Origin of the sequence: Paenibacillus sp. Soil787 (assembly GCF_001429545.1) — a bacterium.
Lineage (GTDB): Bacteria > Bacillota > Bacilli > Paenibacillales > NBRC-103111 > Paenibacillus_E.
In genome coordinates, this window is record NZ_LMSP01000012.1 from 634384 (window position 1) to 675589 (window position 41206).

General features: G+C 44.5%; 37 protein-coding genes (1 of these 37 cut by a window edge). 8 read left to right on the plus strand and 29 right to left on the minus strand.

Annotation, left to right across the window (positions count from 1 at the left end):
- The 4 genes from ASG93_RS15485 to ASG93_RS15500 form a co-directional block, all read right to left on the minus strand.
- Positions 1–678, minus strand: the 5' portion of a protein-coding gene (locus ASG93_RS15485) for a peptide ABC transporter substrate-binding protein (RefSeq protein WP_056833356.1). Its footprint begins 1005 nt before the window's first position; only the first 678 of its 1683 coding nucleotides appear in the window; the start codon lies at positions 676–678; its stop codon lies off the left edge, out of view.
- A 416-nt stretch (positions 679–1094) separates the two neighbouring features.
- Positions 1095–1496 carry a DUF3397 domain-containing protein gene (locus tag ASG93_RS15490; protein ID WP_056833359.1) on the minus strand — a complete coding sequence of 134 codons (402 nt, stop codon included), beginning with the start codon at positions 1494–1496 and terminating at the stop codon, positions 1095–1097.
- Positions 1497–1510: 14 nt separating this feature from the next.
- A complete protein-coding gene (locus ASG93_RS15495; RefSeq protein WP_056833368.1) occupies positions 1511–2458 on the minus strand; it encodes a ketopantoate reductase family protein in 948 nt (315 codons plus the stop codon).
- A gap of 103 nt (positions 2459–2561) precedes the next feature.
- Complete coding sequence (locus ASG93_RS15500; protein WP_056833370.1) at positions 2562–3215, minus strand: RsfA family transcriptional regulator; 654 nt, start codon at positions 3213–3215, stop codon at positions 2562–2564.
- A gap of 388 nt (positions 3216–3603) precedes the next feature.
- On the opposite strand from ASG93_RS15500, the gene ASG93_RS15505 reads away from it, so the two are divergent.
- Complete coding sequence (locus ASG93_RS15505; protein WP_029196536.1) at positions 3604–3834, plus strand: DUF2626 domain-containing protein; 231 nt, start codon at positions 3604–3606, stop codon at positions 3832–3834.
- A gap of 53 nt (positions 3835–3887) precedes the next feature.
- Here the strand turns inward: ASG93_RS15505 and ASG93_RS15510 are convergent, their stop codons facing one another.
- On the minus strand, positions 3888–5030 hold the full coding sequence (locus ASG93_RS15510) for a class I SAM-dependent methyltransferase (protein WP_056833372.1): 1143 nt from the start codon (positions 5028–5030) through the stop codon (positions 3888–3890).
- Between the two features lie 89 nt (positions 5031–5119).
- On the opposite strand from ASG93_RS15510, the gene ASG93_RS15515 reads away from it, so the two are divergent.
- From ASG93_RS15515 to ASG93_RS15525, 3 genes are all read left to right on the plus strand, one after another.
- A complete protein-coding gene (locus tag ASG93_RS15515; RefSeq protein ID WP_056833375.1) occupies positions 5120–6085 on the plus strand; it encodes a hypothetical protein in 966 nt (321 codons plus the stop codon).
- A 100-nt stretch (positions 6086–6185) separates the two neighbouring features.
- Positions 6186–7280: a coiled-coil domain-containing protein gene (locus ASG93_RS15520; RefSeq protein WP_056833377.1), complete on the plus strand. Its 1095-nt coding sequence runs from the start codon at positions 6186–6188 to the stop codon at positions 7278–7280.
- Between the two features lie 37 nt (positions 7281–7317).
- Positions 7318–7806: a hypothetical protein gene (locus ASG93_RS15525; protein WP_056833378.1), complete on the plus strand. Its 489-nt coding sequence runs from the start codon at positions 7318–7320 to the stop codon at positions 7804–7806.
- Positions 7807–7861: 55 nt separating this feature from the next.
- Here ASG93_RS15525 and ASG93_RS15530 read toward each other — a convergent pair whose 3' ends face one another.
- A complete protein-coding gene (locus ASG93_RS15530; RefSeq protein ID WP_056833380.1) occupies positions 7862–9193 on the minus strand; it encodes a PhoH family protein in 1332 nt (443 codons plus the stop codon).
- A gap of 114 nt (positions 9194–9307) precedes the next feature.
- Between ASG93_RS15530 and ASG93_RS15535 the strand changes: the two genes are divergently transcribed.
- Positions 9308–9853, plus strand: a complete 546-nt coding sequence (locus ASG93_RS15535) for a YhcN/YlaJ family sporulation lipoprotein (protein WP_063891874.1) — start codon at positions 9308–9310, stop codon at positions 9851–9853.
- A gap of 40 nt (positions 9854–9893) precedes the next feature.
- Here the strand turns inward: ASG93_RS15535 and ASG93_RS35120 are convergent, their stop codons facing one another.
- The 8 genes from ASG93_RS35120 to ASG93_RS15570 form a co-directional block, all read right to left on the minus strand.
- Entirely contained in the window at positions 9894–10037 is a 144-nt protein-coding gene (locus ASG93_RS35120; RefSeq protein WP_154669585.1) for a hypothetical protein, read from the minus strand.
- 179 nt (positions 10038–10216) lie between these two features.
- Positions 10217–10498: a hypothetical protein gene (locus ASG93_RS15540; protein WP_056833382.1), complete on the minus strand. Its 282-nt coding sequence runs from the start codon at positions 10496–10498 to the stop codon at positions 10217–10219.
- Between the two features lies 1 nt (position 10499).
- Positions 10500–10931 (minus strand): hypothetical protein, encoded by a 432-nt coding sequence (locus tag ASG93_RS15545; protein WP_056833384.1) that lies wholly within the window; start codon positions 10929–10931, stop codon positions 10500–10502.
- Between the two features lie 62 nt (positions 10932–10993).
- A complete protein-coding gene (locus tag ASG93_RS15550; RefSeq protein WP_056833509.1) occupies positions 10994–11269 on the minus strand; it encodes a YlaH-like family protein in 276 nt (91 codons plus the stop codon).
- A 131-nt stretch (positions 11270–11400) separates the two neighbouring features.
- Positions 11401–13242 carry a translational GTPase TypA gene (gene typA, locus ASG93_RS15555; RefSeq protein WP_056833386.1) on the minus strand — a complete coding sequence of 614 codons (1842 nt, stop codon included), beginning with the start codon at positions 13240–13242 and terminating at the stop codon, positions 11401–11403.
- Between the two features lie 164 nt (positions 13243–13406).
- Positions 13407–13889 (minus strand): hypothetical protein, encoded by a 483-nt coding sequence (locus ASG93_RS15560; RefSeq protein ID WP_056833388.1) that lies wholly within the window; start codon positions 13887–13889, stop codon positions 13407–13409.
- Between the two features lie 100 nt (positions 13890–13989).
- On the minus strand, positions 13990–16860 hold the full coding sequence (locus tag ASG93_RS15565; RefSeq protein ID WP_056833390.1) for a VWA domain-containing protein: 2871 nt from the start codon (positions 16858–16860) through the stop codon (positions 13990–13992).
- Entirely contained in the window at positions 16844–18781 is a 1938-nt protein-coding gene (locus ASG93_RS15570) for a vWA domain-containing protein (RefSeq protein ID WP_056833392.1), read from the minus strand. The genes ASG93_RS15565 and ASG93_RS15570 overlap by 17 nt, the downstream gene beginning before the upstream one ends.
- Positions 18782–18917: 136 nt before the next feature.
- On the opposite strand from ASG93_RS15570, the gene ASG93_RS15575 reads away from it, so the two are divergent.
- On the plus strand, positions 18918–20123 hold the full coding sequence (locus ASG93_RS15575) for an MFS transporter (protein ID WP_056833394.1): 1206 nt from the start codon (positions 18918–18920) through the stop codon (positions 20121–20123).
- Between the two features lie 32 nt (positions 20124–20155).
- Here the strand turns inward: ASG93_RS15575 and ASG93_RS15580 are convergent, their stop codons facing one another.
- The 15 genes from ASG93_RS15580 to ASG93_RS15650 all read right to left on the minus strand — a co-directional run bounded on the left by ASG93_RS15580 (position 20156) and on the right by ASG93_RS15650 (position 36370).
- Positions 20156–21067 (minus strand): DUF58 domain-containing protein, encoded by a 912-nt coding sequence (locus ASG93_RS15580; protein WP_056833396.1) that lies wholly within the window; start codon positions 21065–21067, stop codon positions 20156–20158.
- Positions 21064–22053, minus strand: a complete 990-nt coding sequence (locus ASG93_RS15585) for an AAA family ATPase (RefSeq protein WP_056833398.1) — start codon at positions 22051–22053, stop codon at positions 21064–21066. Before ASG93_RS15585 ends, ASG93_RS15580 begins: the two co-directional genes overlap by 4 nt.
- 34 nt (positions 22054–22087) lie before the next feature.
- Positions 22088–23800 (minus strand): hypothetical protein, encoded by a 1713-nt coding sequence (locus ASG93_RS15590; protein ID WP_056833400.1) that lies wholly within the window; start codon positions 23798–23800, stop codon positions 22088–22090.
- A gap of 74 nt (positions 23801–23874) precedes the next feature.
- Positions 23875–24708: an ABC transporter permease gene (locus ASG93_RS15595; RefSeq protein ID WP_056833402.1), complete on the minus strand. Its 834-nt coding sequence runs from the start codon at positions 24706–24708 to the stop codon at positions 23875–23877.
- Positions 24683–25636 carry an ATP-binding cassette domain-containing protein gene (locus tag ASG93_RS15600; protein WP_056833404.1) on the minus strand — a complete coding sequence of 318 codons (954 nt, stop codon included), beginning with the start codon at positions 25634–25636 and terminating at the stop codon, positions 24683–24685. The genes ASG93_RS15595 and ASG93_RS15600 overlap by 26 nt, the downstream gene beginning before the upstream one ends.
- Positions 25633–28059 (minus strand): hypothetical protein, encoded by a 2427-nt coding sequence (locus ASG93_RS15605; RefSeq protein WP_056833406.1) that lies wholly within the window; start codon positions 28057–28059, stop codon positions 25633–25635. The genes ASG93_RS15600 and ASG93_RS15605 overlap by 4 nt, the downstream gene beginning before the upstream one ends.
- Before the next feature lie 130 nt (positions 28060–28189).
- Complete coding sequence (locus ASG93_RS15610) at positions 28190–28870, minus strand: TerC family protein (protein WP_056833408.1); 681 nt, start codon at positions 28868–28870, stop codon at positions 28190–28192.
- 104 nt (positions 28871–28974) lie between these two features.
- Positions 28975–30183: a tRNA uracil 4-sulfurtransferase ThiI gene (thiI, locus tag ASG93_RS15615; RefSeq protein ID WP_056833410.1), complete on the minus strand. Its 1209-nt coding sequence runs from the start codon at positions 30181–30183 to the stop codon at positions 28975–28977.
- Positions 30180–31358, minus strand: coding sequence for a cysteine desulfurase family protein (locus ASG93_RS15620; protein ID WP_056833510.1), 1179 nt, complete (start codon positions 31356–31358; stop codon positions 30180–30182). The genes thiI and ASG93_RS15620 overlap by 4 nt, the downstream gene beginning before the upstream one ends.
- Positions 31359–31521: 163 nt before the next feature.
- Entirely contained in the window at positions 31522–32229 is a 708-nt protein-coding gene (locus ASG93_RS36790; protein WP_056833414.1) for a lytic transglycosylase domain-containing protein, read from the minus strand.
- Between the two features lie 126 nt (positions 32230–32355).
- Entirely contained in the window at positions 32356–33648 is a 1293-nt protein-coding gene (locus ASG93_RS15630; protein ID WP_056833511.1) for a hemolysin family protein, read from the minus strand.
- Positions 33649–33981: 333 nt separating this feature from the next.
- Positions 33982–34413 carry a hypothetical protein gene (locus tag ASG93_RS15635; RefSeq protein WP_056833416.1) on the minus strand — a complete coding sequence of 144 codons (432 nt, stop codon included), beginning with the start codon at positions 34411–34413 and terminating at the stop codon, positions 33982–33984.
- Positions 34414–34434: 21 nt separating this feature from the next.
- Positions 34435–34650 (minus strand): DUF1540 domain-containing protein, encoded by a 216-nt coding sequence (locus tag ASG93_RS15640; protein WP_056833418.1) that lies wholly within the window; start codon positions 34648–34650, stop codon positions 34435–34437.
- Between the two features lie 47 nt (positions 34651–34697).
- Positions 34698–35792 carry a glycoside hydrolase family 15 protein gene (locus ASG93_RS15645; protein ID WP_056833420.1) on the minus strand — a complete coding sequence of 365 codons (1095 nt, stop codon included), beginning with the start codon at positions 35790–35792 and terminating at the stop codon, positions 34698–34700.
- A 77-nt stretch (positions 35793–35869) separates the two neighbouring features.
- Positions 35870–36370 carry a YpuI family protein gene (locus tag ASG93_RS15650; protein WP_047672319.1) on the minus strand — a complete coding sequence of 167 codons (501 nt, stop codon included), beginning with the start codon at positions 36368–36370 and terminating at the stop codon, positions 35870–35872.
- 173 nt (positions 36371–36543) lie between these two features.
- On the opposite strand from ASG93_RS15650, the gene ASG93_RS15655 reads away from it, so the two are divergent.
- Both ASG93_RS15655 and ASG93_RS15660 read left to right on the plus strand, forming a co-directional pair.
- Complete coding sequence (locus ASG93_RS15655; protein ID WP_056833422.1) at positions 36544–38457, plus strand: S8 family peptidase; 1914 nt, start codon at positions 36544–36546, stop codon at positions 38455–38457.
- Positions 38458–39565: 1108 nt separating this feature from the next.
- Positions 39566–40690: an IS110 family transposase gene (locus tag ASG93_RS15660; RefSeq protein ID WP_056833424.1), complete on the plus strand. Its 1125-nt coding sequence runs from the start codon at positions 39566–39568 to the stop codon at positions 40688–40690.
- Positions 40691–41206 lie beyond the last annotated feature (516 nt).

Genomic DNA, 41206 nt, shown 5'->3' on the forward strand with positions numbered 1-41206 from the left:
AGCTTCTGCTCCATATTTATCGCCAGCTTTTGTAACGAAATCTTCTCTTTGCGGCAAGAAAGTTCCGAACGCAAGCATTTGTGTAAAGAAGGTAACTGGTTTCTCAAGTTTAATTTCAAGCTGTTTGTCGCTAATTGCTTTTACGCCAAGTGCATCTTGAGCTTTTTTAACCTCTTCAGGTGTTTTTGCTTTCGTTACAGCTTCTCCGCCTTTAATCCAAGCTACTACGAAGCTATATTGCCCCTTTGTTGCTGGATCTAATGTACGTTTGAAGGAATATACGAAATCTTGAGCTTTAACAGGTTGACCATCTGACCAGTTTGCGTTGTCACGAATGTCGATCGTGTACGTTAGACCATCATTAGATATTTTAGGTGCGTCTTTTGCAAGTCCAGGAGTTGCTTTGCCGTCTTTATCAATACGGTATAAACCTTCGTTAAATGCGCTCATGAATGTGAAAGCAGCATTAGCAGTTGCTTTGGAGCTATCCATAACAGGCGGCTCTGCTGTAAAGTTGATTTTAATTTCTTGCGGTTTGTTAGATGCCGCAGGAGCTGCTGTACCTTTAGTATCTCCAGTTGGTGATGCAGATGGTTCCTCTTTTTTGGCACAACCAATTGCCACACTACCCATAAGCGTTAATGCTACTGCTGTAGAAACCCATTTCGTCGCTTTCATATAAACTCCTCCTTTAAAATATGTATCTAAACATCTATGGTTAGGTGTTTTTGATAGCTTTACTCGCATAAACCTTACACCTTAAACCCAAAAACAAATGAAACCGCTTCACGCACGTTAGTATATCTAACATGAACCTCTGGTAAAAAAATTTACTAGACTCTACGCAAGGAATTATAACATATTACTATGCTTTGTCCAGAACAAATTTACCTTTTTATTCACTTCGATAAAAATTTAATTCACCTTTGTTAAAATAATATGAAAAAAAGGTCCTTTACGGTTTCTAATTATACAACCATCGGTCAATAAAATCTAGACGGATTTCATTGTTATTTTCTACAATTCTTTAATAAATATTACAAACACATACTTAAAATTGATTTATTCATAATATTTCCGCAAAATTGTCTTGATTAGGTCGAAAATATATAATTTTTCCCTATATGCACGAAAAATAGCAGGATATAAAGTGCTGATAGAACTAGAAAACTAAGCCTCCATACTACCCTGCTAACCTTTAATAATTCGGTTTTTCCTTTCAAATGCGTCTGATAACCACCAATGATCCCAAAAGCGATGAGCAGCACGAGCGCAATTAGCCAGAAACCAAAATTCGTATGAAATAGTTGATTCCACATCAAAGAAACAGAGCCCAGCAGAAATAACGTCGTCACATCCATGGTAAGTCTTGTTGTCATCTTCTTATCTCTAAGAAAAACAAAAACTAGAAACCACATAAGGACAAACGTAATAAACGGCGCCACTGCTAAGACCGCATATATCGTTGATATCCAACTGGCTAGCACATTCATCATTAAGAATCACCTACTTATTCTAGTGCTTTCACTAATTGGTACACGGTTTGGTGAGTCGGAATCTCAAGATTTAATTCTTTTGCCAGTTTCACTAGGCTTCCGTTAATATGATCGATCTCCGTCCGTCGGGACTGTTCAATATCCTGAAGCATAGATGAATGATTAAGGCTTGTGGCTTCGCAGACGCTAAGAAGCGTGTCCCATAACTCATCAGGCAGGAAAATCCCCTTGGCAGTCGCCACCAAACGAGTTTCTTGATAAAGGTCATTCATGAGTGCGCGCGCCCAAGGTGAAAGCAGCAGCTCTCCGTTCTTCACACGTAAAATTGCGGTAAGCGGATTGATTACTGCATTTATCGTCAACTTGCTCCAAATCCTTACATCCATGTTCTTCGACATCATTGTATGAAATCCTGCCTTCTCAAGCATCTCAATTAACAAAATATGTGTCGAATCTACAACATGATCCGAATCTTCTGTTTTTCCTATATAACTGACACCATGTCCTGTGTGAGTAACGGTCGTCAAGCCCTCTCGTCTAGCCCCTTCCGTCGTTACAGCGAACAGCAAGCTATCCCGCCCAAGCTCTTTACCTAAGCTCACTTCGTGCCCTATTCCATTCTGGAAACTTATTAAATAGGTGTCTTTAGACATTTGAGACTTCAAATTGTTTATTAGTTCTTGTGTAATAGCAGGCTGTTTGACCATGAGAAATATGTAATCAAAATGATGTAAAGACGAACTAGCCGTCCCTGCTTCTTCTAAATAGTAGCGAAAATCTATGACTCCACTACGAGTAGTCCTAATTGACTCTGCAGTTCCAACCAACTCAATTCCCTTCTGAGCTAGCTCATCTGCTTGTTCTCTTGATCTTGCAATGACTGTCATATGTTCACAAAAAGCAGACAACTTGGCAGCGAATAGAAGCCCTAAGGAGCCTGCACCAACAATCATGATACGCATCTCATTTCCCCCTTTACATACAAGTCTCATTATACAACAAAAAAGCCCCAGTCCAAGGGCTCTCCTTGTTCTGAAGCTTCTATATCTAAGGATGGAGGGCAGCTTAATCTACTCTTTCCAGGTTACCATTCGCATCCATCTTGAACCGCGGCTTCTCTTCTTCCTCTTCTTCCACAAGGAAGGCCATTTTCCTAGCACGATCCATAATTTGAATCAATGCTTTATAATCATCATTCACAACACGATAATCCGTTTCTACTTCATTAACTTGCTTATTCAGCTTGTTGTTTTCTCTGCCAAGTCTATCTAGTTCGTCCTCTTTGTCTTGCAGTTCTTTTTCTAAATTTTTGATATGGCGATTCATATCTTGGTACGTATTTCTCCATTGCCTTAGAAACCGGATCACAGCATCGATCGATAATGTTTCTTCCGTGAATGTCTCTACTTTGCCCGTAGACAGCTCAGGTCCATCCAGTAGTCCAACGGAAGAGGAACCGGAAATCGAGACGGCCGCGTGCTTTTTGAGCTGCGTTCTTTTTTGACGCTGCGCTTTGGCAATCTGAATAGCCGCTTCATATTTTTTCCTTACAAAACTGTTCCAACGGAATCCACATGCTGCTGCTGTACGCCCAATGCGCTCTCCAACTTCTTCGAATGCAGATAATTGTGTACTTCCCTCTCGTATGTGACGCAGTGTCACTTCCGCTAAGATTAAGTCGTCTTCATCGCTCCAAGCATCTTGTCTAATTGCTGACATATGGTCGAACCTCCTAACATAATATAGGGATCTTTGGCGTAGGCAAAGTCTCTCCTTTGTGGGATCTCTTTGGCGTAGATCAAAGTCTCACCTATTGGGGATGCATCATAATAAAGAATCAATTCGTAGAAAGCAGGGATAAATTGATTCGTGCCATTATTATTATTTCTATGCCCGTACTAGAGTTCATAGAATCTATTTGATACTAAATGGTATTGCCAAATTTTTTATCACTCATACATGGGATCCTGATAAAAAGACATACTACTCCTATCTGATGAAATGTTTTCAATTTCGTCACCGTTTGACGGTTTACACCGCTCATTTCAAACGGTATAATGTGTTGTAGTTAAAGTGCAACGTGGTATGAGAGGGGGATGTTACGAGAATGGATCGCATGTTTCGGGTTCTAGGTTTTTGGACACTTGTTATCGCACTAATGAGCTTAGCTGGCGATATGATACCTATGTCTCTGATTTTCTTTTTTCAAACTGCCGTATTCGTCATTCTAGGCTATATGCGCTTGTCAGAACGAACTTACATATTGTTGTTCTGGGGATATATGATTATTTCCTTCAGCGGATTTACGTATTGGTCATTTTTCAAAATGTCTGTTTAAACCCCACAACAATAACAACAAGCAAAAAGGTGAACCGACTGTTACTCAGCGGCTCACCTTTTTTTGTTCAGAAGAGAATGCTTGCTTGCGATAAATACTTTGAATAGCTCACTCATTTGATCACTTAGCAGTAACTGCCTAATGGAGCGGTTCCGCTTAGATACTTCACTGAAAGGGTTCGGATCATAGTGATTTTGAAGCCTTTGCAATATCCCTTGTTCGACCAAAAACTCCCGTTGCGTCTGGAGCTTGCAGTCAGTAAAACCACTCTGACTTGCAGCTATTTGGCATGAACTAAAATTAACATGCGATGTCATATCCTGCTCACCCTGATGGATGAACGGGTCATCCTGAGCTTGGTGTTTGCGATAGCACATTAATGTTCCATTATAACGGTGAGGAGCGAACAGTTCTTCTGCTGTATCGCCATAATCAATAATGATGCAGCTCCCGCTTTGGATCCGTTCAGCTACACGCGAGACCCAACTCTCAGCTTCAAGATTGATCTCCCCTATTTGACCATCCAACCATTGAACTTTGGATCGATCTAGGAAGTCTAATAAACGTTGGGAGCTGATAGGACGCCAAATTTCTTGAAAAGTTTGTCCTTCTTCTTGCCATTTCACATAGGACTCTTGGAAAAGCAAATCTTTATAGCGAATTCGGTGGATTGGGAAAGCATCCAACAGCTCATTTGCAAGAACATAAAGCTGATCTTGCGGGGGCTGAGCCAACCATTCTGTTTCACTTGCAAATTGAATAACTTGGGCATGTTCTTCAAGCAGTGTTCGCTGCTGCTGACGATGATAACCGCTAGATTCAATAATAGTATAGGTTAAACGGGCATAAATGGCGGGTTCAGTTCGTTTTATTTCGCCCATGATGTGAAGGGCCATACGTCCGTTGCCCCCTCCCCATTCAACAATTTGAACGGGTTCTGTTTCAGGACTTTCATTATGCAGCTGCTTACAAATAAAAGATGCCACCATTTCCCCCATGACGGAACCAATTGAGGAACTTGTGTAGAAATCTCCTTGTTTACCGATTTTTGTTCTTTCATTTCGATAATAGCCATAGGGTTCACTGTATAGACAAATTTCCATATAGTCTCTGAATGTGATGGCTTGAAATTCTGCTGACTGAATAGCCTCTTTCAAGGCTGTCACAACACTTGGGTGTCCGAGCTGATGATTCAATGAAGAACCCTCCAATTCTTTACTTAAAGACAAAACATACAGAAACCATTATAATGAAGAAGGATTTATGGAAGGAGAGACAGCAAAGCATGTCAAAGAAGTGGATTACATTAACAGCGGTAACGGCGATCAGCCTTATATCGTTGACAGCTTGTACAGACAACACGAAGATCAAAGAAGCACTCGAACAATCACTAAATAAACAAAAAGAAATGAAATCTTACACCTTCGATGGGAGCACAACATTAGCTATAGGCGATGGATTGATGAAATCGTCCAACCCTTTAACGAACGGGCTGTTATCTTTGGTCAGAGAAAGCACAATCGATTGGAAAGGCATTAGCAATGTGGATCCACTTCAGTTCCAGACGGACTTGAAAATAACACCTAAGGGCTCTACATCCCCATTTGAGATTCCAATTCTCATTAAAGATAGCAAATTGTATTTTAATATGCCAGCATTAAATAAAACAGCTGACGAGTACTATGCAATCGATCTACAAAAAATAAGTCAGAACAGCACGAGTCCCTTATCCGTAGATACTTTGAAAAATACTTCTCAATTGTCAACGACACTTGGTAATCTAATATTTAGCGGGATTGACCCAAAATGGTATAAAGAAGCCAAGGAACCGGTTAGGTTGAAAGACGGATCTTCTGCTAAATCCATCAGCGTTGAACTTACTAGTAAAAATGAAAAAGAATTGAATACGCTGCTGCAAACAAAGCTTCCAGAGTTTATTGGGCAATTACAAAACAATGGATTCCTTACTGCTGATAAAGCTGAGCAACTCAAAAAAAATCAAGCAAATCTCTTCCAACTTAAAGCTCCGGGTAAAATGGTTGTCGCCATTGATGACGCCGGCTTTATTCGGGACCAAACGATTGATGTAGGCTTCACAATCACAATAGACGGCAAGGCGCAGGATAACCACATCCTTTTTCACCAAACCTACGATGCTATCAATCAAGCCTCTCCTTTAACGAAAGAAATACCTAAAAACGTTAAAAGCTTCGATGAAATCCTGAAATTAATTACGCCGGCAAAAAAATAGATGTAAGCCAAATACTTACCTCTTCCCCAGAGGTAAGTATTTTTTTGTGCTTCATTTAATAGAAATATGATAATCTGTTCTTAGGGGGAGAATTTGTTCAATGACATATAAATTCGTAGCTATGATGTTGTCCATACTATTGCTAACTCAAATAACACTGCCACTTCAACCAATCTCAGCCGAAGAAAAGACCCCTACACAAGACGAAGCCAAAGATCTCGTCCAAAAAGGGCTTACCATTTTCGAAATTGATAAAGAAGTGAGCCGATTAAACGAACAAGATGCAAGCATTGTTGCTCAAATCAAACAAAATGAACAGGATATTATCAAGCAGAACAGCAATGTTGATAACACCCGAAAACATGCCGGAAAAGTGCTGAGAGCTTATTATACAGGTGATCGAGATTCGATCTGGATGCTGCTGTTTACCGTTAGTTCCTTTACGGATGCATTGCGAATGTTCGAGTATCTGCAAATGATCATTAGTAATGATCATCGCGCCTTATCAGCTTTCACCGAATCGTTCAAGAAATTGAAAAGCCTGCGAACCGAACTCGATTCTTCTCACGCCCAGCTGCAGAAAACAAAAGAGAAATTCCTCACACAGCGCGAGAGACTCGTAAAGCTTCAAGAAGAGCTGGACAAACAACTAGCCGTCAGTACACAAGCTCAAGTCATAGAAGCCCAAATAAAAAGCTTAAATGACCAATGGAGACAAGAGGGCATTCCTTTATTCCGCGAGTACTTGAATAGTTTATCATCGGCTTTCCGAGAGCTGCCGCAGTATGTAACGAAAGAAAGTAAATTTATGGACTTATCTTCTATCAAAAATCCGGTTATAACGATTAGTGATAAGGATTTCAATGCTTACATACATTCAAAAAATGATCTATTACAGAATTTGAATTTTGAATTTGCTGATGGGTTTATCATTGCAAAAGGCAAAAAAGATCATGTCCAAATCGCGTTGCAAGGCATGTTTATCTTGAAGGAACTTCCCGACATGAATGAAGTCCGCTTTGTTGTGGATAAACTTGAATTCAATGGCTTCCAACTGCCTGATACCACAATTGAAGACTTCATGAAAGAATTCCAGCTTGGTTTCATCCCCAAAAAAATAGTTAATTATCTCGATGTCGTTAGTGTAGAGACGAAGAATGGCTTCGCAGTTGTAAAACTTAAATTATCCCTGTAAAGTAGCAGAGGATAACGAAGTAAAGTGAGGACTCCGAATGGAACCGAAAATTGGTCTGATGATGGATCTGCCCGAAGGAAAAATACCTGGATTTTACGCACAGATCGTTAAAGCTCTCGCGGGTAAAGTTGAATTATTTGACCGCGACAAAGAAATGCTTATTGTCAGCAATGAAGAACAACAGCTTGCTGCGCTTGATGTTATGGCTCATTTCAATATTGAGACGAACCTGATGAAGCTGCGTCTGCTGCCGGATGATGCTGAATTGACTGATCTATTCAGCGATTATGGCTTCACAAGCCGCGCAGAACACAATTATTTATACGATAAGCTTGTCGTACAATTCCGCTTTGCAGCAGATAGCCCGCAAGCTGAAATCGACCAAGCTGCCCTTCAGATCGAAGAGCACCTCCTCGCTCAGTACCAGGCTCAGGATCACACAGTTTACGTCGTGGATCGGCAGCTCGAAGAGCTCATGCAGGGTATTGCCAAAGCTTATCGATGCCGCATTGAGATACTGCCATAGAACACGCAAAGAAGCCCACATCCCTCACGTCGGGGATGTGGGCTTCTTTGAATTCTTAGAGCAGATCGGCTGCTAATTGCGCCAGATGTGAACGTTCACCACGTTCCAGAGTGATATGCCCGCTAATACCTTCTTGCTTGAAACGTTCCACAACATAAGTTAATCCATTACTAGAGGCATCGAGATATGGATGATCGATTTGGTCGGGATCACCTAGAAGAACAATTTTACTTCCCTCTCCTACACGGGATACAATCGTCTTCACTTCATGCTTAGATAAGTTCTGCGCCTCATCAATAATGATGAATTGGCCAGGAATTGAGCGCCCGCGAATGTACGTCAGAGCTTCAACTTGAATACTTCCGAGACCTGCTAGTATTTTCTCAATGTCTCCCGGCTTTTTGGTATCAAATAAATATTCCAAATTATCATAGATCGGCTGCATCCAGGGACGCAGCTTTTCATCTTTTTCACCAGGCAGATAACCAATATCCTTGCCCATTGGAACAACAGGTCGAGCAATAAGCAACTTTTTATATTTACGATCATCTTCTATTTTCATAAGGCCCGCAGCTAATGTGAGCAGCGTCTTACCAGTACCCGCTTTCCCAGTCAGGGTGACGAGCGGGATTTCGTCATTGAGCAGGAGCTCAAGAGCCATTCGTTGCTGCGCGTTACGCGCGGCAATCCCCCAAATGGGATCGTTACTCATGAAGAGCGGCTCCAGCTTTTTGGCATCGGGCGTCACTTTCAATAAAGCTGATTTGGAAGAACCCAGCTCATCCCGCAAAATAACAAATTCGTGAGGATGCAGCATATAACTCAAATTAAGCGATGTCACAGTCAAGAATCGATAAGAATAAAATTCATCAATAATAGAAGGATGTACGTATAACGTTATATATCCGGTGTACATATCCGTTTGTGCAACAATGCGATCGGTTAAATAATCCTGTGCAGGTATACCGAGGACATCTGCTTTAATACGAACTAATGTATCTTTACTCACGATAACGACTGGTCTTGGATATTCATTCTCCTGCTCTTCTAAATGATAGTTGAGAGCGACCGCAAGTATTCGGTTATCATTCGTTAATTCAGCAAATGTGTCCTGCAGCTTCGCAAAGCTGCGATGGTTGAGTTCCACTTTAATGCTGCCGCCACGATCGAGTGTGATGCCATCGGACAAGTTGCCTTTAGTTCTTAGTCCATCCAGCAATCTCGAAACATGTCTCGCATTACGGCCTATTTCGTCCGCATTTCGTTTCTTAGAATCGATTTCCTCCAACACCACGGCGGGTATGACTACTTCATTATCTTCGAACGCGAATAAAGCATTAGGGTCCTGAAGCAGAACATTGGTATCCAACACGTAAATTTTTTTCATTGGTGTGTCCCCTCCCAGATTTGGCGTTAGATCATTGGTTATATTAGATTACATACAACCTAGCTGTGCTGGACAAACTAAACGCGAGATTCAGGAAAGAAAGGAACGATTCAAGTGAGACTATTGTGCGTATTTATAGTAATACTGACCCTCGCGGTTGGTTGTAGTCAAGCGCCGAAAAGTGGTGCCCCCTCTCAAAATCCGAATCAAAACCAAGTAAAAGTTCAACAAATCGCCCCACAAAAGCTCGAGATAAAAGATTCGAAGGCTGTTGCAGAACGTTTGGAAAACCTAGCCACCAGCGTCCCTCAGGTTGAGAGCGCGCACTGCGTCGTCTTCGGTAATACCGCCGTTGTCGGCATTAACATTAAGAAAGATTTGGATCGAGCCAAAGTCGGCACCGTCAAGTATTCGGTAGCTGAAGCCCTTAAGAAAGATCCATACGGAGTTAATGCCATAGTTACCGCAGATTTGGACTTAGATCAACGCTTGCGCAACATTCGGGATAATGTTCAAGCAGGAAGACCAATCACTGGATTCGCAGAGCAAATGGCAGACATCATAGGCCGTGTTATGCCTCAGCTGCCGCGTGATATTCGCAATACGCCAAACAATACGGGACCTAATGGTACGAATCCGGCGGAGATGCCGAACCCGTAATCCACCGAAGATAACAAAAAGCCTGACTGCATACGCAGATCTAGGCTTTTTTTATCGCATCAAAAACTCGGCCGGCTGGATTCACAGTTACTCGGCTCACACAAGTTTTCTCATATTCAGGCTCGGTCATCATTTGGGCGCGATCTATCCATTGCTTCGGTAAAGCTGTGTTGTGTTCAGCCATATCGTTTGCGCCTCCTGCTAGGTGGTTAAAAACGATCCTTACACTTACAGTATAGCATAGCCGGTGGCAAGCGTTCCACCTTTATGTATCTATTTTCGGTTCATGCGAACACTCCTTTTTCAGCCAGATATACCTTAGTGTACGTCGGTTTAAAAAAGTTATGTCGTCAACATGTACGTCTATTGATTATTGTAAATCGGATTCGAATTAATATCATCAAGCAGCTTTACCGCCGATTCTCGATCAAAACTTTGTTTACTTTTGACACCTTCTTGTTCATAGGCGATGTGAATTTTCATCCGATCGGATTCGTCCACAATTTCCATATGACTGACCCCATGATCTTCACGTAAGATAAGCGCAAAAAAAACAAGCGTCTCTTTGGCCGCTTCGTCATCCGGTCTTGCTTGACTTACAATATGCATTTGCAGCCAATTAAAAAAGGTGTCTTGCAGTTTCATTCTAACGCCCGTCCTCTCTAAGTAAAATAACATCGCAGCCTAACTCAAGCCAACGAAGCCATTGATTTTTCCAAATGATTTGTTGTGCATCTAAAGCGCTATCATTAAGCGATGACACAAGGTCCTTGGCTTCCTCTCGCTTTAGGAGACGATCTAGAAAGGCTTCTGCGCAATGCGATAAATGAAAAGGGTCACCATCAAACACAACGGTCTCAGGATGTGATAAATCAAGTTCTGCGAGCTCTGAACCACATACCTCTTCATCATCGCTTAACAGTAGACTAGCTTTATACATAGACAACAATCTGGGGTGTCTTCCATTCGCCAATTCACGGAAAGCTTCCAGCTTTGTGAGTGGAGAGCAGTCCAAGCGATCAGCCCCCAACACCAGAGGAGAATAGCCTGCAATCGGAGTTAACCAGTACTTAGTCATTCGCCCCTCCTAAGAGTTTTCGTGAGAAAACTCACTTTCGTAAGCTTAACTTGAGTTTTACTTTAAGTTGGTTTATTACCGCTTCTTTTCTCGATGAAATACCGAATCCGAACAAGAAACATTAACGATATGGCAACAGTTAGACAAAGCACGATAGGCAGTCCTACAATTTGAAAAACAAGCAGCATAACTGATCCAATGGCCAGCAGCACATAGATGACAGCAGTCTTGAGAACCGGCAATTTACGCGTCCGGAAAACTTTGTTATACACATAAGACATAAATATAAAGATTAATAGATAAGTGATGTACAGGTGATTTCCAAACCACTCGTTCAAGGCAGTCAAAACATACACTCCATTTCATTCAAAAAGTAAAGTCATTTATCATTATCACTCAAAATTACAAATAAAGAAAGGGAAATGCGGCATTGTAGCCCACATTTCCCATATTTAGAACACTTTGTGAATTAAACGTTAGCTTCAGCTGTTTTGCGGTGTTTTTCCGCACGCTCGCGCTCGCTTTTGTTCAAAATCTTTTTACGAATACGAACGGATTTCGGTGTGATTTCACAATATTCATCATCGTTCAAATACTCAAGTGCTTGCTCCAAAGAGTACATACGAGGAGTTTTCATTTTTACAGTTTCTTCTTTGTTAGCAGAACGGATGTTGTTTACCGCTTTTTCCTTACAAATGTTAACGATGATATCATTGTCGCGCGTATGCTCACCAACGACCATACCTTCGTAAACTTCCGTTTGTGGATGAACGAACAAGATACCGCGATCTTCAACGGAAAGGATTCCGTATAATGTGGATACGCCTGATTCGCTGGAAACAAGTACGCCTTCATGACGTCCGCCAACACCAGCTCCTTGGTATGGACCATAGCTGTCAAAAGCATGGTTCATGATACCGTAGCCGCGTGTTAACGTTAAGAAGTTCGTTCTGTAACCGATCAAACCACGTGCAGGGATTAAGAACTCAAGACGAACGTTACCGCTGCCGTTGTTGATCATGTTGACCATCTCCGCTTTACGGGAACCTAAGCTCTCCATAACGGAACCCATGCTATCCTCTGGAACGTCGATGATTAAACGCTCAATCGGCTCCATTTTTTGACCGTCGATTTGACGAATGATAACTTCTGGTTTGGAAACTTGCAATTCAAAGCCTTCACGGCGCATGTTTTCGATCAAAATACCTAAGTGAAGCTCACCGCGGCCAGATACAACGAAAGCGTCTGGGCTATCTGTATCTTCAACTCGCAAACTTACGTCAGTTTCAAGTTCTTTATAAAGACGCTCGCGAATTTTACGGGAAGTTACCCATTTCCCCTCACGACCTGCGAATGGTGAATTATTTACGATAAATGTCATTTGCAGCGTTGGCTCATCAATTTTCAAGACTGGCAGTGCTTCCGGATTTGTAGGATCTGCTACTGTTTCACCAATATTGATATCTTTGATCCCTGCAATGGCAATGATGTCCCCTGCAGCTGCTTCTTCGATCTCAATACGTTTCAAGCCTGTGAAACCGAAAAGTTTCTCGATTCTAGCTTGCTTTTGTCCGCCTTCACGCGTCATAACCGCAACGGTTTGACCTTGACGAATTTTACCGCGGTTCACACGGCCTACGCCGATACGACCCAAGTACTCATTGTAATCCATCAATGTTACAAGGAATTGAAGCGGTTGGTCAACATCTTCCGTTGGAGCTGGAATGTGATTGACAACTGTTTCATAAATAGCTTCCATGTTGTCATCTTGCTTCTCAGGATCAAGACTTGAAGTACCTTGCAATGCGGAAGCATATACAACGTGGAAATCAAGCTGCTCATCCGTAGCACCTAGTTCAATGAAAAGGTCAAGAACTTCGTCGACAACCTCTTGAGGACGCGCATTCGGACGGTCAATTTTGTTAACAACAACAACTGGAGAAAGGTTGCTTTCTAATGCTTTACGTAGAACGAACTTCGTTTGCGGCATTGTGCCTTCGAAAGCATCAACAACCAGCAAAACACCGTCTACCATTTTCATGATACGCTCTACTTCACCGCCGAAATCGGCATGTCCAGGTGTATCCACAATGTTGATCAAGTAATCTTTATAATTAATGGCTGTATTTTTTGCAAGAATGGTAATACCGCGTTCTCTCTCGAGATCGTTGGAGTCCATTGCTCTCTCTTGAACAGCCTCGTTCTCGCGGAATGTACCGGATTGTTGAAGTAATTTATCTACGAGTGTCGTTTTACCGTGGTCAACGTGTGCGATAATTGCAATATTGCGAATTTTGTCTCTTGCGTGCATGAATGTCAAACCCTCTCTACCCTATAATTTTCGTCTCTGTTCATAAAACAAGCGTCGGACGAAAGCGCCGACGCTTGACATTTATACTTATTATACGCAGTTTCTCGACATTATGCAAGGTAAATGCGGCTCTACATAAAACTTTTACAAGTAAATGCTTGAAATTACCACACGTTTCGCTTGCGGAAAATCATGACAAGTCCAGCCACCACAAGGATCAAAGCGATTACATAGATCCCTAAATGAATTAGTAGAGTTAACCCGAAAAATACAGCTGAAATAATTCCCAGCACCATAGCACCTATCCAAACGCCTCGATCGCTTCCCCGATCGAACAGGTGCATCTCATACAATCCGATGGCTACACCAAGAATGAAACCCGGCCATAAATAGCTCATTGAACCCCAACCAAATATGTTGCAGTAAAAGAACATTATTGCATAAGTCGTTAATATACCTCCAGGTACAAGAACGCCTGCGGGCATTGACCTGTTAAAAAAGAATACGTGGAACAGCAGCCCAGGAATGAGTAAAACTAATGGCCAGCAGAACGAAAGAAGAACATGGAAAAAACCTAATTTACCAAGAAGCAACACCGCGGCCAGGCCAATTAATAGGATACCAATGGAGTAGCTATTTCTAGCCAATCAAATCCCCTCCTAATTCACTTGTCAATAAGGGATCAACTTCGACACCCTTCAACAAATAGTTTATCGTACCTAGCGAGAAATTGCTAGGTGTTTGGCGCTATTTGCGGCCTCGCCGTTTGGCTTCGAGCAAACGGCTCATGCTGTTAGGCGGCGCAGTACTCGCCGCCGGGGGTGAGGGCTCCGGAGCAGCTTCGCGCTGCTCCGAGGCAGGCCGCGGCGGCGCAGCCACGGCCTTGTCTGGAGCGCTGCCTGCGGCAGAGCGCTCGATCTTGCGCTGCAGCTTGTGCTCCGCAAGCTGCTTGCGCTCGCGGAGACGCTCAAGCGGCGTCTCCGCCTGCTGTTGCGGGCCTGCCGGAGCGGCCCGCCTCCACGCGAACGCCCGGGCCCACAGGCCGGGCGGCAGAGCCACGCGCCGCGCTGCGATGTCCATCAGCAGCAGCGCGAGCGCCGCCATCAGCAGGTACTCGCTGATGGGAGTCAATCGCTTCTGCGCGGCAGAAGCGAAGGCGAAGGCTTCCTCAGGATGCTCTAGCGAGAGCATCCGGCCGCCTGTAAGCTCAGCAAGCTGCTGGAGCTTGCTGAGGCCCAGTCCGTCCGTGATCCGATATTCCGGAGAATATGGGATCACGAAGCCGGAAGTCGAGCTGCCGATGACGCGCTTCTCGGTCCCCTCTTCGCTGCCGGCTGCAAGAAGTTCAGTCTTGGCGATATAAACGCCAGACTTATCCACAGATAGCTGTGCTGAATATTCACCAGGTGCTGTGGATGTAAAGTAGAGCTCTTGCGATCCGAGAGATTCATCTGTGACGATTGCACGAAGCTCCCCTTGTTCACCATGTGAACCGTCTAGTCTGTTATTTCCGCTTTTGGCCTCTAAGGTCAACTCTTGACCTGCCAAATGCCCGTTAAGCTCAAGTGGAGACGATTGAAACTGCGGAAACGTCCACTTAATCATTCCAGTAAGCACTTGTGAAAAGGCAGGCCACGTTACCCAGTTCGCTGACCACGCGCCCGTCACATCACTTGTCCATGCGACAGAGCGCCCAGAACCATACTGCCATCTTGCTAGAATTGGATCAGGCTCCGGACTTGTGATCACCACTTCAGCAGCCTCTTTAGGAGTTGTGGCAATGTATCCTTGTAGAGAAGGCAGCCCTTGCCCAAAAAAACTATGCCAGTCCGCCCCTCCCGCTAAAGCCGGTACAAAAGGCTGGTTAACCACATAAGTACGTGATATCAGCACAGCTTCTCGGCTAAAAATCGCCGGGATTGTCGTCTGATCCACAGCCGCGTAATATCTTCCCTTCGCCAAATCAGCTAGCTGCTTCAGCAGATCTTGATCCGCATCAGTTCCGATAGCAACAGTGGACATCGTGATATTTTCTTTTTGCATATCGGCGGTCAATGCTTCGTAGCTTTGAGTCGTGGAGGACTGTCCGTCAGTTAACAAAATAATATGCTTACGCTGGGCGTCCACCTTGGAAAGCTTAGCATATGCTTCCTCTACGGCTGTATAGATCTCCGTTCCGCCATCAGCGGGTATCGCATTAATCTTTTGGATGACGCCTGATTTGTCACTAAGTTTCTGCGGTTCTACATACCATTGTGGGGATGAATCAAATCCAAGTACCCCAAGCGTATCTTTTTCCCTGAGTAAATCGACTGTCCGTGACGCGGCTTCCTGAGCCAGCTTCATTTTTCCACCTGACATACTGCCCGATTTATCCATAACAAGCACGATGCCGAGTGACGGTATTTCCCGCTTCCCGCGTAAATCCATGTACACAGGAAGTGCACGCTCGATCGGCGTTTTGAAATAACCTCCCAATCCATAGCTGTTATCTCCTCCAAGCATGACCAATCCTACGCTGTAATCTCGGACAGCCTGCTCTATCATTTCCATCTTCAATTGTGGAATTTGAGTGGCAGCTACATTGTTTAAAATGATACTTTCGTAACCGGTATACGTTACAAAATCATTGGAAAGCAGCTCAGGTTCTATCGTTTCAAATGGGATAAGTGCGGAGTGAAGTGCTTCCTCCACATTTTTGGAGATCCCTGCTTTTCCTTCTACAATAAGTACTTTCGGAGGACCTTCTACCTTACTAAAGGCATAATGCGCATTATTGGCCGACTGCTCGTCCCCTTCCATATACACTTCTGCTCGATACCGATGAAATCCCGGTTCCTTGGCAAGCGATTGAAAAGCAAATCTGTTCTCCCCCTTATTCAGTTCAACCGACCCAGCTGTCATTTCTCGATTATCCTCAAAAACCCGTAGCTGAGCCTCCCCTGAACTTGTAGAACGGATAACTACCTCCAACGTATAGGCTTCATCTTGATACAATTTGTCCGGAACACGAACGGCTTCAATGGACGCGTCTTTGCGCTCTTTGGCAGCGAACGGGACGACATCTACTTGGATACCGCGATCGCGCAGCAGCTTACCTTGACGCAATACGTCACCCACATTTTCTTCACCATCCGACATTAAAATAATACGTCCGGATTTCCCGTTCCTAAGTAAACCTGAAGCAAGCTGCAAGCCCGAGGCAATATCGGAAAATTGCGAGTTCGTTTGGGCAGTAAACTTAAATCCATTCATCTCTCTGGCATCCATGGACTTCTCTATGGAAGCTTTAAGTCCCATCGAAACAACACCAGCTTCGTCCTTCTCGGAAGAACGGGCTTTGACAGCTTCGCGAATCCACTCTGCTTCCTTCATGTCTCCCTTCACACTATCGGATCGATCTATCGTAAACACGATGCTTTTGTGATTTAGCCTTGTATACAATTGGGTTTCCGCAAGCGCGAAAATCAGAAGAATGAATACAAAGGCTCGCAGAGAAACAACCAGCTTTTTTCGCCCGCCTTGTAGACGGTGCAAGCTTTTCCATAGCCAGCCCACATAAAAAGGAAGAAGTAGAATCAGCAGTAAAACGGGCAAATGTTCAAATTGAATGCCCACGTCGATACACCTCCCATTCCAGTACTAGCAGCAGAAGCAAGATCACGATAAGCCAAGGAATTAACAGCGTATTCCCGAGGGAAATATCTTTATTTCGATCTACACCAGTATCGGCTGCATTACCCGGACTAACGACCAGCTTGTTTTCTATTTTTCCATTCACATTGGATTCCCTGGCATCCATGACAACTTCAAGCAGTCGAGTTTGTACCATTTGTCCACCTGTGTTGTATTCAATAAATTCATAAAGACCTGGAAGCTTAGGAGCGGTTTGCATACTAGACAGCGTGTCTCCATTTCGCTCTGCCTCTTCCTCATTAACGCCTTGCCTGCTTGTTTTCCAGATCGCTTTCGTTGCTTCCGGATGAAGAACAATTTCTTTTCGTTCCCCTGCTGTAAGTCGGCCAAGATTGGCACCTTGGTGCTCGGTCAACCAAGCAACAGCATTTTGAACGAGAATGGGGAATTCCGAACGCAGTGCAAGATCCGATTGCTCAAGCGAGAACATGAATGTCAGTCTGGGTATACCTTCTTCTGTACCTGAAAGAACAAGCGGTACGGACTTTGACGAAATGATCGCTTTCTCCCATGGCTTTAGCGCTCTAGTCTGAGCCAGAGCAACGTTCACGTCCTGCAGACGAATGTAACGCATGATGGGGTGATCCGTTATCGAAAAAGGTGATGCTGAAATGGTCTGAAGAGGCTCTAAATCAGACTTTCCAGAAGGAGCAAACCGCCAGACGGGTTTGGATGTGAGCAGACGTTGCCAGACATCTGATTTTAAAGCTGATTCAGTCACACCATCTACAATGATTAGGTCTGGAGTAAGCCCCATGGGCGGTGGATAGGATCCGTCATTGCTTTTTTGTATGTGGAGAACATCCGTCTTTGCCAAAGTTAGTGCTTTTTCTAAAAAAAGATTACCCTCTCCAACATAAGCTGCTTGAATTCGGCCAGTCCCTTCAGGAAAGGCATAAGCTGTATTATCAGCTTCCAATACATCTTTTCCATCAAGCTGAAGCTTGTAGACATCAGCCCGTGGCAGCTTATCCACGTAGATTGACTTTTGCTCGCCGCCCTTTAGGGTTAGGGAATCTGTGTGAACTGCTTGCGAATCCGCGTAAAGCGTTGTTTTTACAGAGACACTCACAGTCCCCCAATTTTTCAATATAGCAACAGCCTTATATTCTGCAATATCTTGGACTTCTTTAACACCGAATTGAGTAATCGCCACATTCACAGGAAGGGTGGCAGTTTCATTACCTCCTTCTCTCTGCATTTCAGGATCCTGAACACTGACTGGAATTGAAAAGGGAATCCCTTCGGCGTTATCCCCCCACTGGCTGTCCGTATAAATGCGTACTTCTCCATCGAATTCTTCCCTCGTTAGGGCCGAGGCTAGGGATAAGGCTTCCTGTACATTCGTTTTGCCGTAAAAGGGTACAACCTTATTCAAAGCGGCTTGTAGTAGGGACAGATTTGTTTCTCGTTGTATAAGCAATTCTGGTAGATCCTTCATGACTAGAAGCGAATAGCTGCTATTCGGGGCTTCTTCGCGCGCATAAGTTAAGATGCTTTGCTTCGCTTCTTCTATCCTCGTTCCCCGTTCCGTCGATGTTTGCATACTCGCTGAAGCATCTAAGACGAAAAAAACATGTGATTTCGCAGTTTGCTGACCACGGATAAAAGGCTGCATCAAAGCAAGTACAAGTATCGACGCTGCAAGCAGCTGAAGCAAAAGTAATAATTGTCGCCTTAGACGCTGCCATGGTCGGTTGGCCTCCTGCTCGCGAAGAACGCGCCGCCAAAGCATATGGCTAGATACTTCTGTATCGATATAACGGCGTTTTAACAAGTAAAGCACCAAGATAAAGGGGATTGATAGCGAGAACCATAGCCCGCTTAACGATGCGAATTGCATAAGTATTCACCTTTCCAAGAGCGAAGGACATCGCTTCATCTTGCGTTCAAATTCCTTAGAATGGGCATACTACTACGCGTGCAACCCGTTTTTCCTCTGTCAAACAGGTTTGCTTATGGACAACATGGGAGGTAACATGGAACCGTTATTTGTAGATGAAAAGAAGAAAAAACCGCTTTGGACCAAAGCTTTTCTAATTACATCTCTATCCAACTTACTGCTATTCTTTAGTTTTCAAATGCTCATACCAACAATACCGACTCATGTGTCACAATTAGGCGGAAATGATGTTCAAGTCGGTCTCGTCATTGGCGTTTTTACGATTTCTTCACTGCTTACCCGCCCTTTTGCTGGGCGAGCGCTTGATTTGTTTGGAAGAAAACATGTGCTTCTGGTTGGACTCGCGATCTGTGCGCTAACCATTGCCGGATACTCCTATATGGCTGCCGTTACGCTTATTCTGGCTGCCCGCTTTGTTCATGGGATCGGTTGGGGGATGTCCACAACTTCCTTAGGCACTGTTATAGCTGACATCATTCCATCTGAGCGCCGCGGAGAAGGTATGGGCTATTACGGGTTGTCCAACACGTTCGCTATGGCAACCGCACCGCTTACAGGCCTCTGGTTGATGCAAACCTATGGTTTTCCCCGCGTACTATTAATCTCAACCCTATTAGCACTACTTTCATTGTTTAGTTCTCTTTTTATTACCTACACCAAACCGCTGCCTATTGAAAAGTCAGCTCATAGGCCGAAGCTTATGGATCGTTTATGGGAAAGAACAGCGATACTTCCCTCCGTTTTATTGCTATTCACTGCCATCTGTTATGGAGGAATTGTAACCTTTATAACGTTGTTCGGCCACGAAGCCGGCATTTCGAATGTCGGTTGGTTCTTCCTATGTAATGCCTCCATGGTGCTTATTGTTAGACCTATAACCGGTATACTGTTTGATCGAAAAGGACCCGAATGGGTCCTCCTGCCTGGCGCTATCTTTACCCTTGGAGGACTCCTGCTGCTCTCTTATGCTCACTCAGAAGCTAGCTTGGCCGCTGCAGCGATATGCTATGGCATAGGTTTCGGATCCTTGCAGCCAGCACTGCAGGCTTGGACCATTGCACGTGCTGCGCCGAATCGCCGCGGTGCAGCCAACGGAACCTTTTTCTCCGCCAATGATCTCGGCATTGGATTAGGCGCGATGGTTCTGGGAGCTCTCGCTAATCTAAGCGGGAGTTATGCGCTGATGTACCGTTACTCGACTGTGCTTATTCTGTTTTTCATCCTTATTTATGGATGGTGCTTTTGGCAAGCTCGCCGTGGCGCTCAGTTGGCACAGCACTAACATGCCTATCGTTTCCGAGCAACCAATTTTCGTCAACGAACCAACCCGCTGCGGCGAAGCTCACCAAGTAGAAAATCACCCGGAGAAACATTGGTTACCGCAAGCAAATAAGTGATTCCCCGTTCATAACAAAATGCCCTAAGCGTTTGTGTATATTGCAAAGCAGCTTCTCTGTAGGCTTGCAGCACTTTGCTGCTCATCGCTACTTCCCTGGCAGCTCCAGACTCACTGTCTATTAATCGCAGCTCCCCTGTAAGGTCTGGGTTAAGTTCCTCAGGGGCAAGGACTTGTACGGCAACCACTTCTTGCTTCGCAGCAAGCAAGTACTTTAACGATTCTTCAATGCCCTGCTCATACAAAAAATCCGAAAATAACCAAGTCATCCCCGCCTGTCGCGGTAGAATGGAGGGATTTCGAAAAACAGCCGCTATATCCCCGGTTCCCTCCGTTCGACAACTAGCCAAGAATTCAAAAAGCCTTAAAGAGCTCCCTTTTCCACGAAGCAGTTTTTGCTGTTTAGTCATCTGAGTTGTAAAAACAGCTGCGCTTACACGGTCAAAACGATTTAATGACATATAGCCAATTCCTGCCGCCAACTGTCTAGCATACTCCCATTTGGAAAGTCGAAGGGCATCTGCACCCCCCCCTTTGCCAAAATTCATCGATCTGGATGCGTCTAACCATAAATTAACCTGCAGCTCCTGCTCATCCATAAAAAGCTTAATGAACGGCTTACCCGTTCTACCGAAAGCATGCCAATCTAATTGACGTGTATCATCACCAGGTGTATACAAACGGTAATCCGCGAATTCCATAGAAGAACCCAAATCCTTTGACCGCCTTTTCCCCTGCATCGTCCCGCGTATTCGATTTTTTGCAGCTACGCTCATTTGATCCAGCCGACGCATTAGCATAGGGTCAAGTAAATTTGCTCCACTGCTCATCGCCCATTCTCCATAGAACTGATAATGGCTTGAATGATTTTGTCTGGTGAAATCCCCATAGCTTGCCCTTCAAAATTCAGAAAAAGGCGATGCCGCAATGCCGGAACGGCCACAACATTCAAATCTTGTTTGGATACGTGAAAACGACCCGCTAGGAAAGCCCTCACTTTCGCTACCGATATCATGGACTGAATCCCTCTGGGACCAGAGCCGAAACGAATAAATTGTTTGACCTCTTCTGGCGCCGCCGCTTCTTCAGGATGCGTATTCATCAGCAGCTGAACCGCATAATCGAGTACGTCCTCAGCGACAAGAATTTCTTTTAAACCCAGTTGTATATCCCGCAAAAGAGCGCCATCCGCTACTTTCTCCGCCTGCTGCTGCTTAGCTGAGGTTGTGCGCAGGACAATTTCTTTCAACTCGTTTTTAGTTGGGTATGTTACATTAATTTTTAGAAGAAACCGATCAAGCTGTGCTTCCGGAAGTGGATAAGTACCTTCCTGCTCTAACGGATTTTGCGTAGCTAAAACGAAAAAAGGAGATGGCAGCTGGTAGGTTTCTGAACCAACAGTAACTGTCCTCTCCTGCATGGCCTCAAGGAGGGCACTCTGAGTCTTTGGTGTTGCACGATTAATCTCATCAGCGAGCACAACATGGCCGAATAGAGGACCTTTTTGAAATTTATAGGACGTCTCGCCTTTCGTTCCGAACTGAATGACATTCGTCCCCGTTATATCCGACGGCATCAAATCAGGCGTAAATTGAATACGTGCAAAACTAAGGTCTACAGTATCCGCGATCGTTTTTATGAGCATCGTTTTGCCAAGACCGGGAATCCCCTCAATAAGAGCATGTCCTCCCGCTAATATGCACCATAGTAACTGTTCAACAACCTCTTGCTGACCAACGATGACACGACCGATCTGTTCTTTCATCTGGCTGACTGCTGATCCCCACGCATCTAATTGCTCTTTCGAATCGACCATCTGTTCCTGCTCCCCCTTTATTACTCATTCCTTCTTAACGCTGTGGCTGAATTTCAAGGAAATAGTCTCTTACTAAATTTTGCATATGTTGTGGAAGCTCGGAACGATTCAATGCACTAGAAGCCTCTGCCGCGTAATCGGCATAAACATCCTCATACGGCCGAGACGCTCCGTCTAGCGCCGGTGCTGTGCCGCCTTGGCTCACATCACCGCCGCTGCCGCGCGTTGGCCCGCCGTCAGCGTATGTGCCGCCGGTGCCTGAGCGCTCGCGCGGCGTTGCTACGAGCCCGCGAGAGCCCGCTCCAGTGCCGCCCTGCGTGCCGCCTGCTCCGCTGCCGCTGCCGGTACCACCCGCATTCGCGCCGCCGGTTCCTGCACCACCCGCACCTGCGCCACCCGGGCTGCCGTTGCCGCCGCTGGCAGGCGCTCCGCCTGCACTCGCTCCTGCACCTGCGCCGCTTGGTGCCGGGCTAGCGCTCGCACTGCCAGCAGCGCCAGCAGCAGGCGACGCGCTAGCGCTCGGCTCAGCAGCGCCAGCCGCGGCAAGCTGCTCCGCGCGGCCGCCTGGCGCCCACGCCTGCCCGGGCTGCGCGCCGCTTGCAGCAAGCTCGCGTGCCTGCGGCAGCGCACCCGCGGCGAGGCTCGCCGCGGCCTCAGCAGCCTGCGCTTGCTGCTGCGCTAGAGCTTGCTGCGCGTTGCTCGCGGCCGCAAGCCCAGCCTGCAGCTTGGCCGCCGCAGCACCAGCGTCTTCGCCGCTTCTCAGTGCGCTAGCGGCCTGCTGCAGCTGCTCGCGAAGCTGCTGCTCAGCTTCCGGGGAAGCGGCCGCAGCGGAGGCCGCGAGGCGCTCGAGCTCGCTGGCAAGCTGCTGCTTCTGCTGCAGCGTCATCTTCTGCACCTGCTCGCCAAGTTTCGCTGCCTCGCGCTGAATACTCTCCGCGCTCTTCTGCTGGAGCGCTTTGCCTAATTCACGAAGTGCTTCCGTTCGCTGCATTGACTCTGCCCATTGCTTCGAGCGTTGTTTTTGCTTCTCGAGATCCCCAATACTCGTTTCCATCTTCTTCAATGATTTTTCCAGTTCATCCAAAGCTTTGGCTGATGTTGGCGTTTGGCTTAATTTGCGCTCCAACTCTTTTAAATCCTCCGTCATCTGCTTCATGATCGGTAACGGAGACGGCTTTGATGCCAATTGTTTAACAAGCTCATCCACCTGTTTTTTCTGTGTTTCTACCCATGCTTTGTCTTTTACAGCATTAACTAGAATCGAATCTTTAGGATTCGGCAGAAGGAATAACAGAACCAGTACAACCAATGCGCAAGCTCCGGGCAACCACTTATTTCTCGGAATCCTCATGGAAACAATCTGATTCAACTTTTCTACTACAAAAAGATTCCCTTTCTCAAGGGCATCCTGCCTTTGAAGAGAGGCTACCAATGACGTTTCATCCTGATGAATAAGAGCTGTTAATATCCGATCTTCCAAACCATTCTGATCAAGCAGTTTTGACGCATCCACATCAGTAGGTTGACGTAGCAACAACCAAATAAGCCCAATTCCAACGATTGTAACCAAGCTGAGCAGCGCCCCATACCTATATCCGCTAACCAGGAAGAGACGTCCACACACCATCCACATGCAAGCAAGCACTATACCCATTGTCAAACTTCGAATGAAATAATCCAGTCCCTTTGCTTTTAACAACCGAATTCGCACAGGCTTTAGCAGCATATCCAACGATGCAAATTTCAAGTACTGACAGCTCCTCTCTGATCATTAAATGTACGTTTCAATGAATTTCTTCCTTATTACGTTCTTTACTAATGCTATTTTTTCCGTTTCATAATCGGCCTTAAATACCTCACACTAAGCCAGATCAGGATAACCAAGAGAACCGTGTAGCTGCCAACGAAAATATGCCACATTTGTAACAGTGTATGCCCTTTAAACAAATTCTTGGCAAAATCAGGAACCATCAAACTTGCCAGGACAGCCATCGGGTTAAAACTCAGGAAATAACCAAGTACTTCCTCATTCATTCCTTGCCTTCTTAAATTACCGAAAAAAAGACCAGCAAGAGCTGTAAACCCAAAAACAAAAAGTACAAAGCCATAAGTCGCTATCACGGAGATGACCGTCTTTTTAAAAATTGTAGAGAAGAAAATCCCAACAGCACCAAAGAGAAGCATAACGAATACATAAAAAACAAATACAGAGAGAACTTGCTTTGGAGAGACGCCCCCATATAAGAAAACAATACTATACAGCGGCATCGTAGCCACTACTGTCAGCAGCATGAAACTAAGGGAAGCAAACAGCTTACTGAGAATAATCGTTCCCGAGCTCATCTGCGTCGTAAGCAGCATGTTTAATGTCTGTTTTTCTCGTTCTCCGCTTACAACCCCGGCTGTTAAGCCAGGTGTCATAAAAGCGATCAAGACAAGCTGCGCTCCGCTTAGAAAGTAGAATAGCTCGCTACTTCTGGCTGCGTTAAGTACACCTGCTTGCTGGTTGCTCATGTTAATATAAGCAAATCCAAGGGCAAACAGGCCAATGGCTATCAAATAAATCAAGATGGAGATTGGAGATCGAATCGTCCGCATGCGCAAGCGAAATTCCTTTTCCATGACGGGATTAATCCAACTTAACTTGCTGTTCATCGTGCGCTCCGCCTCCTTTCGTTATTTCCAGGAATACATCTTCCAAATTCGTCAAAGCTTCGCTAAATGACAGGATAGGAAAGCCTTTCTCAACCAATCGTGCAAGTAAAAGAGACTGATCCTCATCCGTCCCGCCAAAGTGAACGTGTAAACCTTTCTCATCGTTAAACACCATGGTCACATGAGGCTGTTGTTCAAGATATGACAATGCTTCTTCCGTCCTACTCACCATGCGTACTTGAAGTACACGATTGGCTTTCATCCGACTTTGAATATCGGATACTTTCCCTTTAGCGATAAGCTTCCCATATTCAATAACCCCTATTTCATCCACCATTTCCGCTAACTCTGGCAAAATATGTGATGAAATAATGATGGTTTTTCCCATAGCCTTGAGCTCTTTAAGTATTTCTCTCATCTCGATGCGAGCTCTCGGATCAAGTCCAGAAGCCGGTTCATCGAGAATAAGCACCTCCGGCTCATGCACCAAGCATCTAGCTAAGCATAGACGCTGCTTCATTCCTCTTGACAATGAATCGACATAGAAGTCTGCTTTTTCCGATAAATTGACAAGGTCTAGGAGCTGAGGGATCAGCTTCAACCGTTCGGCTCTAGGAATACCATAGCTTGCACCGTAGAAATCCAGATACTCTATTGCTTTGAAATTGTCATACACGCCAAAAAAATCCGGCATATACCCAATCAGCTTTCGAACCTCTTTCGGCTTCTCCGTAACATCGTATCCACCAACCTTCGCTGTGCCCGAAGTTGGGCTTAATAGAGTCGCAAGGATGGACATCGTTGTCGATTTGCCAGCCCCGTTGGGACCTACAAAACCAAATACGGTTCCTTTATCGATTTGCATGGTCAACGAATCAAGCGCTGTGAAGTTACCGTATCTTTTTGTTAATTCCGTCGTCGTAATCATCGTTTCACCGTCCCTTCAAGAGAAACTGCAGGGATTCGGAACATGGTATTATTTTGTATCGTGGTTACTTTCATGCGAATCGATTTCCCCTCAAGCAAATATGGCTGCAGCTTGTCTCCCTCCCAGGATTGGAATGATTTTAAGATAAATGGCTCCCAGGCCATGGACTGTGAATTCCATAAATCCAAGGTTACATCCGGATTAGGATCACCTGTCATTTCCATCGTTTGATAGCTAGCACCCGAAATGGGAGGCAATTGATAACTTAACGTAACATCCCCGCTGCCCATTTGCATGAAAGGACCATTTTGGAATTGAATGGAGCTCATTTTCAAATGATTATCAATTAATTCAGGTACCATCACCGTGCTTGGAATCACAATTTTGCCCTCAGGTGTCACATAATCAATCTTCATGTCCTGAGCTATTAGTGATAGCTGCTCAGTTGGGATGCTGCCGCTTGAAGAAAGGTTTAAGGAAATCTGTTCCCTTACCCACCCGATAATCATCGGATCAACTCCTCCTGAAAGCGAAACCTTGCGATGTAAATACGCATTTAACATGGAGCGCTGATGCAAGCCCGTATCATAACCGTTATTCGTATTGGGATGTGGATAAGCAAGCTGCGCAACATCGAAACTATTCGTAATTCCGAAACCATTCGCCGTATCAAAGCTGGCTGAAGCTCCAGCCTTTACAGAACCGATTTTGACGAACGTTTGATTCACCAGGACGGCTGCATCTGTCAAATCCTTCTTCGTATTATTCGTTATTTGCCCCTTTGCTCCTTTGGCAGATAACTCCGATATGCTGTAGTCAAGCATCCCTAACTGAACCGGCAGCTCTTCGTCCACTGCTAATTTGCTGATTGAAGCGTATGAAATATCCTGTAATCCTACAATTGCTGCTTCCTGTTCTTGTCTAATAACAAGTTCACTTCGATCATGCAGCTGTAGGCCAGGATAAACTTCTCCTTGCATAAAAGGAGATACCGCTGCTTTTCCAGGGAATTTAAGCTCCATGCTGCCGCCCTTAGGTAAAAATATAGATAACGTGGACTGCTTGGTCCCCGAGCCCGAGCCATTTAATGTAATCGTATTAAAGGTTTGAGCCATTGTACTCCCGCGATTGGACGCTCCAAATTGAAAGATTCCAATACTTGTCACGATAGCTGCAATTGGAATGACATACCAAGCCCATTCTCTTCGATCTAGTCGACGTAAAATCATATATAGTAACGGTCCAACTACAATCGCATAAAGCAGTAAAACCAAGGCTAGGAGGGCTAATTTAGGCGGCTGCAAGGATGGGAAGTATTCTAGTGCACGGTCCAACTCATAGTAGGGATCATTTCCGTATTTCATCTGGTTTAAATTAGAGGCATTCGCCGTTTCTAATGGTCCAGACAGCATCTGCTCCCATAATCTAGCATTCCCATTCCATGAGGCAAGTGGATTTAGAGATAAATCATACCCCACGTAGGTCACGAACCCGCTCCCATAAGCACCTCTCACATATATAGGAAGAGTTCCGTCGGTAACAACCGATTCGGCCCCTTTAACCGGCTTTGCTTGTGAAAGCGTGAACGGCTGTGTGAGGATCAGTTCCTTCTCCCCCACTTTAGCGAGCTCAGGAAGCTCCTTAACTGTTGTTGTACCTTGATATGTTACAGGAGAAGCTTCTGCGAATGGTGCAGCAGTCTTCGGATAGCCAGCACCGCCAGCTAAGAGGAGAGTTCCACCCCTTTTTGTCCATTGAAGGATGGCTTGTACTTGCTCCCCTGTCAGCGTATCCGAGGCAAAATCATTTAGGGCAAGAATATCTAAACCATCTAAACCCAAAGCCTCACGCGGAATATCTGCTTGTTTGAGATGAAGAACATTAAGCTTCTTGCCTGACTGACCGAGCAACGAAAGAAAGTTCAATGTATCTACATCTCGGGCTAAAACACCAACCTGTAAAGTCTCTTTAGGTAATTGGAAGGCTTCCAGATAGGTCTTGCCATCTAACGTTTTTTTCTTTCCGTTTTTTAGTGATTTTTCATAAAAGGCTATCGTATTATTGCTTTTTGTATACGTATAACCAGGTAAGAGCATAGTTACCACTTTCGTGCTGCCTTTTGGAAGCTCGACATGCTCTACATAGCTAAAATCCTTGCTGCGATTCGGATTGGCTACCTGTATCACGAGATCGCCGGATAAGTCAGCTCCTTGATTATGCAGTGACATTGTAACAGGCGTCCAACGCCCCTGCTTGACATTGGAAGCACCGAAGCCGACTTCCGATTGAATCTCAATCATCGCATCATCCGCACTAACTACACTTGAGATGGGAACCAAAGCTTGGAAACATAAAGCAATGATCGAACAAACAAGAAAACATGTGAGACGAAATGTACGTGTCTTAAACGAACTTAATTTCACGCTGTGAACTCCCTTCTATTCATAACCTACTTCATAACTAGACGACACAATTGGAAAAAAGTTTCAATTTCAAACATAAAAAAACAAACCGCTTCGCTGATAACTTCAGCTTGGCGGTTTTCCAAATCCTCTAATCATTTCTTGCTTTGAATTGCAGTAATCGCACCCATTTGAAGGTTAAGCCGATCATAATAACGAGCGAAGCCGCTACAATGGGGATCCATACATGCAGTGACTCATAATCATGAAGCAGCCAATCAATCATTTTCTCATCTTTAACGAACATTTCCCCCGCTGTATATCCGAGAATGCCAGCCCCCATAAATACGAGAATTGGAAATTTCTGCAGCAGCTCCATCACTAACGTACTTCCCCAAATAATGATAGGGATACTTAGTCCGATACCAAGAATGATGACTGTGTTATTCCCATTCCCTTTAGCCGCAATGGCGAGAACATTATCCAAACTCATAACGAAATCCGCTACAACGATCGTCCATATCGCTTTACCAAGCGTAGAGGCTTCTTTCACATTGGCATGGCTGTCATCATCCGTAAGCAGTTTTATTGCAATCCAGAACAGTAGAATGGATCCCCCGGCTTGAATATATGGGATATCGAGCAGACTTACTGCAACTAAAGTCAGAATCAACCTTAAGGCAATAGCCCCGAAAGCACCCCACCATATCGCGAGCTTACGCTGGGCAAGCGGCAAATTTTTGCTCGCCAATGCAATGACGACAGCATTATCACCGCTAAGCACAATATTGATCAACATAATTTGCAAAAACAAAATGAGCGCATCAATCATGCTTTACAACCTCCCAAGATGCATGGCAAGCAGGTGACAATAGCTGGAATTATAGCGGCGGATAAGTTAGAAACGGAGAGACTTTGAGCTGCACTCAAAGATCCCTAAATTAAGTAGGAGTCAGACACCTTCTTCATTTGACCATGAACAATTTCAATGGTTTCTGTTTGTAAGACAGCTTTCTCAATTAATTCAGGTAAGAAGTCCATACTGTTCTCGATTTTCTCAACCATGCGCAGGTTAGGATTGGTACTTGGGGATGGAGGAAGAAATAAGGAACAGCAATCTTCATAAGGCAAAATCGAGATCGGGAAAGTGCCTATCGATTCGGCTATTCGAATAATCTCTTGCTTGTCCATCATCATGAGCGGCTGTAAAAGCGGCAGCGTTACAACGCGCCCTATGACATTTAGGCTTGGCAGCGTTTGACTTGCCACCTGGCCTAAGCTTTCACCGGTCACTAACGCACTTAGACCTTCTCGGTCTGCAATCTGTTCGGCAATGCGATACATTGCTCTTCGAATTAGCGTTACTAATAAATTATCTTGATACTCACGGTGGATAGATGTCTGTACTTCCGTAAATGGAACCAAATGAAGCTTTACGGAATCTGTATAAGCAGATAGCTGGTGTGCCAGTTCAATCACTTTATCCTTCGCACGCTCGCTTGTGTAAGGATAACTATGAAAGTGAATGGCCTCGATGGAAAGTCCCTTACGCATCGCTAACCAACCGGCAACCGGACTATCAATTCCCCCAGATAGCATCAGCAGCGCTTTTCCACTTGTTCCAGACGGGAATCCTCCAGCCCCCTCAATAACCTCTACGTACATGAGTACTTGCTCTTCGCGAATCTCCACGCGCAGCTCAACCTCAGGATGATGAACATCCACCTGAAGACCCGGTGATGCTTGAAGCACATAGCCTCCAACCAAATAATTCATTCGCTGCGAATCAAATGGAAATGATTTGTTCACTCTGCGAACGGTCACTTTAAAGGTTGCTGGTTGTTTAGGCAATGCCTGCATCATACGCAGCGCCATCTCTTGAATGGCTTCGACTTCCATAGGAGCATGATAGGCAGGACTAAACGATGCAAGTCCAAATACGCGCTGCAAAGCTGCTGAAGCTTCTTCATACGCTGCTCCCCCTAGCTCCACATATACGCGTCCAAACTCTGGAATATACCTTAAATCAGGAAAAGAGCCTAAAACTTTGCGAATTTGAGTCATGACGCTTCTCTCAAAACGCTTACGATTTTTTCCTTTGAGCGTCAACTCGCCAAAGCGCAAAATTAAACAATCCGGTTTCATCTTCTCGTCCCCCTTCTGACTGATGATTTACTGAGCATGGGAGCAAGCTCCTTCACAACCTCGCGCATTGCGGCAATGAATAGCTGTACGTCCTTTTCTTGATGTTCGTAAGAGAAGCTAACTCTTAGTCCGCTAACAGCTCTGTCTCGACTGCAGCCTAAAGCTAGCATCACCGTGCTTGGATCTGATTCCTCTGAGGCACAGGCTGATTTCGTAGAAATGTATATATGCCGCTGCTCAAGTGCATGAACGACAACCTCCGCCTTCATCCCCACGAAAGCAAAATGAACGATATGCGGAGCCATCTCTTCTTCCTGCTCGGATCCTGTAAGGGTCAGCTCAGGGATCGATGAGATACCATCCACAATCAAGCGTCTTACCCGATACTTATGCTCTGTTTTGGCTGTTAGGTTGTCTACGGAAAGTCGGAGCGCTTTGGCCATTCCTACAATGAGCGGGACATTCTCCGTACCGGAGCGAATGCCATATTCTTGACCGCCCCCTACAAGCAGCGGTTTGAGCTGCACACCTTCTCTGCGGTACAGAAACCCAACTCCTTTAGGCCCTCTGAATTTATGAGCAGATGCACTGCATAAGTCAACTCCCCACTCTTTAGGGTGAAAAGGAAGCTTTGCAATGCCTTGAACGGCATCAACATGAAATATCACTTTTGGATATTGAGCTAACCATCGGCCGATTTCTCGGATAGGCTGAATTGTACCTACTTCATTATTGACATACATAACGCTAACAAGGATGGTATCTTCTGTTATTGCTGCTTGAAGGGTCTCCAGCTCAACACTCCCCTTACTATTTACAGGTAAATAAGTAACTCGAAAACCTTCACGCTCCAATTCAAGAAAAACTTCCTTCACTGAGGGGTGTTCGATTTGCGTAGTAATGAGATGCTTTCCGCGGTTTTGATAGCTGTAAACAGCACCCTTAATCGCCAAATTATTACTTTCCGTTCCGCCGGACGTACATATAATTTCAGCAGGCAGCACACCCAATGCTCCTGCAATCACCTCTTTGGAGCTGTTTAGCAGCTTCTCCGCTTGTATACCTAATCGATGAATCGAAGATGGATTTCCATAATGTTCCTTCATCACTTCGGCTATCGTTTCAATGACTTCTTCATAAAGTGGCGTTGTCGCCGCGTAGTCCAAATAAAGCATTTTTTGCTGATTCCCCTTTTTCACGCTCTTGCTGCCGCGCACAATCAATTTAAATTCCTTTCATCATTAAAGCTTAAAACTGGGCATAACTCAAGCATTCCCTTGGTAACACAAAAAGCCGACCTCCGCATACACATGCGAAAATCAGCTAGTTAGCTAGTGATTATAACGAAAAATTTTGCCTGTGACCCATCACTTTAGAGATGTAGCCTTGCGTTTCTCTTGGCAGTAAATGGAGTTTGTTAACCAGATCCTGATCGGTCTTGATACCTAATCGGTCAACACGTCCAGGCCCGGCGTTGTAAGCTGCGAGAGCAACCCCTTCATTTCCGTCGTACTTCTTAATTAAGTTGCTAAGGAAATGAGTACCTGCATCCACATTTTGCTTAGGATCAAACGGATTAGTTACTCCGAAGCCGCTGCCTGTCCCATCCATAAGCTGCATTAAACCTTTGGCACCTGCTGGCGATACGGCTTGGTGATTGAATTCAGATTCTTGCTGAATAACTGCCTTGACTAACGAGGTATCCACACCGTATTTATGACTTGCCTCTTGGATTAAACCGTCATACTGTGAGACCGAGGATGCTTTGCTCACTGTTTGCAGCGGTGTATAAGCTCTATTTAAAGCCCCCAAAGAACTTGGCATACTGTTTGTCGTGTTACCAAGCATGGAAGATAAAGTGTCTTGGCTTGTAACGCCGGTTCCACCAGATTGTCCCATAATCGTGTCGAGCAGCGCACTAAAATCGCTTGAATCATCCGTACTTGATGTCGTGGTTTCACCGGATAGCAAACTCATTTTATTGAGGAGCTGAAGCTGGAGCAATTCTTTCATTACTCTAGGGTCAATGCTGTTCGTGCTGTTCATCCGTCAGACCTCGTTTCTATCATTCATCGTTGTCTTTCATTGTACACGTTTTATGCCCTGACGACTATCCCCAATTTATAAGGAATGAAAAAAAAGAGACTATCATTTGACAGTCTCTCTTCCATCTCAAGAAATATTTTGCTGCAGCAGCTCATTCTCATCCGACAATTTTCTTACCATGACACGAGAAATCCGCAGATGATCTGTCTCTTCAACAATAAATAAAAATTCATCGTTGTAACTTACTTGCTGGTTCTTGCTTGGCGGTATTTCAGTTTTCGAGTAAATCCATCCACCGATTGTATCATAATCATCCGACTCAATTTCAAGTCCGAAATATTCATTCACTTCATCAATTAACAGCAATCCATCAATGGAAAAGGTGTTTTCATCCTTGATTTCGATCGTAGGACGCTCTTCATCGAACTCATCTTGTATTTCTCCAACAATTTCTTCCATAATGTCTTCCAGTGTCACAAGACCTGAAGTTCCACCGTACTCATCAATGAGCAGTGCCATTTGGCTTTTTCTTTTTTGCATCATTTTCAACAAATCACTAATAAGAATAGAATCTGGAACCGTCGTTATCGGTCGGATAATTTTCTTGATCCCTTTCAGGTTCGCATCCGGCTTGAGTAAATCCTTGATATGAACGAAGCCAATAATATTGTCTTTGTCCGGATCACATACCGGGTAGCGCGTACGCATTTCTTTAATGGCAGCCGCAAGATTCTCAGAATAGGAAAGTCCGGCATACAAACATTCCATTTCTGTTCTTGGAATCATAATTTCCCTGGCTGTCGTCTCTGCAAATCCAAATATATTATCAACAAGCGTAAGCTCTGTATTATCTATTAGTCCGTTTTTGTGACTTTCTTTCATAAGGACACGAATTTCGTCCTCCGTATGCGCTGATTCATGTTCAGTCGCAGGCTCGATTCCTACGCGTCGTAACATCCAGTTCGAAATACCGTTCAACAACCAAATAAACGGGTACATCACTTTATAGAAAAAAACCATGGGCCCTGCAGATAGCAGAGTTATTTGTTCAGCTTTACGAATCGCATACGTCTTAGGGAACTGTTCGCCTAATGTAATATGCAATGTGGTCATTAAGGAGAAAGCAATAATGAAGGTAATCGTGTGGAACACCGAATCTGGCATATTCAGAGGAGCGAATAACGGTTCCAGAATTTTGGCGAACGTCGGTTCCCCGACATAACCAAGTCCCAACGAAGTAAGTGTAATCCCGAGCTGACAAGCACTTAAGTAGGCATCGAGATTATTCATGATTCCTTGTGCAAATTTTGCATTGCGGCGGCCTTCTCCAACAAGTGAATCGATACGACTGCCTCTTACCTTAACCATCGCAAATTCAGCTGCGACAAAAAAACCATTTAATATGACCAGTCCAAACATTAACAGAAAACTGATTAACGTTCCGGGCAAAGGATCTTCCAATACCTTACCTATCCCCTTAAGCACAATTACCGCACCAAGGAGAATAGGTACACCTCCCTTTATTTCGATTTGAATTTGAATTATCATCTTTCATTATATAATAATAATGTAATCATTCAAAGGTGCGAATATGACTCCTGAAGCCAAATAGTACGAGCAAATGGGAGTATACGCATTAAAACGATGCCTTAATGAGTCTCTATCCGCTATTTATCCCTTTGAAACGCGAATTTACGTGATTTTTTCAGAAAAAACAAAAACAAGCCGATCGCTCGGCTTGCTTCTAATGGATCATCCATAATAGGGTACTAACAAAAAATAGGCGGCGACGGCAATAAAACCAAGCGCGATTGACCAAGACCCCAGTCTCTTGTTTCCCATAAAAAACGCAATAACGCCAAGCACAATACCCGAAATACCTAACAGCACAGGCCATACAAAAAGAGAAGCCAAGGCAACGAACAGAGCGACATAGCCAACTGCTTTGTTACGCGTTACAGCCTCTACCAATTCCGCAACTTCTTCATCAGACACATCGGAGTGGGTTTCAAGCTTCTCTGGCTTATAGGCTTTATACTGTTCGGCATAGTTGATTCTTCGGGTAGGTGCTGTAATTTCGACTGCGTATTCTTCCTTATGGTTCAATCCGCTTTCAACGCGGAGCTGATCCTTTTGGAACCGCTCCTGGGTGGCATGATCCAGAGGGACATCGTCTTTATTCATGCTGCCTCCATGTTACGCACCTTAATGTTTCTTCTTAGCTTTGAAAGTGTGGCAGCAAGTATTAGCTACTTTGGTTGCTGCATCTTGATGATCCGTATCAAATGATTCCCCAGCAAACTCTTCATTATAATTGGCGGCAGCATGCTGATCGACTTCAATCATAATCGTTCCTGCACTACAGTTGTTGCCTTGCGCCCAGTATTCGCAATTGGCAACTGCACATTTTACATCCGGCATAATCATCACCCCTTTAACAATTTGCCCGCTATCAGGGTGAACTATGCTTATTTTAAGCTGTCAGAAAGCACCAAGAACATCGCTTGAGACCACAGCAGAGGGATTGCTGGCTCTCCCCATTTGGCAATCCATTCCGGATAAGATGAGGGATCTCTAAGACTTTCAGCTACTTGTTCCGGCAATCGACCCAGCTTATCCGCTTTACTCATTACCCAATCTAAGCATCGCTGAGCCTCTTCACGATTACCAAGCTCCGCTTGGTACCATCCATACCATGCAGTTAGCAGCAGCCATTCTCCGCCTCCATAGTAGCGATCCTCTACATATCTTTGGATGCCTTCATGCTTGAGGTCAGCTTCAATAGCTTGTACCGTCTTCAACATAATTGGATCATTAACTTCACAGACGCCGAACGGGACAGCTAACCACAACAGACTTGCATCCACACCATTTAAAGCTGGTTGCCATACTTCTCCTAAGCAATGAATGGATTTAACGAAACGCCCCTCATAGACGGCATGATCCATAATAAACTTTTTAATCAAGTCCGCTTTCTCAAGTAATGGAGGACGATTCTCTAGTTCACCAAGTGCCTTTAAACCGCCATATACGCAAGCTAATGTGGCCGGATGAACGTAGTCAGGAAATTCTTCCCAACAATCAAAATTCGGAAAATGCCAGAACGTCATCAAATAATCAACGGTTATCTCAATACTATCCCGCAACTCATCCAAGAGTGCAGAATGACCTGTTATACGAATATGTTCCGTAAGCCCCCAAAGCCATGCACCATAACCATCCAGTTGAAAATGTCCCCACTCTGATACGTCATCGCGGCCATCTAAATGATAACGTGTTCCAAAAAATTCAGAACGATCTATCCATTCTTTGGCTTCCTGTTTACGAATTAATGCTTCCACACGCGGTTGCTTGTCCTTCAAAACATGATGTACCCAACGATAGAAAAGCTCAGCACTTTCGGTTTCCATAGAGCGATCCATCGCATTCGCGATAAAAGTCCCATCTCTGAGCCAACTGTAAGAGTAAGGCGGGAATAACGGTGAAGCTACGTAACCCCCGCTAGGGTGCTGATTCAGCTTAATAATCGAGATACTGCTCTTGATTAATTGTTCACGCTCCATGTACCAACTCTCCTTTTAAAAGAAAAAGGATGCGCTTATAGTCGCATCCCTTCTTGTATTTGCCAATCCGATTAAAATTATACTTTTTCGCCTTGCATACGACGTTGAGTGATGTAGTCTGTTTCATAGTAAGACAGATCTTCACGAAGTTCCTCGAATACTTTGGACAGGTCAATCGTCAAATCACGCACTTCACGTGAAGGCTTTTTGCGGAAACGAATAGCATCTTGTCCAGTATAAGCATAGCGACCATCTTCGGAATAGCATTCATTTTTAGGGTAGAAAAATGTATTGACGCAAGTATGATAAACCTCATACAGTACTTTTTCCGAAAAATCCACATTAAAAGTAGGACGTCTCAAGCTAACGCCCAATTTCTCATAAGCCACTTCACAAAAGACTAATAGATGGCGAGTATCCTGCAAATAACCGCGGTAAAACTCATCCATAGCAGGATCGTTCTCCACATTTAACTGTGCGAGCGAATTTTGATTCAGAAACAGCTCCATTTTGGCAGTCGTTTCTTTTAACTTCGTACGCGTTGAATCACAAATATTTTTCACATTAAAAACAGCCATTTATGAAGACCTCCTATAATTGCGCTATTCCTATCCTACCATAAATTAACCCGAAGTGGTATATGCAAAACGCCAGTTTCCATGTATAAAACAATCCTCCTCTCCTCAACCTAGTCAAAGGTAAATCGTTTCGTCAGCGGAATACGAAGCAAGTTTAGAAGGAGGAGCTGTTTATGTGGCGTTACCTGTCATCTATGACTTTAGTTCTTGGTTTAGGCATTATCCTTTTCCCACACCATTCCAATAAAGAGAACCAACCTGGCCCCGAAGTGTACAGTACAACTTATGAAACAACATCCAAGCTAGCATTATTGGAACAGGACGTAAAACTGACTGATGATCTATGTAGAAGCCAATGTTCCATTGATTATTCACGAATGCTCAGCAAAATTGAAAGCGGAGAGCCAGCATTAAAAGTGCTCAATGAAATGAAAAAAGAACATGAAAAAATGGATGTGCTTATTTGGTCAAAACAAAATCAACCACTGGAAAAAGGGATTACAGTAGGTGAAATGCCAAATTCTTATAAAGAACAGGCCACTTCTTATTTAAAGGAAGCTAAAGCAGCCGTCGATGAAGGAAAACATTATCAATCACCTAAATTCGGCGCGGCGCAGCACATTTATTTCGTTCAGGGCACTCCTGCTACGAATAAAGACAGCTCGCTCGTAGGTGTTATCCACCAGGATGTCCTTTATCAAGTTACTGATCACCAGTTGAAAAACTTGCGTCTGGAGCCTTACCCTAGCGAAAATCGTTGGAAAGTTGAGTCTGTGGATACGGACACTTTACAAGATAAAGTTGTCGTTCATCCTGAGGATAATCAAGGAACCAGCCATTATCATCAAAATGAAGTTGTGGTCCGCTTCAAGCAGGATCCAACGGAGACTCAGCTGACACAAATCAAAAACGAAATAAAAGCCATTTCCGCCCAAAAACTTGGTTATACGTATGTATTTCGCACGCAAAGCATGGAAACCAAAGCATTAATGGCTTATTTCAAGAAATGGGATGTCGTCTATGTGGAGCCTCATTTCCTCTATTTAACAAATGATTATTATGACGATCAAGACGCTTCGAATAAAGATGATTCCAGTCAAACAGATTCGGGAACATCGACATCGACAGCAACAGATATAACGACTAATTTTATGCCTAATGATAATTTATACAGTAAATATCAATGGAACCTGCCCTTAATTGAGACTGTTCAAGGCTGGCAATTAACACGTGGCTCGCAAGACGTAATTGTCGCTGTAGTCGACACAGGAGCTGACTTGAAGCACCCTGATCTGAGCAATAAACTTTTACCTGGCTATAACGTTATCAGCGATAATGACAACCCGCAGGATGATGTCGGACATGGTACACATGTCACAGGTGTCATTTCTGCATTAGTTAACAACAATCTAGGCGTTGCTGGTATGACATGGTATAACAAAGTATTACCGGTCAAAGTATTAGACCAAACAGGAGCAGGCAGTACCTATTCTGTTGCGCAAGGAATCATTTGGGCTGCCGACCATGGCGCTAAAGTCATGAATCTTAGTCTTGGCAATTATGCGGATTCAAGCTTTCTTCACGACGCCATCCGATATGCCTATAATAAAGATGTGGCACTCATCGCGGCGAGCGGTAACGATAATACAGAAAGACCTGGCTATCCAGCCGCTTATCCGGAAGTATTAGCTGTAGCCGCGAGTGATTCTCAAAATAACAAGGCACCCTTTTCGAATTATGGCGACTATATTGCAGTGACGGCTCCTGGTGTCAGTATCGCAAGTACGTATCCTAATAATCAATATGCCGCGTTATCGGGTACTTCAATGGCTAGCCCTCATGTCACTGCTTTGGCTGCCTTGGTTCGTTCTACGAATCCTAATTTGAAAAACACGGAAGTTTACGAAATCATTAAACAATCCGCACAAGATCTTGGTACCAAAGGCAGAGACAAATATTTCGGTTTCGGATTAATAGATGTCGTTAAAGCTGTTCAAATGGCCGAACAAAGCTCAAAGCCAGTTTCTTACTTTCCGCAAATTCTATCTCGTCAAATGCATCTTATTACTAAAAAGTATGCTTATTAGTTGTGAAACGGTTGGTCAGCCTCTGTGCTGATCAACCGTTTTTTTATTGGTGGATGCCATCAAAGTTAAATAAGGGTCTTTAGGGACTCCTATTTAACCACTGCAAACAATTTTTGTGGAAATAGACGCTTCTAAAGGCTCTTATTCGTATGAATTTACCTAAAAAGCTATTCTCTATGCAACTAAACAGGCTAATTTACCATAAATAGCGCACTGACGTTCCCTTTCAGCAGGATCGATGACTTGCATATTCTCGACGAAAAGCGAGAGGGAACTACGATTCGCTATTTATCAATTTAGCTGCCTTTTTGGTGAGCAGAGGGAACGTCGATTCGCTAATATGCCTCTTTTGGCTGAAATGCTGCTCTTGAAGGGGAAATAAGTGATTGTAGTTCCGTCTAGGCAGCTAAACAGGCTAATTTAGCTTAAATAGCGCACTGACGTTCCCTTCAACAGGATCGATGATTTGCATATCCTCGACGAAAAGCGAGAGGGAACTAAGATTCGCTATTTATCAATTTTGCTGCCTTTTTAGTGATCAGAGAGAACGTCGATTCGCTAATATGCCTCTTTTGACTGAAATGCTGCTCTTGAAGGGGAAATAAGTGATTGTAGTTCCGTCTAGGCAGCTAAACAGGCTAATTTTGCATAAATAGCGCACTGACCTTCCCTTCAACAGGATCGATGACTTGCATATCCTCGACGAAAAGCGAGAGGGAACTACGATTCGCTATTTATCAATTTTGCTGCCTTTTTGGTAGCTGAGGGAACGTCGATTCGCTAATATGCCTCTTTTGGCTGAAATGCTGCTCTTGAAAGGGGAAATAAGTGATTGTAGTTCCGTATAGGCAGCTAAACAGGCTAATTTAGCTTAAATAGTTATAATGAACGAAACCGACTGCCACTTTGCGTAACGTAGATTAATTTTGTGAAGAATGGATGTATCAAGAAAACAACCCAATCTTTCAAAATCAGAGNAAATAGTTATAATGAACGAAACCGACTGCCACTTTGCGTAACGTAGATTAATTTTGTGAAGAATGGATGTATCAAGAAAACAACCCAATCTTTCAAAATCAGAGCTAAACACAAAAGGAGTCGGTTTACTATGAGTATTGCCGTRAAATATGTAGGTTTAGACGTATCCAAGGATAAAATTGTTCTTGCCATTGCAGATGAAGGCCGGGAAACTCCAAGATATTGGGGAAGTATTCCGCACACAAAAGAAGCGGTTCGAAAGCTTATCGGACAATTAACAAAAGAAGGCGACGTTAAGTTAGATGTTTGTTACGAAGCAGGACCTACTGGATTTGACCTACGTCGTTGGTTCCTGGAATTGTTCGTTGAATGTAGTGTCGTAGCCCCGACTGCTGCGTTAACAGGAAATACAAGAATTAAAACAGATAAAAAAGATGCAATCCGCCTGGCCCAGCTTTGGCGAGCGAAAGAATTAACCGTCATCTATGTACCTTCAACCGAAGACGAGGCACTCCGAGACTTGGTTCGAGCGAGGGAAGATGCGGTAGAAGATCAGAATCGCAGCCGGCAAAGATTATTGAAATTTTTGCTTCGGCATCAGTTGCTACTTCCACAGGGAAAGAAACCCTGGAGCTTTGCTCATGAAGAATGGCTGGATACACTGCGCTTTGAGCGAGAATGCGAAGATATCGTTTTTCAGRAATATCGCAACAACATTCGGGAAGCCGTTCAGCGCATTCAGCGCTACGAAAAAGAGATGGAGAAGCAAGCAACATCAGGTTGCCAGTCACCCATGATCAAAGCCTTACAGGCTCTGCGGGGCGTTGCACTTATTACGGCGACAACACTAGCCGCAGAACTAGGGGACATCGCGGGACGTTTTCCTCATCCACAGCTGTWGATGTCTTATTCAGGGTTAGTGCCTAGAGAACATTCAAGCGGAGGCAGCCGCTGGCAAGGCGGAATTACCAAAGCCGGCWACGCACATATCCGCAGAGTTKTGATCGAGGCCGCTTGGAGCTATCGCCACTCGCCCGCCATACGAAGAGCGCTTCGAGAACGGTTAGATGGACTGAGTCCTGAAATTCAAGAAATCTCGTGGAACGCACAAAAAAGGCTTAATCTCAAATATAAACGCTTGTCMGCAAAAGGAAAGCACAGAGGCACAATTACGACAGCAGTAGCCAGAGAACTGTTGGGATTCATTTGGGCTATTGCAAAAGAGATGGACAAACAAAAAAAAGCAACCGCTTAGGTTTAATTACAATACCCTCCTGTCATAGCATAAAATCGTCAGAAAGGTTTGATGCCCCGAGGTTCGATGGTTAACATGAATTACATTCTTTGGCTCGAAGGCAAAGTAACTAAGCAAGGCAGAGAGAAAATCCGCGAAGTGCGTTTGTACAAAGCTCCAGAAAATAGGAAGCTTCATGCACGTCAATAGCTAGCAGGCTACTCTCTGGTCGTATCTATTAACTTGTGAGAATCCACGTATATCAGCGTGCCAGCCGGCGCCAAATYCCATTTTGCCTTCGTGCCAAGGAATGTAGCCTTGTAAGCATCACTTCAAACAAAAAAGAATGCAGGGAGCACGCCCCCTGCACCCCATTACTCGCCGTAAGGCAGGGTCCGGCATGATCAGCCGGACCAAGGATCCAGTATGAAAAGAAAGACCGCCTGTAAAGAAGAACGCTTGACAGGCTCACTTTGGTGATGCCGAAATAAGGAACTCCGTGCTAGGAGTTGCAGGTTTCGTTCATATCAGCGCACT

What these genes read in the sequence shown, in the direction of transcription:
- ASG93_RS15595 (WP_056833402.1), bottom strand. Translation starts at nt 24,708, where the DNA reads ATGAACAGCAAGTTAAGTTGGATTAATCCCGTCATGGAAAAGGAATTT.
- ASG93_RS15630 (WP_056833511.1), bottom strand. Translation starts at nt 33,648, where the DNA reads ATGTTTGGACTGGTCATATTAAATGGTTTTTTTGTCGCAGCTGAATTT.
- ASG93_RS15525 (WP_056833378.1), top strand. Translation starts at nt 7,318, where the DNA reads ATGGAACCGAAAATTGGTCTGATGATGGATCTGCCCGAAGGAAAAATA.
- ASG93_RS15500 (WP_056833370.1), bottom strand. Translation starts at nt 3,215, where the DNA reads ATGTCAGCAATTAGACAAGATGCTTGGAGCGATGAAGACGACTTAATC.
- ASG93_RS15530 (WP_056833380.1), bottom strand. Translation starts at nt 9,193, where the DNA reads ATGAAAAAAATTTACGTGTTGGATACCAATGTTCTGCTTCAGGACCCT.
- ASG93_RS15570 (WP_056833392.1), bottom strand. Translation starts at nt 18,781, where the DNA reads ATGCAATTCGCATCGTTAAGCGGGCTATGGTTCTCGCTATCAATCCCC.
- ASG93_RS15585 (WP_056833398.1), bottom strand. Translation starts at nt 22,053, where the DNA reads ATGGTCGATTCGAAAGAGCAATTAGATGCGTGGGGATCAGCAGTCAGC.
- ASG93_RS15645 (WP_056833420.1), bottom strand. Translation starts at nt 35,792, where the DNA reads ATGGAGCGTGAACAATTAATCAAGAGCAGTATCTCGATTATTAAGCTG.
- ASG93_RS35120 (WP_154669585.1), bottom strand. Translation starts at nt 10,037, where the DNA reads ATGGCTGAACACAACACAGCTTTACCGAAGCAATGGATAGATCGCGCC.
- ASG93_RS15490 (WP_056833359.1), bottom strand. Translation starts at nt 1,496, where the DNA reads ATGATGAATGTGCTAGCCAGTTGGATATCAACGATATATGCGGTCTTA.
- ASG93_RS15610 (WP_056833408.1), bottom strand. Translation starts at nt 28,870, where the DNA reads ATGATTGATGCGCTCATTTTGTTTTTGCAAATTATGTTGATCAATATT.
- ASG93_RS15495 (WP_056833368.1), bottom strand. Translation starts at nt 2,458, where the DNA reads ATGCGTATCATGATTGTTGGTGCAGGCTCCTTAGGGCTTCTATTCGCT.
- ASG93_RS15580 (WP_056833396.1), bottom strand. Translation starts at nt 21,067, where the DNA reads ATGAGCAGTGGAGCAAATTTACTTGACCCTATGCTAATGCGTCGGCTG.
- ASG93_RS15600 (WP_056833404.1), bottom strand. Translation starts at nt 25,636, where the DNA reads ATGATTACGACGACGGAATTAACAAAAAGATACGGTAACTTCACAGCG.
- ASG93_RS15575 (WP_056833394.1), top strand. Translation starts at nt 18,918, where the DNA reads ATGGAACCGTTATTTGTAGATGAAAAGAAGAAAAAACCGCTTTGGACC.
- ASG93_RS15620 (WP_056833510.1), bottom strand. Translation starts at nt 31,358, where the DNA reads ATGCTTTATTTGGACTACGCGGCGACAACGCCACTTTATGAAGAAGTC.
- ASG93_RS15640 (WP_056833418.1), bottom strand. Translation starts at nt 34,650, where the DNA reads ATGCCGGATGTAAAATGTGCAGTTGCCAATTGCGAATACTGGGCGCAA.
- ASG93_RS15520 (WP_056833377.1), top strand. Translation starts at nt 6,186, where the DNA reads ATGACATATAAATTCGTAGCTATGATGTTGTCCATACTATTGCTAACT.
- thiI (WP_056833410.1), bottom strand. Translation starts at nt 30,183, where the DNA reads ATGAAACCGGATTGTTTAATTTTGCGCTTTGGCGAGTTGACGCTCAAA.
- ASG93_RS36790 (WP_056833414.1), bottom strand. Translation starts at nt 32,229, where the DNA reads ATGAACAGCACGAACAGCATTGACCCTAGAGTAATGAAAGAATTGCTC.
- ASG93_RS15515 (WP_056833375.1), top strand. Translation starts at nt 5,120, where the DNA reads ATGTCAAAGAAGTGGATTACATTAACAGCGGTAACGGCGATCAGCCTT.
- ASG93_RS15545 (WP_056833384.1), bottom strand. Translation starts at nt 10,931, where the DNA reads ATGACTAAGTACTGGTTAACTCCGATTGCAGGCTATTCTCCTCTGGTG.
- ASG93_RS15655 (WP_056833422.1), top strand. Translation starts at nt 36,544, where the DNA reads ATGTGGCGTTACCTGTCATCTATGACTTTAGTTCTTGGTTTAGGCATT.
- ASG93_RS15540 (WP_056833382.1), bottom strand. Translation starts at nt 10,498, where the DNA reads ATGAAACTGCAAGACACCTTTTTTAATTGGCTGCAAATGCATATTGTA.
- typA (WP_056833386.1), bottom strand. Translation starts at nt 13,242, where the DNA reads ATGCACGCAAGAGACAAAATTCGCAATATTGCAATTATCGCACACGTT.
- ASG93_RS15505 (WP_029196536.1), top strand. Translation starts at nt 3,604, where the DNA reads ATGGATCGCATGTTTCGGGTTCTAGGTTTTTGGACACTTGTTATCGCA.
- ASG93_RS15635 (WP_056833416.1), bottom strand. Translation starts at nt 34,413, where the DNA reads ATGAATAAAGACGATGTCCCTCTGGATCATGCCACCCAGGAGCGGTTC.
- ASG93_RS15650 (WP_047672319.1), bottom strand. Translation starts at nt 36,370, where the DNA reads ATGGCTGTTTTTAATGTGAAAAATATTTGTGATTCAACGCGTACGAAG.